Genomic DNA, 56986 nt, shown 5'->3' on the forward strand with positions numbered 1-56986 from the left:
CCAACGGGTTGCTGAAGGGCTCCTTCCAGGTTCCCAAGGACATCAAGCAGGGCAAGCACACCCTGCGCTTCCTCACCGCGGTGCGCGTCGGCGATGACGGGTCCTCCAAGGGGTACTCCAACAAGAGCCCGCAGTTCACCGTGACCGGCGTGAACTCCGCCGCCCAGGGCGGCGGGTCCGTGTCCGGCACCCAGGTGGATCCCAACGCCGGCTCCAACTCCGGCGGGTCCGGCTCCGGGTCCAACGGCGGCTCCGGCTCCAACGGGAACTCCGGATCCAACGGTGGCCAGGGCTCCGGCTCCGGGTCCGGAGGGAACTCGGGGTCCAACGGCGGCTCCGGTTCGGATGCCGGGACCTCCGGGCAGGGCGGGACCACCACCCAGTACGTGGACGAGAACGGCAACCCCCTGACCGAGGAGCAGGCCAAGGCCCTGCAGGAGGAGGGCAAGGGCGGGCAGGTCAAGGAGGTGACCGAGGAGGTCGAGGAGAGCCAGTCGGCTTCGGCCTCGGCCACCCCCACCGCCAGCGCCTCGGCCTCGGCCAGCGCCTCCGCGGACTCCCGCGGCGCCCGCGAGGCCTCGGCCACCACCGAGGACTCCGGCTCCCAGTTCCCGTGGATCGGGGCCGGTGCCCTGGCCGCCGTCGCCATCGTGGCGGCCGTGGTGCTGGTGCGCCGCCGCCGTGCGGCTCAGGCCGAGTCCTCCGACTCCGCGGGGTCCGCCGACTAGATGGGCTCCATCTCCGCGACCCGGCGCCGACGCCGCCGGGTCCTGTGGCTGATCGCCGCGGCCGTTCTCCTGGTCGCCGCGATCGCCGCGTCGATCGCCTTCGGCTCCCACGCCCTGCCTGCGCGCGAGGTCTGGGCGGCGCTGACCGGGCACGGCCAGGGCCAGGCCGAGACCATCGTCACCCAGCAGCGGCTGCCGCGGACCCTCCTCGGGATCATGTGCGGGGCGAGCCTGGCGGTGGCCGGGGCCGTCATGCAGGCCCTGACCCGCAACCCTTTGGCCGAGCCCGGGCTGCTGGGCATCAACGCCGGCGCCTCCGTGACGGTCGTGCTTTGCGTCGTGCTGTTCGGGGCCCTGGGGATCCACGCCTACCTGCTGTGCGCCCTCGTCGGCGCGGGGCTGGCCGCCGTCGCGGTGTACGCCCTGGGCTCCGGGGGCACCGGTCGGTCCTCCGTGGTGCGCCTGGCCCTGGCCGGCGTCGCGATCTCCGCGGCCCTGGCCGCGCTGAACCAGGCGCTGATCCTCGCGGACCAGACCGCCTTCAACGAATTCCGCTTCTGGGTGGCCGGATCCCTGGAGAACCGCGGCTACGACATCGCCGCAGCGGTGGCGCCCCTGATGCTGCTGGGGCTGGCCCTGGCCCTCTGGGCGGCACCGGCGATCAACGCCCTGTCGATGGGCGAGGAGGCGGGGGTGGCCCTGGGTGTGCACCTGCGGCGCACCCAGACCATCGCCCTGGTGTGCGTGGCGGTGCTGGCCGGGGCGGCCACGGCCGCGATCGGGCCGATCACCTTCGTCGGGCTCGCGGTGCCGTTCATCGCCCGCCAGCTCATGGGTGCCGACCTGCGCTGGGTCACCGCCCTGAGCCTGCTGCTCGGACCGGTCTGGCTGCTGCTGGCCGACGTGCTCGCGCGCACCATCCTGGCCCCGGAGGAGACGCAGGTCGGGATCATCGCGACCCTCGTGGGCGCCCCCGTGTTCGTGGCCCTGATGTGCCGCAGGAAGGTCGAGGCCCTGTGAACCGCGTGCGCCGTCGTCCCCCGACCCAGACCCGCCCCGCGCGCACCCTGCGCCTGGGCGGCGGGCCCCGCGGATTCGGGCTCCGGGTGAGCCTGCGCCAGACGCTCGTGCTGACCGCACTGGCCGTGGTGCTGTTCGGGCTGGCCGTGCTCGCCCTGATGCAGGGGGAGTACCGGCTGAGCCCCGGGGAGGTCCTGCACACCCTCACCGGCGGCGGGCCCCGGCTGGCCCGGTACTTCGTGACCGAGGTGCGCGCCCCGCGGGTGCTCGCCGCGATCCTCGTCGGGGTGGCCCTGGGACTGTCCGGGGCGATCTTCCAGGTGGTCTCCGGCAACCCGCTGGGCTCCCCGGACATCATCGGCTTCACCCACGGGGCGGCCACCGGGGCCCTGCTGCAGATCATCGTCTTCGACGCCGGCCCCGGCGGGGTCGCCCTGGGCGCGGTGCTCGGCGGGCTGGGCACCGCCGTGGTCGTGTGGGGGCTGACCCGGCGCACCGGCCTGGGCGGCTACCGGGTGGTGCTGATCGGCATCGGGGTCGGGTCCACCCTGTCCGCCCTGAACTCCCTGCTGGTGGTGCGGGCCTCCCTGACGCAGGCCCAGACCGCGGCCGCCTGGCTCGTGGGCTCGCTGAACGCCATGACGTGGGCCAAGGTCGCCCTGCTCGGGATCGCGCTGCTGATCCTGCTGCCCGCGCTGCTGTGGCTGGCCCGGCCCCTGACCGCGCTGATGTACGGCGACGCCGTCGCCGCCGGCATCGGCGTGCCCGTGGGCCGGGTGCGGGTGCTCTCCCTGTTCGTCGGGGTGCTGCTGGTGGCCCTGGCCACCGCGACCACCGGGCCCGTCGCCTTTGTGGCCCTGGCGGCCCCCCACATCTGCCGGACCCTCACCCGAGTCACCGGGGCCGGCCTGGCCGGGGCCGCGCTCACGGGCGCGGTGCTCGTTCTCGGGGCTGACCTGCTCGCCCAGCACGCCCTGCCCGGGACCCTCGCCGTCGGAGTGGTCACCGGGGCTCTGGGCGGGTGCTACCTCGTCTACCTCATCGCCGCGGAACGGAGAAGACCATGACCGCATCTACCACGACCCCCGAGGCCCCCGCCCGGCTGCGGGCCGAGGACCTGCACGGCGGCTACGAGCACCGCGAGGTGCTGCACGGGGTGGACCTGGACGTGCTCGACGCCGAGCTGACCGTGATCCTCGGGCCCAACGCCTGCGGCAAGTCCACGCTGCTGAAGACCCTCTCGCGGGTGCTGCCGGCCGCCTCCGGGCAGGTTCTGCTGGACGGGACGCCCCTGCGGGACTGGCGCTCCAAGGAGGTCGCCCGCGCCCTGGCCATGCTCCCGCAGACCCCGGAGGCCCCCAGCGGGGTGACGGTCTCCGACGTCGTCGGGCGCGGCCGGTACCCGCACCAGTCCCTGCTGCGCACCTGGAGCCGGGAGGACGAGCGGATCTGCTCTGCGGCCATGGCCGCCTGCGGGGTGCTGGAGCTGGCCGACCGCCCGATCGAGGCCCTGTCCGGCGGGCAGCGCCAGCGGGTCTGGATCGCGATGACCCTGGCCCAGGACACCGAGCTGCTGCTGCTGGATGAGCCCACCACGTACCTGGACATCACCCACCAGATCGAGGTCCTCAACCTCACCCGGCGCCTGCACCGGGCGGGGAAGACCGTCGTCGTCGTGCTGCACGACCTGAACCTGGCCTTCCGCTACGCGACCCACGTGGTGCTGATGAAGGACGGGCAGGTGGCGGCCCAGGGGGCCCCGCGGGATATCGTGACGGCGCAGATCATCCGCGAGGTCTTCGACCTGGACTGCGTGATCGTGCCGGACCCGTGCACGAGCTCGCCGATGGTCGTGCCCACCGAGGAGGAGGAATGACGCAGCCGATGCCCGCCGCCCGCCGCCCGCCCAAGCCGCCCCGGCGCGAGCCCGTGCCCCGCACGGACTCGCCGCACCTGAGCGCACTCGAGAAGGAGCTGGCCGACCCGCAGGCCGCCGCCGCGGCCCACCGGCGGCTGCGCGAGCTGCTGGACGGGCCGCTGCCGCTGCTGGAGGAGGACCCGCAGGATCCCGCCAGGCAGATCGTGACCTTCCTCTACGAGGACGACGAGGCCGAGCAGGTCCTGCTCTTCGCCAATCGCCTCACCGACGAATCCGCGCTGGGGGCGACGCTGATGCACCGGCTCGGGCCCGACGGCCCCTGGCACGCCTCCTTCCGGATGCGCCGGACCTGGCGGGCCTCCTACTGCTTCATCCCCGCGAGCCCGGGTGCCCCGGCCCCCTGGATCTCGGCCCAGGACCACGTGCAGCTGCGCGCGGCCCTGGACGCCGGGGTCCCGGACCCGCGCAACGCGCTGACCTGCCCCAACCGGGACGGGCGGGCGCTGAGCGTGGTGGAGCTGGCCGACGCACCCCGGCAGCCCTACGTCTTCGCCCCGGCGGATGAGACCCAGCTGGTCTGGCACGCCGCCCCCGAAGAGCACCGGGTGGCCCTGCACCGCAGCGCCGGGGCCGACTCGCAATCCCCGGTGATCCTGATCTTCGACGGCGAGGTCTGGGCCCGGCACGGACTGATCGGCGCCGTCGAGCAGGCGGTGCGCGCCGGGGACCTGGCACCGGTGCACCTGGTCCTGCTGGATTCCGGCGGCCGGGAGCGGCGCTGGCGGGAGCTGGACGGCACCGAGCCGATCCACCGCTACGTCGCCGAAGCACTGCTGCCGTGGCTGCGCGCCGAGCACGGGCTGGACCCTGCCCCGGCGCGCACCTGCGCGGTCGGTCAGTCCCTCGGCGGCCTGGCCAGCCTGCTGTGCGGGCTGCTGGCCCCGCGGGTCGTGGGCGCGGTGGTCTCCCAGTCGGCCTCCCTGTGGCAGGAGGCCCCCGCCCGCGCCCTGGCCGAGCTGCTGGAGCGCGACGGCGCCCAGGCCCTGGCTGACTCCCGCTTCGTGCTGGAGGTCGGGGATCAGGAGTGGGTGCTCACCGGCCCCCACGACGACTTCGCCCGCGAGCTGCGCCGCAGCCCGGCCCGGGTGGAGTACCTGCGCTACGACGGCGGACACGACTACGCCTGCTGGCGCGGCTCCCTGATCCCCGCCCTCGTGCGGCTGTACCCCGCCGACTGAGCCGGGCCCGCCGATCCCGCCGGGCCCAGCCCCATCGAACCGACCCCGCAAAGGAGACCGTTTCCGTGAGCACATCCTCCCCGACCAGCACCGGCGCCGCCGGGCGCTCGCCGCTGGCGCCGTTTCCCGCGATCCCGGAGGAGGCCGCCCGCCGCTACCGCGAGGCCGGGCACTGGGTGGATGAGACCTTCCAGCAGTTCCTGCTGTGCAGCATCGACGCGCACCGGGAGAGCCTCGCCGTCGTCGGGCGCACCGCCGACGGCCTGCCCGGCGGATCCAGCCTGGACACGGTGCGCTGGACCTACGGGCAGCTGGAGGAGCAGGCCCTGGCCGCCGCCGCTCGCCTGCGGGAGGCCGGGGTGCGCCCGGGGGACCGGGTGATCCTGCAGCTGCCCAACACGGTGGAGTTCCTGGCGCACATGGTCGGGGCCTTCCTGTACGGGGCTCTGCCGGTGTTCGCGCTGCCCAAGCACCGGGCGGGGGAGCTGGAGCAGTTCGCCGCGCGCACCGACGCCGCCGCGCACGTGGTGGCCCAGGGCGCGGAGAACCACGATTACCGGGCCCTGCACGCCGAGTACGCCGCCCGGCTGGAGGAGCAGGGGCTCATCCCCCCGACGCTGATCGACGTCGCGGACCCGCAGGCGCACGCCCCGACCCCGCTGCGCCGGGAGGAGCTGCCCGAGCCGGTGCGCAACCGCGGGGCGCAGCGGCTGTCCGAGAACGCGGCCTTCCTGCAGCTGTCCGGCGGGACCACCGGGGTCTCCAAGCTCATCCCGCGCACCCACGCCGCCTATCTGTACTCCGTGCGGGAATCCGCCCGGATCTGCGGGCTGGATGCCTCCAGCCGGATGCTCGTGGCCATGCCCGCCGCGCACAACTTCACGATGAGCTCCCCGGGCATCCTCGGCGTCCTGTGGGCCGGGGGCGCGGTGATCCTGGCCGCCGACCCCAGCCCGCAGACGGCCTTCGCGCTGATCGAGCGGGAGCGGGCGGACATCGCCCCGCTGGTCCCGCCGCTGGCCCAGGCCTGGATCGCCTCCGCCAAGCGTCGGGCCCCGGATCTGTCCAGCCTGCGCCTCGTGCAGGTGGGCGGGGCGCGGTTCGCCCCGGCCGCGGCCGCGCAGGTGCGGCCCGTGCTGGGGGCCCGGCTGCAACAGGTCTTCGGGATGGCCGAGGGCCTGGTCAACTACACCCGGGAGGACGACGACGAGCAGCTGGTGCTCACCACCCAGGGGACCCCCATCAGCCCGGACGACGAGGTGCTCATCCTGGACGACGAGGGTCGGCCCGTGCCCGAGGGGCAGCCCGGGCACCTGCTGACCCGTGGGCCCTACACCATCCGCGGGTACTACGGGGAGGAGCACGCCAACCGCACCTCCTTCACCGAGGACGGCTTCTACCGCACCGGGGACATCGTGCGCCGGCACCCCTCCGGGCACCTGGAGGTCACCGGCCGGGCCAAGGACCAGATCAACCGGGCCGGGGAGAAGATCGCGGTGGATGAGCTGGAGGACCTGGCCCTGGACCGCCTGGCCGTGGCCGACGCCGTCGCGGTGGGCATCCCGGACGAGGCCGTGGGCGAGCGGGTGGGTCTGATCCTGGTGCCCCGCCCCGGGCAGGAGCTGGGGGAGGACCCGCGGGCCGCGGTGCGCGCGAGCTTCCGCGAGGCGGGCCTGGCCGAGTTCAAGATCCCGGAGCGGGTGGTGGTCATGGACCGCCTGCCGCTGACCAACGTCGGGAAGATCTCCCGCAAGCAGCTGCGCGCCCACCTGGCCGAGCGCCTGGCCGACTGACGCACCCACCATCCCCATCTGAGGAGGAGCACCACCATGATCGACGACGCCACCCTGCGCACCATCCTGAGCACCCACCTGCCCGAGGCCGACGCCGCCGAGCGGGCCCTGGCCGACCCGGAGGCCAGCCTGTTCGAGCTGGGCTTGGACTCCATCGCGACCTTCGCCCTGCTGGATGACCTGGCCGCGGCCGGGGTGCAGGCGGAGTTCACGGAGCTGATCGCCCGGCCCACCGTGTCCTTCCTGCGCGAGGCCTCCCAGCGCTAGGACCGGATCCGCCGATGACAGCCCCCGAGCACCCCTGGCACCCGATCACCGAGGCCGCCCGCGGCATCTACATGGCCGCGCGCCTGGACCCGGAGAACCCCTGCTACACCACCGCCGAGTGCGTGCAGCTGCCCGCCGCGCCCGACGTCGCCGCCCTGGAGCGGGCCCTGCGCCTGGTGTACGCGGAGAACCCCGGGTTCCGCGTGCGCTGCGCCGAGCGGGACGGGCGGGTGCTGTGGCGGGAGATCCCGCTGGAGCGGTTCCTGGACGGCGTCGAGGTGCTGCGCCCGGTGACCCTCCCGGCCCCCGAGGCCGCGGGGGATCAGACGGACGGGGAGCGGGAGGAGGCGATCCGCGAGACGGTGCTGGCCTGGTGCTCCGAGCAGCTGCGGCACCCCCTGGAGGCGCTGTCCGGGCAGACCGTGCGCAGCGCCCTGATCGAGTGCGGAGGCCGGTTCTTCCTGCTGCACTGCTTCCACCACCTCGTCGCCGACGGCTTCGCGGCCTTCGACGCCCTGCGCCGGCTGGGCCGGGTCTACGGGCAGATCCTGAACGGGCAGGACCCGGTCCCGTCGCAGCGCCCGGGCCTGGCCGAGCTGGCCGCCCAGGACGCCGACGACGTCCCGGTGCGCGCCGAGCACGCCGAGGCCTTCCAGCCGCTGCTGCAGGAGCTGGAGCAGGGGGAGGATCACTCCCTGGCCGGACGCGCCGCGGACGCCCCGGCGGTGGCCCACCGGGCCCGCCGGGAGCTGGACCCGGCACTGCAGGAGGCGCTGCTGGGGGCGGGGAAGGCCGCCGGGACCGGGTGGCCCGCGGCCGTCGTCGCGGCGGCCGGATCCTACCTGACCCGGGTGCTCGGCCTGTCCAGCGCCCGCTACGGGGTCCCGCAGATGAACCGCGTGCTGCCCGGCGGGCCCCGGGTGGCCGCGCGCACCGGGTGCACGGCGGTGAACCTGCTGCCGGTGGCCGTGTCCGCCGGCGGGAGCCCGGCAGCGCAGCTGGGGGAGGTGACCGCTCAGCTGGCCCGCAACCAGGCCCATGGGCTGGTGCGCCAGGAGGAGCTGGAGCGGCAGGCCCGGCGCCGCGGGGCCCGGCTGTTCGGTGCGCAGCTGAACGTCGTCCCCTTCGACGCCGTCCTGCCCTTCGGGCAGGGCACGGCGCGCGTGCACAACGTCAGCGCGGGGCCGGTCCCGGACCTGACGGTGACCGTGCGGGGGATGCCCGGGCGCGGGCACCCGATCAGCCTGGAGCTGGACGCCAACCCCGCCCTGTACGGCCGTGAGCAGGCCGAGGCCCACGCCGAGCGCCTGGTGCACTGGCTGGGCGCGTGGGGGCGGGCGGCCGTTGACGGGACTGACGTCGACGAGCTGGAGCAGGCCACCCCGGCGGAGCTAGCCCGGCTGGACGAGCTGGCGGAGACCCGGGTGCCGCGGCGCTCCGGAACCCTGTGGGAGGGCTTCGCGGCCGCCGCGGCCGAGCACCCTGAGGAGACCGCCGTGATCGAGGGCCCGGCCTACCCGGGCCCCGGGGAGGGGTTCCGCGGTCGGCGCCTGACCTACGCCGAGCTGGCCGAGGCCGCGCGCACCCGCGCCGCGGCCCTGGCGAGCCTGGGCGTGGCCCCCGGGGACCCGGTGGCCCTGCGCACCCACCGCGGCCTGGACCAGTACGTCAGCGTGTACGCCCTGCTCGCGGCGGGTGCGGTCTATCTGCCGGTGGACCCGCAGCTGCCGGCCGAGCGGGTCGCCGGGATGCTCGCCGACGCAGGCTGCCCCTGGCTGCTGGAGGGCCCGGGCCTGGACCCGTTGGAGCTGGGTTCCTCGGCCACCGAGCACCCGGTGACCGCGCTGACCGCTGCGGACCTGGCCCGGGCCGAGGAGCGGGTGTGCGCTGAGCAGGCCGCATCCGCAGGCCTCGAGGACCCGCTGCCCGGCACCCGGCGCGCCCCGGAGGACCTCGCCTATATCCTGTTCACCTCCGGGTCCACCGGGCGTCCCAAGGGCGTGCCCATCACCCACGCAGGGATCGACAACCGGCTGGCCTGGCAGCAGCACCTGGCTCCCGTGGGTCCGGGGGACCGGGTGGCGCACAAGACGGCCGTCTCCTTCGACGTGCACGTGTGGGAGCTGTACTGGCCGCTGCGACACGGGGCCGGCGTCGTCGTGGCGGCCCCCGAGGGGCATAAGGACCCGGAGCACCTGGCCCGGCTGATCACCGAGGCCCGGGTGGACTGCCTGCACTTCGTGCCCACGATGCTCTCGGCGTTCCTGGCTTCCCCGGGGGCGGCCCGGACGCTCGCGGCCGGGGCGCACCGGCCGCGCACCGTGGTGTGCAGCGGGGAGGCCCTGACCCGGGAGCAGGTGGCCGGGTGCCGCCGGATGCTCGGCACCGGGCCGCTGAACCTCTACGGCCCCACGGAGGCCGCCGTGGACGTCACCGCCTGGGCCACCGAGGAGCACCCGGAGGAGCCCGTGGTGCCCATCGGCCGGCCCGCCTGGAACACCGGGGTGCACGTCCTGGACGCGAGCGGGCACCGCTGCCCGGTCGGGGTCGTGGGGCACCTGTGCCTGTCGGGGGTGCAGGTCACTCCCGGATACCTGCACCGCCCCGAGGCCGACGCCGCCGCGTTCCGGCACCTGCCGGCCGGACGGCTCGGGGACGAGGGCCCGGAGCGGGTGCGGGTCTACCGCACGGGGGATCTGGCCCGGTGGCGCCCGGACGGGGCCCTGGAGTACCGGGGACGCACGGACCACCAGGTCAAGATCGGCGGGCAGCGCCTGGAGCTGGGCGAGGTGGAGACCGTGCTGGCCGCGGTGCCCGGGGTGAGCGCCGCCGTCGCCCTGGTGCGCCGGATCGGGGCGCAGGAGGTGCTCGTCGGCTTCCTGGAGGCCGCAGCGGAGGAGGACCGGATCGTGCAGCGGGCCCGGGACCACGCCGAACGGCACCTGCCCGGGTACATGGTGCCCACGGTCTGGCAGGTGCTGCAGCGCCTGCCGATCACCGCCAACGGCAAGGCGGACCGCCGGGCGCTGGCCGAACGGGAGATCACCGAGGCCCCGGGGCAGGACGGCGCCCCAGGACGGGAGGGCGGCCCGGCCACCTGGCGGGAGGCGGTCCTGGGAGAGCTGTTCGGGCAGGTGCTCGAGCGCGAGCCGCTGGGGCCCGGCGCGGACTTCTTCGCGGCCGGGGGCGCGTCCCTGACCGCGCTGGAGCTGGTGGCCCGGATCGACGAGCGGCTGGGCCTGCCCTGCTCCCTGGCGCAGATCTTCGCCCACCCGACCCCGGCCGCACTGTCCGCGGCCCTGGGGGAGGAATCGGCCGCCGGTCTCGGGGCGGATCTGGCGCCGACGCTGCTGCTGCGCCGCGGCTCGGACCCTGCCGCAGCACCCCTGGTGCTGCTGCCCCCGGCCGGGGGTCTCGGCTGGTGCTACGCGGGGCTGCTGCCCGCCCTGGGCCCGGCCCGCACCGTGTGGACGCTGCAGGCCCCGCAGTTCACCGACCCGCAGGCTCCGGAGCCTGCGGACCTGGAGGAGCTGGCCCCCCAGCAGCTGCCGCTGCTGCGCGAGATCGCCCCCGACGGCGCGGATCTGGCCGGATGGTCCGTCGGCGGAATGGCCGCGGTGCACCTGGCGGGCCTGGCCGAACGGGAGGGTGGCCCGCGAATCGGTGCGGTGGGGCTGCTGGACGCCTACCCGCCGTCGTACTGGCGGTCCCTGCCCGCACCGGGCCCGGGGGAGCTGTGGCGGGCCCTGATGCGCATGGGCGGGGTGGAACCGCAGGCCCCGCCGCGAAACCTGGAGGAGACCCTGGCGGCTTTGCGCGAGCACGGCTCGCCCCTGGCGGCCCTGGACGACGCCGCCCTGCGCACCAGCATCGCGGCGGTGCGCCGGGCCATGGCCCACACCCGCGGGGCGGACCCGGCCCCGGTGCGCGCCCGGCTGCTGCACGTCGGGGCCGAGCGGACCCTGGGCGAAGGGGCCCCGGCGCAGGCCTGGGCCCGCACCGGGGCGCTGGAGCGTCAGACCGTGCCCGGGGATCACGCCGCGGTCATCCGGGGCGCGGGCGCCCGGGCCCTGGCCTCGATGCTGGGCGACGGGCGGGGCTGAGCCCGGCGCGTCGATCCCGATCGGCCACGGCATTGGCGCACGGCGCACTGAGGCGTAAGCTCTATCTCAGCCCACCTTTAGGAAAGGCTAAGCTGTGTGTCCTGTGACGCGCGGCTGTCCACCTCGCGCCGTCCCCGCCCACGGCGGGGACCCGATGAATGAGGAAAGATGACGATCTCCTGCCAGCGCCCCCGGCGCCGTCTGAAGAACCTGGCCGTGGGAGCCACCGCCGCCTCCCTGCTGGCCTCCGCCCTGATGGTCCCGGCCCAGGCCGCCCCGGCCGAGAGCGCCGCCTCGAGCGCCCGCAGCGTCGAAGTCTCGGCCCAGCAGACCCAGGGCCTGCCCGGTCAGTACCAGATGGCCTACTCCCAGAAGAACGACAAGCTGTGGGTCACCGGCTCCTCCGGGCGTCCCCCGATCGAGACCGCCACCATCGCCCGGGTGAAACCCTCGACGATGAAGATCGAGGCCAACGCCGCGATGCCCACGCTGCGCACCGGCACCGGCCAGAACGCCGGCTACCAGTACAACGGCGCCTACGGGATCGCCGCGGACGATGCGAACAACACCGTCTGGGTCACCAACACCCGCTCCAGTGCGGTATCCGTGTTCGACCAGACCACCCTGAAGCAGATCTGGACCTCCTACGACCCGGCGGCCTCCGAGCAGGTCGTGGACCACCCGCGCGAGGTCAAGATCGACGACGCCACTGGCCGCGCCTTCGTCACCGACGGGAAGGGCGTCGTCGCCTTCGACCTGACCACCCACGAGGCCCAGCGCATCGACGTCGGCGAGGGCGCCGGCACCGGGATGAACTCCTTCCTGGACGAGGAGGCCGGGCGCCTGTACACCCCGGACATCTCCCGCGGCGTCGTCAGCGTGATCGACACCAAGACCCTCAAGGTCGTGCAGACCATCACCGTGCACGCGGACGACTCCTCCGCGGGCCTGTCCCCGTCGGACGTGACGGTGGACAAGTCCCTGAACGAGATCTACGTCTCCAGACAGGGCAAGGGCGGCAAGAACTCCGGGGTCACGGTCTACGACCTGACCACCGGTGAGTACAAGAAGTCCATCCCCTTCGGGACCCAGGCCCTGGCCATCGACAACGATGAGGCCCGTGACCTGGTCTACGTCACCGACTTCGGCAAGGGCGAGGTCGGGGTGATCGACGCCCGCACCGGCAAGGTCGTCAGCTCCGTGGACACCGGCTCCCGGGCGACCAACGACGTCCTGGTCACCCCCGAGGGGGCCTTCGCGGTGGACAAGGCCGGCGCCTACGCCAACCAGTCCGTGCCGTTCACCCTGGACTTCACCAGCGGCACCACCCGCACCTCCAACACCGAGCAGAAGGGCTACGGCGCCCAGCTGAGCCCCATCAACGCGGACACCCTCTACAAGATCGACACCAAGGTCACCGAGACCTCCCCGGAGTCGGAGGCTCCCGCGGAGGAGCAGACTGTGAAGGCCTCCGACGGCACGGCGACGGTGACCTCGGTGAAGACGGTCCGTGAGGGCGCTGAGGTGACGGTGACCGGCACCGGGTGGACGGCCCAGGACGGTTCGGGCTCGAATGTGAGTGTGAAGCTGGATAAGGGCAAGACCACCATCGGTGGTGATGCCGTGGTGGCCACGGTGGACGCGAACGCCCAGGGCGAGTTCTCCGCGACCTTCCCGTTCCCGGGATCCGGTAACTCGAATGCCGCCTGGACGGTGGGCTTGTCCCACACGATCCACGTGCTCTCCGGGTCCGGCAAGGAGGGGGATGTGGCCCGCAACGCGGTGCTCACCGTCGGCGTCGCCGCTGCCCCCGCCTCCGCCGACGAGGCCTCCGAGGTCTCGCAGGTCTCCCCGCAGGCCACCGCCTTCCAGGGTTACCCGGCGGCCACGAAGACCACGGACAAGGTCCTCACGGACCGGGACTTCAAGGACGTCACCGACTCCACGATCTTCGCCAAGGAGATCCGCTCGATCGCCAACAAGGGCATCACCGAGGGCTGGGACGACAACACCTACCGCCCCTGGGCCAACATCGAGCGCGGGCAGATGGCCGCCTACATCTACCGGATGGCCGGTTCCCCGTCCTACACGGCGCCGGCCAGCCCGCAGTTCATCGACGTCAGCAAGGACGACCCCTTCTACAAGGAGATCTCCTGGCTGCACGCCACCGGCATCGCCCAGGGCTGGAGCGACGGCACGTTCCGTCCGAACGCCAAGGTCGAGCGCGGGGCTATGGCCGCGTTCTTCTACCGTGCCGCGGGCTCCCCGCAGTACCGGGCCGGGAACCCCGCCTTCTCGGATGTGCAGCGCGGGGAGACCTTCTACAAGGAGATCGCCTGGCTGCAGGACAGCGGCATCACCAAGGGCTACGATGACGGCACCTTCCGTCCCTGGACCGCGATCAAGCGGGACCAGATGGCGGCCTTCGTGGACCGCTTCTCCGGACGGTACAAGGTGACCGTCTCCGCGCAGTGATCTGACCCGCCCCGTCGGCGCCCCCGCCCGTCGTCCCCGCGACGCGGCGGGGGCGCCGTCGCGTGCGCTGTGGTATGGTTGTGTATTCGTGCGGCCTTCGTGACCGCACACCACCACGGATCCTTCGTGCCAGTGCATAATGCCGCTGAGACGGGCGCATTCGCCCGAGACCTCGGGCGGGTCCAGATGCTCCTGGCATGGGGGATCCCAGGCGCGACCGCCAACCCCGCAGCTGTCCGCTTCCCAGCGGACGGGCCGCGGAGACCGGCGCGTCACCTCATCCCGACCAAAGTGTTCCGCAAGGCCCACGGCGCGTCGGCCGGCCCTGCCGCCCTCACGAAGGGCGCATCCGGCGGCGGCGTGAGAACCGGCGAGACGACAGGAGTATTCAGTGATTAAGCAGGAGTCACGGCTCAAGGTCGCCGACAACACGGGTGCGAAGGAAATCCTGACCATCCGCGTTCTCGGCGGCTCCGGCCGTCGCTACGCAGGCATCGGCGACATCATCGTCGCCACCGTCAAGGACGCGATCCCTGGCGGCAACGTGAAGAAGGGCGACGTCGTCAAGGCCGTCGTCGTCCGCACCCGCAAGGAGACCCGTCGCCCGGACGGCTCCTACATCAAGTTCGACGAGAACTCGGCGGTGATCCTCAAGAACACCGACGGCGACCCCCGCGGCACCCGCATCTTCGGGCCCGTTGGGCGCGAGCTGCGCGACAAGAAGTTCATGAAGATCATCTCGCTGGCCCCGGAGGTGCTGTAACTCATGGCGAAGATCAAGAGCGGCGACCTCGTTCAGGTCATCTCCGGCGCGGACAAGGGCAAGCAGGGCAAGGTCCTGCACGTGTTCCCCTCCACCCAGCGCGTGCTGGTGGAGAACGTCCGGGTCATCACCAAGCACACCAAGGCCAACCCGACCACCGGTGAGGGCGGCGGCATCGTCAAGACCGAGGCCCCGATCCACATCTCCAACGTCGCGATCGTCGACCCGGAGACCGGCAAGCCCACCCGCGTCGGGTTCCGCGAAGAGACCGTCGAGCGCGACGGACGCCAGCGCACCGTGCGCGTGCGCGTGTCCAAGAGCTCGGGGAAGGATCTGTGATGACTGAGACCAAGACCACCCCCCGCTTCAAGGCCAAGTTCAACGACGAGGTCGTGCCCGCGCTGCAGGAGCAGTTCGGCTACGCCAACCCGATGCAGTCCCCGCGGCTGGTCAAGGTCGTCGTGAACATGGGCGTGGGCGAGGCCGCCCGCGACTCCAAGCTCATCGACTCGGCCGTGCGCGACCTGACCCTCATCACCGGTCAGAAGCCGCAGGTGTCCAAGGCCAAGAAGTCCATCGCCCAGTTCAAGCTGCGCGAGGGCCAGCCCATCGGCTGCCACGTGACCCTGCGCGGTGACCGCATGTGGGAGTTCCTGGACCGCCTCGTGACCCTGGCGCTGCCGCGCATCCGCGACTTCCGCGGACTGTCCGACCGCCAGTTCGACGGCAACGGCAACTACACCTTCGGGCTGACCGAGCAGTCGATGTTCCACGAGATCGACCAGGACTCGATCGACCGCGTGCGCGGCATGGACATCACCGTGGTGACCACCGCCCGCACCGACGACGAGGGCCGCGCCGTGCTCAAGGCGCTCGGCTTCCCGTTCAAGACCAACTAACGACTACGTTTCAGGTCCCCTGCCCGCGGGCGGGAGGAAACCGTCACGAGGAAGGGCCAGAGCCCACATGACCATGACAGATCCTGTCGCAGACATGCTCACGCGCCTGCGCAACGCCAACACGGCGCACCACGACTCCGTGTCGATGCCGTTCTCCAAGCTCAAGGGCCGGATCGCCGAGATCCTCAAGTCCGAGGGCTACATCAAGGACTGGCACGAAGAGGAGGCCCAGGTCGGCAAGACGCTGACCCTGGACCTGAAGTTCGGCCAGAACCGCGAGTCCTCCATCGCCGGGGTGCGCCGCATCTCCAAGCCGGGCCTGCGCGTGTACGCCAAGTCCACCAACCTGCCCCAGGTGCTGGGCGGGCTCGGCATCGCCATCCTGTCCACCTCCTCCGGTCTGCTCACTGACAAGCAGGCCGCTGCCAAGGGCGTCGGCGGGGAAGTCCTCGCCTACGTCTGGTAGTCGGTACATAGAGAAAGGAAGAGATCTTATGTCACGTATCGGACGTCTCCCCATCTCGGTGCCGGCTGGTGTCGAGGTAACCATCGACGGTTCGCGCGTCGCGGTCAAGGGATCCAAGGGGGAGCTCTCCCGCACGATCTCCGCGCCGATCACCGTCTCCCAGGACGACGGCGTCATCACCGTCTCCCGTCCGGACGACGAGCGGGTCTCCCGCTCGCTGCACGGGCTGTCCCGCACCCTGATCTCCAACATGATCCAGGGTGTCTCCGAGGGCTACTCCAAGAAGCTCGAGATCGTCGGCACGGGCTACCGTGTGATGGCCAAGGGCACCGACCTGGAGTTCGCGCTGGGCTACTCCCACCCCATCACGGTGAAGGCCCCCGAGGGCATCACCTTCGCGGTGGAGGGCAACAACAAGCTCACCGTCTCGGGCATCGACAAGCAGCAGGTCGGCCAGGTGGCCGCCAACATCCGCGGCCTGCGGGCCCCGGACCCCTACAAGGGCAAGGGCATCCGCTACGCCGGCGAGCAGATCCGCCGCAAGGTCGGAAAGGCTGGTAAGTAATCCATGGCTAACAAGACGAAGTTCGCTGCTCGCACGCGTCGTCACCAGCGCGTGCGCAAGCACGTGTCCGGGACCCCGGCCCGCCCGCGGCTGTCGGTGTTCCGCTCGACCCAGCACATGTTCGTGCAGGTCATCGACGACACCAAGGGGCACACCATCGCCTCCGCCTCCACCCTGGAGGCCGAGCTGCGCAACGCAACCGAGATGGACAAGACCGCCAAGGCCCGCCGCGTCGGCGAGCTGGTCGCCGAGCGCGCCAAGGCCGCCGGCATCGAGTCCGTCGTCTTCGATCGGGGCGGCAACAAGTACCACGGCCGCGTGGCCGCGGTGGCCGACGGCGCCCGGGAAGGTGGGCTGGCACTGTGAGCGAGCAGACCACGAACAAGAAGGAAACCCAGGTGGCAGACAACACCGCTGCACCCGAGAGCACCGAGGCCCAGAACAACGGCGCCCAGCAGCGCGACGACCGCCGCGGCGGTCGCGGTGAGCGCGGCGGCCGGGGTCGCAACGACCGCGGCGGACGCAACGACCGCGGCCGCGGCGGGCGCGATGAGGACAAGGACAAGTTCCTCGAGCGCGTCGTGAGCATCAACCGCGTGTCCAAGGTCGTCAAGGGCGGTCGGCGCTTCAGCTTCACCGCGCTGGTCGTCGTCGGCGACGGCAACGGCATGGTCGGCGTCGGCTACGGCAAGGCCAAGGAGGTGCCCTCCGCGATCTCCAAGGGCGTGGAGGAGGCCAAGAAGAACTTCTTCCGCGTCCCCCGCGTCGAGGACCGCACCATCCCGCACCGCGTGCAGGGTGAGGCCGCGGCCGGCGTGGTCATGCTGCGTCCGGCCACCGCCGGTACCGGTGTGATCGCCGGCGGTCCGGTGCGCGCCGTGCTCGAGTGCGCCGGGATCCACGACGTCCTGTCGAAGTCCCTGGGCTCCTCGAACCAGATCAACATCGTCCACGCGACCGTCGAGGCGCTGAAGCAGCTGGAGGAGCCCGTCGCGGTGGCAGCCCGTCGCGGCCTGCCCAACGACGAGGTCATCCCCAGCTACCTGCGTCGCAGCGAAAAGGCAGGTGCGTAATGACCGGCAAGCGGATTCAGCCCAGCGACGCGAAGCTGGAGATCACGCAGATCAAGTCCTACGTTGGCCAGAAGCAGAACATGCGCGACACCCTGCGCTCCCTGGGCCTGAAGCGCCCGGGCAACACCGTGACCCGCACCGCGGATCCGGTGACCTGCGGCATGGTCAACACCGTCGCTCACCTCGTGAAGGTTGAGGAGGTCAAGTAACCATGGCAGAGACCAACGAAGAGCGCCAGGGCGCCATCAAGCTGCACGACCTGCGGCCGGCCCCCGGTGCGCACAAGGCCAAGACCCGCGTGGGTCGCGGCGAGGCGTCCAAGGGCAAGACCGCCGGGCGCGGCACCAAGGGCACCAAGGCCCGCAACCAGGTCAAGGCCGGCTTCGAGGGCGGGCAGCTGCCGCTGCACATGCGCCTGCCGAAGCTGCGCGGGTTCAAGAACCCGTTCCGGGTGGAGTACCAGGTCGTGAACCTGGACCGCATCTCGGAGCTGTACCCGGAGGGCGGTGAGGTGACCGTGGAGTCCCTCGTCGCCAAGGGCGCGGTGCGCAAGAACCAGCCCGTGAAGGTCCTGGGCCAGGGTGAGCTGACCGTGAAGGTCGACGTCACCGTGGACAAGTTCTCCGCCTCCGCGGCGCAGAAGATCCAGGCCGTCGGCGGCACCGCCACCGCGACCGCCCAGTAGTCGAGGGGGTCCCGGCGCCCTCGGCGTCGGACCCTCCTCGATCAGGCCAGGCCCCTCTCCCGGAGAGCGATCTTTCCGGGGGAGGGGCCTGCGCCGTTCCCCCGTACCCGTCCCGGCCCCGCCCGGCGACCCCGGGTAGAGTGTCCTAGACTGGCCCGGGGAGATCCCGCCGTCTGTCGACGGCGCCCGCCCGCCCCGACGGTGCGCGGGGCCCGCGGCGTCATCCCCGCCACCCCATCTTCTGCCACAGGAGGCCATGTGCTCAGCGCTTTCGGACGGGCGTTCAAGACCCCGGACCTGCGACGCAAGCTGCTGTTCACCCTCGCGATGATCGTCATCTACCGCGTGGGCACGTTCATCCCCGCCCCGGGGGTCAGCTACGGCAACGTCCAGCAGTGCCTGGCCCTGGGCGGCACCACCGGCGGCATCTACGACATGGTCAACCTGTTCAGCGGCGGCGCGTTGCTGCAGCTGTCCATCTTCGCCCTGGGTGTGATGCCCTACATCACCGCCTCGATCATCGTGCAGCTGCTGCGCGTGGTCATCCCGCGCTTCCAGGAGCTGCACCAGGAGGGCGGACAGGGCCAGCAGAAGCTCACCCAGTACACCCGCTACCTGACCCTGGCGCTGGCGGCCCTGAACGCCACGACCATCATCTCCCTGGCCCGCTCCGGCTCCCTGCTGGGCAGCTGCCCGCTGCCGATCATCCCCGATGACTCGATCCTCATGGTCATCATCCTGATCATCACCCTGACCGCGGGCACCGGCATCATCATGTGGATGGGCGAGCAGATCACGGAGAAGGGCGTCGGCAACGGCATGTCCCTGCTGATCTTCACCTCGATCGCCGCCTCCTTCCCGACCGCCCTGGGCAACATCTTCAAGGAGCAGGGCGGCTGGGTGTTCTCCCTGATCCTGCTGGTGGGCCTCGTGGTGATCGTCGCCGTCGTGTTCGTCGAGCAGTCCCAGCGGCGCATCCCCGTGCAGTACGCCAAGCGCATGATCGGGCGGCGCACGATCGGGGGGACCTCCACCTACATCCCGCTGAAGGTCAACATGGCCGGCGTGATCCCGGTGATCTTCGCCTCCTCCCTGCTCATGGTGCCCGGGCTGATCGCGAACTTCGCGACGCCGAAGGACGGCACGGCCCCGCCGGAGTGGGTCAACTGGATCAACTCCTACCTGGTGCGCGGGGACCATCCGCTGTACATGGCCGTGTACTTTCTGCTGATCATCGCCTTCGCGTACTTCTACGCCTCGATCACCTTCAACCCGCAGGAGGTCTCGGACAACATGAAGCGCTACGGCGGCTTCATCCCGGGCATCCGCGCGGGTCGACCCACCGAGCGCTACCTGGCCTACGTGCTCAACCGCATCACCCTGCCGGGCTCGCTGTACCTGGGGATCATCGCGATGATCCCGCTGGTCGCGCTCGTGCTGGTCAACGCCAACCAGAACTTCCCGTTCGGCGGCACCTCGCTGCTGATCGTGGTCGGCGTCGGTCTGGACACCATCAAGCAGATCGACGCCCAGCTGCAACAACGACACTACGAAGGACTGCTGCGATGAACCGCCTGCTGATCATCGGTCCCCCCGGGGCCGGCAAGGGGACCCAGGCCGCCCGGATCGCCGAGGAGCTCGGCATCCCCGCGATCTCCACCGGGGACATCTTCCGCAAGAACATCTCGGAGCAGACCGAGCTGGGCCGGGAGGCGAAGTCCTACATCGACGCCGGCAACCTCGTCCCGGACGAGGTCACCAACCGTATGGTGCGCGACCGCCTGGGCCAGGACGACGCCCGGGGCGGCTTCCTGCTGGACGGCTACCCGCGCAACACCGCGCAGGTGCAGGAGCTGGACGCGATTCTGGAGGAGCTCGGCCAGTCCCTGGACCGGGTCCTGCTGCTGACCGCCGAGGATGACGAGCTGGTCCAGCGTCTGCTGGGCCGGGCCGCCGAGCAGGGCCGCAGCGACGACACCGAGGAGGTCATCCGCCACCGCCTGGAGGTCTACCGCGCCGAGACCGCCCCGATCATCGGGCTCTACGAGCAGCGGGGCCTGGTGGCCCGCGTGGACGGCCTGGGCACGGTCCAGGAGGTCGCCGAGCGCCTGCTGGCCGCGCTGGGCCGGTCCTGATGTTCGGACGCCGGAGGATCGAGTACAAGACCGACGCGCAGCTGCGCACCATGGCCCGCGCCGGGGTCGTGACCTCGCGGGCGCTGGACGCGGCCGTGGCCGCCGCGGCCCCGGGGGTGTCCACCGCGGACCTGGACGCCGTCTTCCGCGAGGTGCTCGCCGAGCACGGGGCGACGTCGAACTTCCTGGGCTACTACGACTACCCGGCGACCATCTGCGCCTCCCCGAACGAGATCGTGGTCCACGGCATCCCGGGCCCGCGGGCCCTGGGGGAGGCCGACATCATCTCGATCGACGGCGGGGCCATCGTGGAGGGCTGGCATGGGGACTCCGCGCGCACCGTGCTGATGCCCCGAGCCGGTTCCGAGGATCGGGAGCTGTCCGAGATCACCCGAGAAGCCATGTGGCACGGCATCGCCGCGGCGGCCTCGGCCCAGCGGGTCGGGGAGATCGGGGCGGCGATCGAGGACTTCGTGCGCGCCGAGTCCGGCGGGACCTACGGCATCATCGAGGACTACGTGGGCCACGGCATCGGCTCGGCCATGCACATGGCCCCGGACGTGCCCAACTACCGCACCCGTGAGGCGGGTCCCAGGATCAAGCCGGGCATGGCCCTGGCCATCGAGCCCATGCTCGTGACAGGATCGACGCAGACCGAGGTCCTCGAGGACGACTGGACGGTCGTGACCCTGGACGGCTCGCACTCCAGCCAGTGGGAGCACTCGGTGGCCTTCCACCGGGATGGGATCTGGGTCCTGACCGCCGAGGACGGCGGCGCCGAGGAGCTCGCGCGCCGAGGCGTGCGGGTGGCGCCGATCCCGCAGTAGCCGCGGGCCCGCACCGGAACCACGCACACCACCACAGATCAAGGGGCACCCACGTGTCTGAGAGCACCGCCACGCCGGTGGAGATCACCACCCGGCCCGAACCCGGCAGGATCCTGCTGAAGGCCCCGCGCCGCGGGAAGCCGCCGAAGCACCTGGCGGACTTCGACCTGGCCGGGCGCAAGGAGTTCCTCACGGAGCTGGGCCACCCCGGCTTCCGGGCCAGCCAGCTGTCCACGCACTACTTCGACCACCTCACCACGGATCCGCAGCGCATGACCGATCTGCCCGCGGCCACCCGGGAGGAGATGGTCGCCGCGGCGATGCCGCAGCTGCTGACCGAGGTGCGCACCCTGGAGGCCGACGGCGGGGACACCATCAAGTCCGTGTACCGGCTCTTCGACGGCGCTCTGGTGGAGTCCGTGCTGATGCGCTACGAGCACCGGGTGACCATGTGCATCTCCTCGCAGGCCGGCTGCGGGATGAACTGCCCCTTCTGCGCGACCGGGCAGGCGGGGCTGACCCGCAACCTCTCCACCGCGGAGATCGTCGAGCAGGTGGTGGCCGGGGCCCGGCGGCTGAAGTCCATGCAGGGCCTGGAGCAGGCCGAGCACGGCACGGAGGCGACCCGTCCGCTGCGGGTCTCCAACATCGTGTTCATGGGCATGGGGGAGGCCCTGGCCAACTACAAGGCCTCCCTGGGTGCGGTGCACCGGCTGATCGATCCCTCCCCGGAGGGGCTGGGCATCTCCGCGCGCGGGATCACCATGTCCACCGTCGGGCTGGTGTCGGGCATCCGCAAGTTCACGATGGAGAACCTGCCGGTGACCCTGGCGCTGTCCCTGCACGCCCCGGACGACGAGCTGCGCGACGAGCTGATCCCGATCAACACCCGCTGGAAGGTGGACGAGGCCCTGGACGCGGCCTACGACTACTACCGCCAGACGGGACGGCGGGTGTCCATCGAGTACGCGCTGATCCGGGACATCAACGACCAGGGCTGGCGGGCGGACCTGCTGGGCAAGAAGCTGGCCCAGCGCGGGCGCGGCTGGGTGCACGTGAACCCCATCCCGCTGAACCCGACCCCCGGCTCCAAGTGGACGGCCTCCCGCCCCGGGGTCGAGCAGAACTTCGTGGAGCGCCTGCGCGCCCACGGCATCCCCACCACGGTGCGCGACACCCGCGGCTCGGACATCGACGGCGCCTGCGGGCAGCTGGCCGCCGCCTCCTGATCCGCCGCTTCGTGAGCCACCGGCCCCCGACCCATCGGCCCCGGCCGGGCCGAACGCCGTCGGGCGGGGCGAGGGTGGGACTCGCCGCCGCGTGAGCCGCAGCTCACCCGCGCCGGGGTTAACTTTCCCGCGGGGATGCCGTACACTCGACTGTTGGCCGTCTCTGCCGTCATCCTCCCGTGTCCGCGGTGAGGTGCCGCGGGGGAGCCGACCGATACGAGCAAGACTGCCCCGCGGGCCACGGCAGGCGGGGCACCGACGTTAGCGGAGGATATGGCCAAGAAAGACGGCGTCATCGAGATCGAGGGAGCCGTGGTCGAAGCACTGCCCAACGCGATGTTCCGCGTGGAGCTGGACAACGGCCACAAGGTGCTCGCCCACATCTCCGGGAAGATGCGACAGCACTACATTCGCATCCTCCCCGAGGATCGCGTGGTCGTGGAGCTCTCGCCGTACGACCTCTCCCGCGGCCGCATCGTCTACCGCTACAAGTAGGGCTCCCCGACGGCGCCGCCGGATCCCTCCGGGATCCGCGCATCGCGCCGTCCGACCCCCAGTTGCAACAACGCAAAGGAATGCGATGAAGGTTCAGCCGAGCGTCAAGCCGATCTGCGACAAGTGCAAGGTGATCCGCCGCCACGGCGTGGTCATGGTGATCTGCGAGAATCCGCGTCACAAGCAGCGCCAGGGCTGAAGCCCCGGCCTTGTCGGGACTGATCGCTTCCGACGCCTCGAGAACATGGCACCGCTCCCCGTGACACGCGGGGATACCTCCGGACACAGAGGCCGGAGACCGGGGACACCCGGGCAGTGATGCCTCAAACCTCTGGATCAACTACAAGGAGAACCGCCGTCATGGCTCGTCTCGCAGGAGTGGATCTGCCCCGCGAAAAGCGCGTGGAGATCGCCCTCACCTACATCTACGGCGTGGGCCGCACCCGCGCCCACGAGGCCCTGGAAGCGACCGGCGTCAGCCCGGACATCCGCGTGAAGGACCTCTCCGACGCCCAGCTCGTCGCGCTGCGCGACTTCATCGAAGGCAACTTCAAGGTCGAGGGTGACCTCCGTCGCGAGGTGGCCGCCGACATCCGCCGCAAGGTCGAGATCGGCAGCTACCAGGGCCTGCGCCACCGCCGCGGCCTGCCGGTGCACGGTCAGCGCACCAAGACCAACGCCCGCACCCGCAAGGGTCCCAAGCGCACGGTCGCCGGTAAGAAGAAGTAAGCACCCTCTCGCGTAGGAGAACCAACTCATGCCCCCAAAGACTCGCGCTGCGGCCGCCCGCACCTCTCGCCGCAAGGTCAAGAAGAACATCAGCGCCGGACAGGCGCACATCAAGTCCACGTTCAACAACACGATCGTGTCCATCACCGATCCCTCCGGCGCGGTGATCTCCTGGTCCTCCGCCGGCGAGATGGGCTTCAAGGGCTCCCGCAAGTCCACCCCGTACGCCGCCCAGATGGCCGCCGAGAACGCCGCCAAGCGCGCTCAGGAGCACGGCGTGCGCAAGGTGGACGTGTTCGTCAAGGGTCCGGGATCCGGCCGTGAGACCGCGATCCGCTCGCTGCAGGCCACCGGCCTGGAGGTCGGCTCTATCCAGGACGTGACCCCCAGCGCCCACAACGGCTGCCGCCCTCCCAAGCGCCGTCGCGTCTGATCCGCCGCCTCTGCCGGCACCGAGCGCATCCTCCTTCCGGGGAGGGGCGGGCCCGGTCCGGAAGACCCCGCCTGTCGCCGGGGCCGTCTACGGCCGCCACCTCCGGGCGGCGCCCACCGATCCTGTTTTCCCCCACCTGTGTTGCGTCATATAGCGGATGCTCGCTGAAAGGAAACATCAGTGCTCATTGCACAGCGCCCCTCTCTGAGTGAAGAAGTCGTCGCGGAGAACCGCTCGCGCTTCACCATCTCCCCGCTCGAACCCGGTTTCGGCTACACCCTGGGCAACTCGCTGCGGCGTACCCTCCTGTCCTCGATCCCCGGCGCCGCCGTGACCAGCATCCGCATCGACGGCGTGCTGCACGAGTTCTCCACCGTGGACGGGGTCAAGGAGGACGTCACCGAGATCATCCTGAACATCAAGAAGCTGTCGATCTCCTCGGAGAACGACGAGCCCGTGGTCGCCTACCTGCGCAAGCAGGGCCCGGGCGAGATCACCGCGGCGGACATCGAGGTGCCCGCCGGGGTGGAGATCCACAACCCGGATCTGCACATCGCCACCCTCAACGCGCAGGGCGCGTTCTCCGCGGAGCTGACCGTGGAGCGCGGCCGCGGCTACGTCTCGGCCCAGCAGAACAAGGCCGGGGCCGGCGAGTCGGAGATCGGCCGGATCCCGGTGGACTCCATCTACTCGCCCGTGCTGAAGGTGACCTTCCGGGTCGCCGCCACCCGCGTGGAGCAGCGCACGGACTTCGACAGCCTCGTGCTCGACGTCGAGACCAAGGAGGTGATCGCCCCGCGCGACGCCGTGGCCTCGGCCGGCAACACGCTGGTGGAGCTGTTCGGGCTGGCCCGGGAGCTGAACACCGAAGCCGAGGGCATCGAGGTCGGGCCGTCCCCGGCCGACGAGTCCATGGCCCAGGATCTGGCCCTGCCCATCGAGGACCTGGACATGTCCGTGCGCTCCTACAACTGCCTGAAGCGCGAGGGCATCAACACCGTCGGGGAGCTGGTCTCCCGCTCCGAGGCGGACCTCATGGACATCCGCAACTTCGGCCAGAAGTCCATCGACGAGGTCAAGGAGAAGCTGCAGGAGCTCGGGATGTCCCTGAAGGACTCCCCGGCCGGCTTCGAGCCCTTCGCCGCGGTGGATGAGGAGGAGGACGAGGAGGAGACCTCCTTCTGATCCGCTCGGGCCGGACCACCGGCCGTTCGCACTCGAGAAGCAAACCCTGGTCCCGTCCCGGCGCGGCTGATGCGCCGGACCCGGGACCGCACGAAACGGAAGATTCACTGATATGCCTACTCCCACCAAGGGACCCCGCCTCGGGGGCAGCCCCTCCCACCAGCGGCTGATCCTGGCGAACATGTCCCAGCAGCTGTTCGAGCACAAGCGCATCACCACCACCGTGACCAAGGCCAAGCGCCTGCGCCCGGTGGCCGAGCGCCTGATCACCTTCGCGAAGCGGGGCGACCTGGCCTCCCGCCGTCGCGTGATGCGCTCCCTGACCGACAAGTCCGTGGTCCACGAGCTGTTCACCAGCATCGCCCCGGCCTTGGCGGATCGGCCCGGCGGGTACACCCGCATCACCAAGATCGGCAACCGCTCCGGGGACAACGCCCCGATGGCCGTGATCGAGCTGGTCATGGAGCCGGTGGCCTCCCGCGCCGTCGTCGAGGAGGCGACCACCGCCGCCCGCGCCGCCGCCAACTCGAACGCCGAACAGGCCCCGGCCGAGTCCTCGGCCGCCGCCGAGGCCCCGGCCCAGGCCGAGGCTTCCGCCGACGAGCAGCTGCCGGCCGGTGCGCACGCCCCGCTGGAGTCCGGCGAGGCCCCCGAGGGCTTCGAGGTCAAGGGCAACTCGGACTCCATGAAGTACCACGTGCCCGGCTCCCGCTGGTACAAGTCCACCACTGCGGAGATCTGGTTCGACACCGCCGAGTCCGCCAAGGCCGCCGGCTACGCCCCGGCCGGCGGCGAGGCCGCCCAGCAGGTCTCCTGATCGGCACGACCTGAGCCCGGGAGCAGATCCTTCGGATCACCGGCTCCCATCGCGGACCCGCCACGGGCCCCGAGGCACCCCCCACCGGGGCCTCGGGGCCCGTGGCGCATCCGCACCAGACCGCAATCCCGCTTCCCGCAGCCGTCGCAGTCCCGCAACCCTGCTTCCCGCACCGTCGCCGCCCCGCCCGTCAGGAGGTCCCCGCCGTGAACGCCGCGTCCCGCCCCCAGCCCGCCCCGGAGGCCCCGGGCGAGCACCCGCTGGGCGCGGCGCTCCCGGAGACAGACCCGCCGGTGCGGGTGCGCCTGGACTTCGCCTATGACGGCGCCCCCTTCTCCGGGTGGGCCCGTCAACCGGGGCTGACCACCGTGCAGGGCTGCCTGGAGGACGCCCTGCAGCTGGTGCTGCGCCACCCGGTGCACCTGACCGTGGCCGGGCGCACCGACGCCGGGGTGCACGCCCAGCACCAGGTCGCCCACCTGGACCTGCCGCGCGCAGCTTGGGAGGCGCTGCCCGGACGCCGCGGGACGGCCGAGCGCCACGCCCCGGATGACCCCGGTGCGGCGCTGGTGCGCAAGCTCAACGGGGCGCTGACCCGGGTGCTCTCCGGCATCGCCCCGGCCCCGCGCCCCGGCGCCCGGCCCGCCGGGCTGGGGGCGATCCTCGTGCGCTCGGCCGCGGCGGTGGACCCCTCCTTCGACGCCCGCTTCTCCGCGCTGTCGCGCTCCTACGTCTACCGGATCGCCGACGGCCCCCGGCACCAGTCTCCGCTGACCCGCGGGTACACCGCCTGGACCCCGCGGGAGCTGGACCCCGAGCAGCTCAGCGCCGCGGGTCGGCAGCTGCTGGGCCTGCACGACTTCCTCTCCTTCTGCAAGCCCCGCCCGCACGCCACGACCGTGCGCGAGCTGCGCTCGGTGGACTTCCGTCGGGCGGAGTCCGGGCTGATCGAGGCCCGCCTTCAGGCCGACGCTTTCTGCCACCACATGGTGCGCGCGATCGTCGGGGCCTGCCTGGCGGTGGGGGAGGGCCGCCGGGACGAGGCCTGGCTGCGCGGGCGCCTGGAGCACCCCGTGCGGGACTCCGAGATCCGGCTGGCCCCGCCGGAGGGACTGTGCCTGGAGCGCATCGCCTACCCGCAGGACGCGGCCGGCTGGGCCGATCAGGCCGAGCGGGCCCGGGCCCGCCGGGCCGCGCCGTCGGAGGCACCGGGCTCCTGAGGAGGCGGATCAGTCCGGGTGTGAAGGATTTCGCCCCGGATCAGCAGGGAGGATCCTGGATTAAGTGCGGGTCCCTCGGCTATAGTGGGGTGCTGTTGTGCGTGTCCCACCTCGGTTCACCCGCCAGCGACCGTCGGCCCAGTTGCAGGGCGAGGTGACGGCGCGGCGTCGAGACATCGGGACGAACGGATGCGTCTGGCCCTCACCCAGACCCCTTCGAACGCATCGCAGAACGGCGTGACACCCAACTAGCGCCGACACAGAAAATACCGACACGAAGGTTCAAGAAACGTGCGTACGTACACCCCGAAGCCCGGCGACATCGATCGCCAGTGGCACGTCATCGACGCCACCGACGTCGTGCTGGGTCGCCTGGCCAGCCAGACTGCAACGCTGCTGCGCGGCAAGCACAAGCCGACCTTTGCCCCGAACGTGGACGGCGGTGACTTCGTCATCATCGTCAACGCCGAGAAGGTGGCCCTGACCGGCGCCAAGCTGGAGAAGAAGCGGGCCTACCGCCACACCGGCTACCCCGGCGGCCTGCGCTCCGTCTCCTACGAGGAGCTGCTGGAGAAGAACCCGGTGCGCGCCGTGGAGAAGGCCGTCAAGGGCATGCTGCCCAAGAACAAGCTGGCCGCGCAGCAGATGAAGCACCTCAAGGTCTACGCCGGCGCCGAGCACCCGCACACCGCTCAGCAGCCGAAGACCTACGAGTTCACCCAGATCGCCCAGTAATCGGGCCTGCGACAACAGCACTCAAAGGAGAAATCGTGGCTCAGACTACTGACGAGCAGACCATCACCGAGGAGCAGCTGACCAGCTACACCTCCGAGTCCACCGCCCCCGTGGCCGGCGAGGCCGCCGCCCAGCGCCCGGCCCTGACCGTCGGCGGCTCCGCCGTCGGGCGGCGCAAGCAGGCCGTGGCCCGCGTGCGCGTGGTCCCCGGGACCGGGCAGTGGTCCCTCAACGGGCGCGCCCTGGACGTCTACTTCCCCAACAAGCTGCACCAGCAGGAGGTCAACGACCCCTTCAAGCTGCTGGAGCTGGAGGGCTCCTACGACGTCATCGCCCGCATCCACGGCGGCGGCCCCTCCGGCCAGGCCGGTGCCCTGCGCCTGGGCGTGGCCCGCGCGCTGAACGAGATCGACGCGGAGAACAACCGTCCGCAGCTGAAGAAGGCCGGGTTCCTGACCCGCGACGCCCGCGTCATCGAGCGCAAGAAGGCCGGCCTGAAGAAGGCCCGCAAGGCCTCGCAGTTCTCCAAGCGCTGATGCGCTCGCGCCGCCCGGCGGCGCGCTGAGCTGTTCACGCGAAGAACCCGTCCTCTCCGGTGTGGGAGGGCGGGTTCTTCCGCGTCCCCTGGCTAAGCTGGTGCCCATGAGCAGTGACAACCACGACGACGATGCCGTGAGCGCCCGACCCGACAAGTCCCACCTCTCCGATGCGGAGCGTCTGGAGCAGCTGGGGGAGGAGGCCCAGGAGGAGACCCGCCGGGCCGCCGTGCAGGAGGCCCTGAAGAAGCGGTCCCGCCGGGTCTCCGTGGTCCAGGACTACGCCGCGGAGCTGGATGAGATCGGCTCCCTGACCCGCTCCCTGGAGGGCCGTCACGACGTCTCCGACGCCTGGCGGATCGGGTACCCGTACGACGAGAAGCTCAAGCGCAAGGACTATGAGCGCACCAAGCGCACCCTGCAGATCGAGCTGCTGAAGCTGCAGCTGTGGTTCAAGGAGACCGGGCAGAAGCTGCTGCTGATCTTCGAGGGCAGGGACGCCGCGGGCAAGGGCGGGTCCATCAAGCGCTTCACCGAGCACCTGAACCCGCGCGGCTCCCGGGTGGTGGCCCTGGAGAAGCCCACCGACATCGAGCAGACCCAGTGGTACTTCCAGCGCTACATCGAGCACCTGCCCTCCGGCGGGGAGATCGTGCTGATGGACCGCTCCTGGTACAACCGGGCCGGGGTGGAGCGGGTCATGGGCTACTGCACCCCGCACCAGTACTACGAGTTCATGCGCCAGGCCCCCGAGCTGGAGCGGATGCTGGTCAACTCGGGGATCCGGCTGGTGAAGTTCTGGTTCTCGGTGACCCGAGCGGAGCAGCTGGCCCGCTTCGAGGCCCGCCGCACGGACCCGGTGCGCCAGTGGAAGCTCTCGCCCACGGACCTGGCCTCCCTGGACAAGTGGGACGACTACACCGAGGCCAAGGAGGCGATGTTCTTCTACACGGACACCGGCGACGCCCCCTGGACCATCGTGAAGTCCAACGACAAGAAGCGCGCCCGCCTGGAGGCGATACGCCACGTGCTGTCCCTCTACGAGTACCCGGACAAGGACCACTCCGTGGTGGGGCGCCCGGACCCGCTGATCGTGGGCCCCGTGTCCAAGACCTTCGAGGAGGACCAGCCGGCCACGACCGAGCAGTTCCCGGTGGTCACCCCCGAGCGCCCCTGAGGCGACCCCACCGCCCGAGCACCGAGAACCCGCCCGCGTAGACTGAGGAACGATGGCTAGATTATTTGGAACCGACGGGGTGCGTGCGCGCGCCAACAGCGAGACGATGAGTGCGCTGTCCTCCCTGCAGCTGGCCCAGGCCGCCGCGGTGGTGCTGGGCTTCGACCAGGTGGCCGAGGGGCAGCGCCCCAAGGCCGTGATCGCCCACGACTCGCGGATCAGCGGCCAGTTCATCGGCGCGGCGATCTCCGCGGGCCTGGCGGCCTCCGGGGTGGACGTGTACGACGCCGGGATGCTGCCGACCCCTGCGGCGGCGTACCTGGTGGCGGATCTGGACGCGGACTTCGGCGTCATGATCTCCGCCTCCCACAACCCGTACCCGGACAACGGCATCAAGTTCCTGGCCCGCGGGGGCAAGAAGCTGCCGGACGCGGTGGAGGACCGCATCGAGGAGGTCTACCGGGCGCAGGACTTCCGGTACCCGGAGGGCCCGGACGTCGGGCGCATCTCCCGCTTCGCGGACGCGGAGGACCGGTACGTCACGCACCTGATCTCCACGCTGCCGGCGCCGTCGGCCCTGGCGGGGCTGTCCGTGGTGCTGGACTGCGCGCACGGCGCCTCCTCCGGGTGCTCCCCGGACGCCTTCCGCATCGCCGGGGCGCAGGTGCACGTCATGGCCGCGGACCCCAACGGCACCAACATCAACGACGGCGTCGGCTCCACCCACCTGGAGGGCCTGCAGGCCAAGGTGCGGGAGCTGGGCGCGGACCTGGGCATCGCCCACGACGGAGACGCCGACCGGTGCCTGGCCGTGGATGAGACGGGCGACGTGGTGGACGGGGACACGATCATGTCCATCCTGGCCACGGCCCGGCGCGACGCCGGCCAGCTCGCCCACAACACGCTGGTGGCCACCGTGATGACCAACCTGGGCATGGAGAAGTACCTGGAATCCGAGGGGATCACCCTGGTGCGCACCCAGGTGGGGGACCGCTACGTGCTGGAGGCGATGAACCGGGACGGGTTCAGCCTGGGCGGGGAGCAGTCCGGGCACGTGATCATGTCCGACTACGCGACCACCGGGGACGGGATCCTCACCGGCCTGCACCTGGCGGCCGAGGTCAACCGGACGGGAGAGACCCTGTCCTCCCTGGCGCACCGCTTCGAGCCGGTGCCGCAGACCATGATCAACGTGCCCGGGGTGGACAAGGCCGCCGCGGACACGGACGAGGCGGTGCAGGCCGAGGTGGCCGCCGTCGAGCGCGAGCTGGGTGCGGACGGCCGGGTGCTACTGCGTCCCTCCGGCACGGAGCCGCTGGTGCGGGTGATGGTGGAGGGCCCGGATCAGGAGACCGTGGACCGCCACGCCCGGCGCCTGGCCGAGGTCGTCGCCCGCGAACTCGCCCTCTGACACCCTTCCCCTCCCGAGACCCCCGCGCCGAGTCATCACTTCCGGCCGGAAATCGCCGATTATTCGGTCGGAAGTGATGACTCGGGGAGGCAGGGGAACAGGGGAGCTCCCGGAACCTCGAAGGGCCCCGCACCGTGGTGGTGCGGGGCCCTTCGGCGTGCGGATGATGATGGGTGGGGAAGCCTTACTTCTCCGGGGTGGCGCCGGTGGCGTTCTTGCCGGCCACCAGGGAGTCGCGGATCTCGGTCAGCAGGGCGACCTGCGGATCCACGGCCGGCTCCTCGTCCTCCAGGCCCAGCTTGCGGGCGCGGGCCTCGTTCATCTTGTTGATCGGCATGACGATGCAGAAGTACAGCGCCGCGGCGATGATGAGGAAGTTGACGACGGCGGTCAGGAACACGCCGACCTTGACCTGGCCGAAGACCAGGAAGGAGTCGAAGTTCGGGGAGCCGATCAGCATGGAGATGAGGGGCATGAGCACCGACTCGACGAGGGCGTTGACCACCGTGCTGAAGGCACCGCCGATGATCACACCGACGGCCAGGTCGATGACGTTGCCTTTGGAGATGAAGTCTTTGAATCCACTGAGCATGATCGCCATCGTACGGCAGGTTTCGCTCTCAGCGGAGGCTTTGTGCGGCGAATGACGGACAGATCACGCAGTATTCACCGTGATGGTCGGCACCGTTGGCGCACCGCGGGCACCGTCCGGATCAGTCCCGGTAGCTCGGGGCCGGCCCCGCCCCCACGAACTCCTCGTAGCTGTGGACCCCGGAATCCCGGTACCGCTGGGCCTGCTCCTGCCCGATCCAGCGCAGGTGCCAGGACTCGAACCAGTACCCGGTGGTGTCCTGCTGCTGCCAGGGAAAACGCAGGATGAACCCGTACTCTGCGCCGTGCTCGGCGAGCCAGTGCGCCGCCGGGGTGTCCCGGAAGCACGGCAGCAGATCGCACGCCCCGGACCCGCCGAAGTCCACGGCCAGCCCCGTCTGGTGCTCCGAGTACCCGGGCCGGGCGGAGGCGACGTCGGCCCGCTCCTGCCCGTAGGTGCTCACCCACTGCCGGTAGGTGGCCTCCTGGGTCTGGTGGGAGCGGTAGCCGGAGATGGGGCTCAGGCTCACCCCGTCCCGAGCCGCGGCCTCGATCATCCGGCGGGCGGCCGCGGCGGCGTCGGCTCGCAGCTGCACCGAGCCCACGGTCTGCAGGTCCTGCGGGGCCCAGTCGATCGGGTCCATCGGGTGGGTCTTGTTCACCAGCACCGTGGGGGAGTCCGGGGAGGAGATGTCCAGGTGCTCCCCGGGTGCGGCCGAGGCAGAGGCGGCGGGAGCGCTCGCGGTGTCGCTGGCTGCCGCGGACGGCTCGGTCGCGGTCGTCGCGGTCCCGGCCGAGGCCGTCGGGGCGGGGGATCCGGCGTCGTCGTAGGATCCGGCGGCGCAGCCGGTCAGCCCGAGCAGCAGGACGGCGGGTGCGGCGATCAGGCGCAGTCGGGGCATCAGGTCTTCCTCAGCAGCACGCGGCGGATGGTGTGGTCGGCGTCCTTGGACAGGATGAGCTTGGCCCGGCCCCGGGTGGGGCCCACGTTCTGCACGAGGTTGGGCTCGTTGATGCGCCGCCAGATGTCCAGGGCGGTCGCGGAAGCCTCGGCGTCGGTCAGGCCAGCGTACTTGCGGAAGTAGGAGCGGGGGTCCCGGAAGGCGGAGTCGCGCAGGGACAGGAAGCGGTTGACGTACCACCGTTCGATGTCCTGGGTGCGCGCGTCCACGTACACGGAGAAGTCGAAGAAGTCCGACAGGGCCAGCGCCCCCTTGTCGTCGGCGGACAGCTGGGCGGGGGCCAGCACATTCAGCCCCTCCACGATGAGCACGTCCGGGCGTGTGACCACCACCTCCTCGTCCGGGAGGATGTCGTAGGTGACGTGAGAGTACTTCGGCGCGGTGACCCGGGGCGCGCCGGATTTGATCTCGGCGACGAAGCGCAGCAGGGCCCGCCGGTCGTAGGACTCTGGGAAGCCCTTGCGCTCCATGAGCCCCCGCTCGCGCAGCACCGCGTTGGGGTGCAGGAAGCCGTCGGTGGTCACCAGCTGCACGTCCGGGGTGGTGGGCCAGCGGCTCATCAGGGCCCGCAGCAGCCGCGCCGTCGTGGACTTGCCGGCGGCCACGGAACCGGCCACGCCGATGACGAACGGGGTGCGCTGGTGGTGCCCGCCGAGGAAGTCGTTGGTCGCCTCGTTCAGGGAGCCGGCGGCGTTCGCGTACAGGTTCAGCAGCCGGGACAGCGGCAGATAGACCTGCCGAACCTCCTCCACGTCCAGCACATCGCCCATCCCGCGCAGCCGCTCGATCTCCGCGGAGGTCAGCGGCACCTCGATCTCATCCGAGAGCCGAGACCAGGTGTCCCGGTCCAGGGACACGAACGGCGTGGTGCGCGGTGGGGCCGGGACGGAAGTCACGGGGCACCAGTCTAGCTCCCGGCCCGCGGTACAGCTGCCAGCGAACTCCCAGGATGACACCGGTGGGATAAACTGGCCCGCATGTGTGGAATCGTTGGATATGTGGGCACCCCTGCGGCAGCCGATCGTGAGTACACCGCCCTCGACGTGATCCTCGAGGGCCTGCGCCGCCTGGAATACCGCGGCTACGACTCCGCCGGCGTCGCCGTCATCGCGGACGGCCGGATCGAGGCCCGGAAGAAGGCCGGGAAGGTCTCCCAGCTCGACGCCGAGCTTGCGGCTCACCCCCTGCCGGACGCGGTCAACGGCATCGGGCACACCCGCTGGGCCACCCACGGCGGCCCCACCGACGTCAACGCCCACCCGCACGTGGTCGCGGACGGACGCCTGGCCGTGGTGCACAACGGCATCATCGAGAACTTCTCCGAGCTGCGCACCGAACTGACCGGCAAGGGCTACGAGTTCGTCTCCGAGACGGACACCGAGGTCGCCGCGACCCTGCTGGCCGAGATCTACGCCCACGAGGCCGACGAGGACCTCACCCGCGCGATGCAGCTGACCTGCCAGCGCCTGGAGGGCGCCTTCACCCTGCTGGCCATCCACGCCGACCACGAGGACCGCATCGTCGCCGCCCGACGCAACTCCCCGCTGGTCATCGGCCTGGGGGAGGGGGAGAACTTCCTCGGCTCGGACGTCTCCGGGTTCATCGACTACACCAAGCAGGCCGTGGAGATGGACAACGACCAGATCGTCACCATCACCCCCGACTCCTACGAGATCACCGACTTCCACGGCACCCCCGCCGAGGGCAAGCCCTTCGAGGTCAAGTGGGACGCCGCCGCCGCCGAGAAGGACGGCTACGACTCCTTCATGGACAAGGAGATCCACGACCAGCCCGCCGCCGTGCGCGACACCCTTCTGGGCCGCCTGGACGAGAAGGGCCGCCTGACCCTGGACGAGCTGCGCATCGACGAGTCCGTGCTACGCAGCGTGGACAAGATCGTGGTCATCGCCTGCGGCACCGCCGCCTACGCCGGGCAGGTCGCCCGCTACGCCATCGAGCACTGGTGCCGCATCCCCACCGAGGTGGAGCTGGCCCACGAGTTCCGCTACCGGGACCCCATCGTCAACGAGAAGACCCTCGTGGTGGCCCTGTCCCAGTCCGGGGAGACCATGGACACCATCATGGCCGTGCGCCACGCCCGGGAGCAGGGCGCCAAGGTCATCGCGATCTGCAACACCAACGGCTCCTCCATCCCGCGCGAATCCGATGCGTCCCTCTACACCCACGCCGGCCCGGAGATCGCGGTGGCCTCCACCAAGGCCTTCCTCGCCCAGATCACCGCGGCCTACCTCCTCGGGCTCTACCTCGCCCAGCTGCGCGGGAACATGTACGCCGACGAGATCAAGGACGTGCTCGAGGAGCTGCAGGCCATGCCGGAGAAGGTCCAGGCCGTCATCGACGCCGAGGAGCAGGTCAAGAAGCTCGGCACCGACATGGTCGACGCCGGCTCCGTGCTGTTCCTGGGCCGCCACGTCGGCTTCCCCGTGGCCCTGGAGGGGGCGCTGAAGCTCAAGGAGATCGCCTACATCCACGCGGAGGGCTTCGCCGCCGGGGAGCTCAAGCACGGGCCGATCGCGCTGGTCGAGGAGGGTCAGCCGGTCTTCGTCATCGTGCCCTCCCCGCGCGGACGGGACTCCCTGCACGCCAAGGTGGTCTCCAACATCCAGGAGATCCGCGCCCGCGGCGCCATCACCATCGTCATCGCCGAGGAGGGCGACGAGGCGGTGGAGCAGTTCGCCAACCACGTGATCCGCATCCCCCAGGCCCCGACCCTCATGCAGCCGCTGCTGGCCACCGTGCCCCTGCAGATCTTCGCCTGCGCGATGGCCGCGGCCAAGGGCTACGACGTGGACCAGCCGCGCAACCTCGCCAAGTCCGTGACCGTGGAGTAGCCGGACCCCCACGAGGCGACACCCCCGACGGCGCCCGCCGCGCGAGACCCGTGCGGCGGGCGCCGTCGCATCCGCAGCACCACCCCGGGCGGGACCCGGGACGGCACCGACCCCGCAAGGAGGGCACCGATGATCATGGGCACCGGCGTGGACGTGGTGGACATCGAGCGGTTCCGCCGCATCATCGAGCGCACCCCCCGCCTGCTGGATCGACTGTTCACCCCCGAGGAGCACGAGCTGCCCGCCCACACCCTGGCCGGGCGCTTCGCGGTGCGCGAGGCCGTCGCCAAGACCCTGCACGCCCCGCCCGGGATGATCTGGAAGCACTGCTGGGTGCGCAAGAACGCCGACGGCGCACCGCGCCTGGTGGTCACCGGCACCGTGCAGGAGACCGCCCAGCGGCTGGGCATCAACCGCTGGCACCTGTCCATCACCCACGACGCCGGGGTCGCGGTCGCCACCGTGATCGCCGAGCACCTGAGCCCCGACGAGCTGGAGCTGGCCCGCCGCTGGGAGGAGTCCACATGGTCCTGAACGCCTACACCGCCGAGCAGATCACCGCCACCGAGAAGCCCCACCTGGCCGCCGGAGCGCCCCTGATGGCCCGTGCCGCCCACGCCCTGGCCGTCGAGGCCGCCCGGATGCTGCGGCACCGGCCCTCCGGGGCCTACGGCGCCGACGTCGTGGTGCTGGCCGGTTCCGGGAACAACGGCGGGGACGCCCTGCACGCCGGTGCCCTGCTGCGCGCCCGCGGCGCCCGCGTCACCGCGGTGCTCACCGGCTCCGAGGCCCACGAGGAGGGCCTGGCCGACCTGCGCGGGGCCGGCGGCTTCGTCCTGGGGCTGGGGGAGGCCGGCGCGCCGGCCTGCGCCCGGGCCGCCGCCTGCGCGGACCTGATCATCGACGGGATGCTCGGCACCGGCGGTCGCGGCGGCCTGCGCGAGGCCCCGGCCGAGCTCGTCCGGCGGATCCAGGAGAGCACCGGGCGGAACACCGAGCATCGGAACACCGAGCATCGGAGCGCCGGGCATCGGAGCACCGGGGGCTGGGCCCGCCCGCTGGTGCTGGCCTGCGACGTGCCCTCCGGGCTGGATGCCACCACCGGCGCCGTCGCCGGGCCGGTGCTGGCCGCGGACGCCACCGTGACCTTCATCGGCATCAAGAGCGGCCTGTTGGCCACGCCCAAGCCCTCCCTGGTGGGCCGGATCCGCTGTGCCGACCTCGGGATCGGCGCGGACCTGCCCGCGCCCGCGCTGCGCGAGGCCGAGGAGGAGGACTTCCCCCGGTACTGGTCCTTGCCGGTGGAGGGGGATCAGAAGTACTCCCGCGGGGTGCTGGGCACCGTGGCGGGCTCGGACCAGTACCCCGGGGCCGGGCTGATGTGCGTGCACGCGGCGGTGCGGGCCGGGGCCGGGATGGTCCGCTTCGTCGGCGGGGACGCCCTGGCCTCGGCGCTCGCGGTGAGCACCCCCGAGGCCGTGCGCAGCGAGCACGTCGGGGCCCACCGGGTGCAGGCCTGGGCCGTGGGCTCCGGGGCCACCGACCGCGCCCAGCAGGCCCAGGTCGAGCAGGCCCTGGACGCCGGGGTGCCGGTGCTGGCCGACGCCGCGGCGATCGAGATGCTGGCCCACCGCGCCGCCGACGGCGACCCGGCCCCCGCGCACGTGCTGCTCACCCCGCACGCCGGGGAGCTGGCCCAGGCCCTCGAATGGGTGGCCCGGCTCGCCCCGGAGCGCGGGGAACGGCTGGTGCGCGCCGCCCGGGAGGCCGGGCTTCCCGAGGACGAGGAGGTGCAGACCTCCCCGAGCCGCGCCCAGATCGAGGCGGCGCCCTTCGTGTGGGTGCGCGCGGCGCGGGAGGCGCTCGGCGGGACCCTGCTGCTCAAGGGCACCACGACGCTGGTCGCGGCCCCGGACGGCACCGTGTGGGCCCACCGCGGCAACAGCGCGTGGCTGTCCACCGCGGGCTCCGGGGACACCCTCTCCGGGATCCTCGGCGCGGGACTGGCCGCGCACTGGGCGCGGGTCGAGGCGGGCCGGGCCGAGGGCGCCGACGGCGAGTGGGCCGGCGTTGCGGCGGCCGGGCTGCTGGTGCAGCGCGGGATCTCCACCGCCGCCCCCGGGCCCGTGCCGCCGACGGTAGCCGCCGAGCGGATCCCGGAGGTGCTGGGCCGGCTGGCCGATGGTCAGTAGGCGCCGTCCTTGCCGACCACCGCGCGCACGGTCTTCAGCAGGATCAGCGGATCCGAGAGCACGGACCAGTTCTCCACGTAGTACAGGTCCAGGCGGGTGGATTCCTCCCAGGAGAGGTCCGAGCGCCCGGAGACCTGCCACAGCCCGGTGATGCCGGGCTTGACGAGCAGCCGCCGGTGCACGTCCTGCTCGTAGTGCTCGACCTCCTCGCGCAGCGGCGGGCGCGGACCCACCAGGGACATGTCCCCGCGCAGCACGTTGAACAGCTGCGGCAGCTCGTCCAGGAAGTACCGGCGCATGAACCGGCCCACCCGGTGATCCGCGGGTCGTCGGCCATCTTGAACAGCACGCCGTTGCCCTCGTTGCGCTCCATCAGCTGGGCTTTGAGCTGCTCCGCGTTCGGGACCATGGAGCGGAACTTCAGCATCCGGAAGGGCTCGCCCTGGTAGCCGACCCGCTCCTGGCGGAACAGCACCGGCCCGCCGGGGGAGTCCGCCTTGACCAGCAGGGCCAGCACCAGCAGCACGGGCGAGAGCAGCAGCAGGCCGACGGCGGAGGCCACGACGTCGATGAGGCGCTTGACGGCGGCTGCGGGCCCGCGCATGCGCGGGGTGCCCACGTGGATCAGCGGCAGCCCGTTCAGGGGCTGGGTGTGGAAGCGGGGCCCGGCGATGTGGCCATCATCAGGCCCACGTGCTCATCGGCCAGCAGCCAGCCCAGGCGGCGCATCCGCCGGGGCTTGATCCGGTGACCGGTGGACACGGCCACGACGTCGATCGCCAGCTCCTGCACCGCCGCCATGATCTGCTCCGGGTCCGGGGCGTAGCCCAGGATGGGCAGCTCGGGGTGCTCCTCCAGCACGCTGCCCGGCGCGGACCCGGCCAGGTACGCCGCGACCGGCCTGTATCCGTAGGCCGGGGCCCCGTGCAGCACGTTGGCCAGGTGCGCCGAGGACGGGGCGTCGCCGATGATGAGCACCCGGATCAGGGCGCGTCCGCTGCTGCGTCGGCGCACCAGCCACACGCGGAAGGCCCACCGGGCCAGCATCAGCAGGACCAGTCCCACCGGCAGCGCGATGAGCACGTATCCGCGGGCCAGCGGCACCGCGAAGGCGTAGGAGACGATCGCGATCGCGGCGAACAGCCACAGCGATGAGCGCACCACCGCGATGTACTCGGCGTTGCCGGCCCCCAGGATCCGGGAGTTCCTCGCGCCCCCGAGCCACAGGGCACCCCACCAGGCCAGCACCAGGCAGGCCGAGAGCAGCGTGTAGGAGACCGAGGAGTCCCCGGTGGTGGTGGGCAGGTGGGCGCCGTCGTCCGTGAAGCGCACTGCCTGGGCCACGACCACCGCCAGGATGATGCACAGGGCGTCGGTGACCGCCAGGACTCGGACGGCCTTGTTCGGCCAGGTCATGCGATGGACGTCGCCGTCGGTCAGCGGCGGCCGGTGCGCGCGTGGTGCCACGGTCTTCGGAACCTCTCCCCCAAGAAGTCTGATGTGATCGATCGGGACGGAACGCGGGCGGTCCCCGACCGCCCCGTATCGCGCGGCCCGCGGGGTCCCCGCGGGGTCGCGCTGATTCCGTCCCCCGCCCCTCTGTATAGGGAGCCGCTGGGGCCCGCCCGCCCGGGACCCGGGTGATGCGGGCGTCAGTCCCGTGCGGTCAGGTAGCGGATCACCGGCTCGTACAGGTGCGGCAGGACGTTGTCATCCATCGGCACCGCCACCAGCAGCTGACCCTGGGCCTCGGAGACGAACAGGCCCGGGTCGTTGCAGTCGGCGATGCCCAGGGTCGCCAGCCCCGCCTGGGCGGCGGCCCCGGCCCAGCCGTGATCGGCGATCACCAGATCCGGCAGACCGGACGGGCTGCGGCGCAGCTGCTCCAGGACCAGGTCCATCGGCTGCGGCAGGTGGGTATGGGCCAGGGAGCCGTACTGCTGGAACATCACCACGCCCTCGATCTGGCGCAGGTCCCCGCCGTCGAAGGCGATGCCCTCCTCGATGCCCACCACCTCGGCCCCGCGGGACTCGGCCCACGCGGCCAGCTCCCGGTAGATCGGGTAGAGCCCGGCCGGGTGCCCGGTGGCGAACAGCAGGCGCGCGCCGCGGTCCACGGCCTCGTGCAGCAGGCGCCGGTAGGTGCGCAGGGCGGTGACGCACTGCCGGGCGCCGATCGTGTCCTGGCCTTCTCGATGCCGCGGGTCCGGGTCGATCCCGACCTTCTCCACCATCAGCGCGAACACCTCCTCCCAGGTCCACGGGTGGTCCTGGACCACGCCGAAGCCCAGGTGCTCGACGCCGTCCAGGAAGCCCTGGATGTGGGCGAGGTTGTCCTCCCGCGGGGTGGCCACCCGGCCGGTGATGCGGGCGCGATCCAGGTGCTCGCGCAGCGCGGCCTCGGCGTCGGGGCTCGTCGGGGTGGAGGCGGCGGTGTTCACGAGGTCCTCTCGGGTCGGGGATCGGGGTGGGGGTCAGGTCAGATCGGGTGTGGGGGGGCAGACCGAGGCACGAGGCCCGCGGGTCAGCGGGCGCCCACCACGGCGGCGTAGACCGCGGCGGTGCGTCGTGCGGCGTCGTCCCAGGTCAGGGTGCGGGCGTGGGCCAGGCCGCGGGCGCGCAGCCGGGCGCGCAGCGCCGGATCCTCGGCCAGCAGCGCCAGGGACCGGGCCCAGGCCCGCGGGGTGCGCTCGGGCACCAGCAGCCCGGCGCGCCCGTCCTCCAGGGCGGTGCGCAGCCCGCCGACGTCGGAGGCGGCCACCGGGGTGCCGCAGGCCTGGGCCTCCAGGGCCACCAGACCGAAGGTCTCGGAGGAGGAGGGGCAGGCCACGACGTCGGCCGCGCGCATCGCGGACGCGAGCTGGGGCGCGGGGCAGGCCGGGGTGAACCGGCAGCGCGCCAGGACGCCCTCGTCCCGGGCCAGCGCGCGCAGCCGCGTCAGGTACTGCGGGGAGGCGCTGCCGCGGATCTCCAGCCGCGCCCCCGGGACCCGGCGGATCAGCTCCGGCAGGGCTCGGATCAGGATCTCGGGGCCCTTCAGTGGCTGGGGACGCCCGGCGAACAGGATGCGGAACGGCGCGGGGTCCTCGCTCGTCTCCCGCGCGGATGGTGCGGCATCCTCCGGCGCGGACTCCGGAGAGGCGAGTGTCTGCGATCCGGGTTCCTGCGAGGCGGGCGCTGGGGAGGTGGGTCGCTCGGGGTCCGGGTGGAAGACCGCGGCGTCCACCCCCGGGGGCACCGTGTGCAGCCGCCGCGGATCCGCCCCGTACAGCTGCACGAGCTCCCGCGCTTCGGTGTCGGTGTTGGCGATCACGGCCTGGGTAGCGCGCAGCAGCTCCTCTTCGGCCGCGGCCCGCTCCTGCGGTTCCGGCGGCTCCCCGGCCCCGGCGTGGCGGTTCTTGATCCGGGCCGTGGTGTGCAGGGTCAGCACCAGCGGCAGCCGCTCCGCCGTGCGCCCCAGCTGCTCGCGCAGGCTCAGGGCGGCCTGCCCGGACAGCCAGTAGTGCGCGTGCAGCGCATCCGGGGCCGGCAGCCGCTGCGCCACCTCGGCGCAGGCGCGCCCGAAGGCCCCGGTCAGCCGGGCGAGATCCGCCTTGCCGGCCCCGGCGGCCGCGGGCAGGGCCAGGGTGTGCACCCGCAGTCCCGGCGCGGGGCTCGCGGTGCGCACGGACGGGGCGCTCGCGGCGTCGGGCGAGGTGTCCAGGGTGAAGACCTCCACGCGATGCCCGGCGCGGGCCAGGGCGGCGCACAGGTGCGCGATGTAGACGTTCATGCCCCCGGCGTCCCCGTCGCCGGGCTGGGCCAGGGGAGAGGTGTGCATGCTCAGCACGTGCAGGACCAGCCCCCGGGATCCCGGGGCGCGCTCGTCGGCGGCGACGGTGCGCTGGGCGGCGGGTGGTGGGGCATCCGGGGGCGCAGTCACAGCACCCGAGTCTAGGCCATGCCCGCGCGCCGCTGCGGTGCGCTCACCGACACCCCGGCGTCCGCTTGCCCGCCGTCCAGCGCACCGCCCGCCGGGTGCGGCGCGCGGGCGCGGGGACCGGTGGGACAATGGCCGCATGAGCAAGCCCGAACAGCGCCCCGACCCCTCCGCCGATCCCGATTCATCCAGCACGCTCCCCACGGCCGATTCCGCCCAGCTCCCCCCGGAGCGGGCCGCGCTGATCGACCTGGGCGCCGTCGAGCACAACGTCCGGGTGCTGCGTCGCCGCTGCGCCCCCGCCCGGCTGATCGCCGTCGTGAAGGCCGACGCCTACGGGCACGGTGCGGTGCCCGTGGCCCGGGCCGCCCTGCGCGCAGGTGCCGACATGCTGGGGGTGGCCCACGTGCGCGAGGCCCTCGAGCTGCGCGAGGCCGGGATCGACGCGCCCGTGCTGGCCTGGCTGCACACCCGCGCCACGGACTTCGCCGCGGCTGTGGCCCGCGACGTCGAGCTCGGGGTCTCCGGCTGGGATCTGGAGGCCGCCGCCGAGGCCGCCCGGCAGACCGGGAGCACCGCGCGCGTGCACCTGAAGATCGACACTGGCCTGGGCCGCAACGGCGCCACCGCCCGCGACTGGCCCGGCTTCGCCGCCCGGGCCAGGACCCTGGAGCAGGAGGGCCTCGTGCAGGTGGTGGGCATCTTCTCCCACCTGGCCGTGGCCGATGAGCCGACCCGCCCGGAGACCCGCGAGCAGCTGGCCCGCTTCGACGCCGCCGTCGCCCAGGCCCGGGAAGTGGGCCTGAACCCGCGGACCTGCCACCTGGCCAACACCCCCGGGGCCCTGGCCGACGGCGACGACGCCCAGCACCGGGAGATCCTGCGCGACGCCGTGCGCGTGGGCCTGGCTCTCTACGGCCTGTCCCCGTTCCCAGGCATCCCGTCGGAGGAGCTGGGGCTGCGCCCGGCGATGACCCTGCAGACCTTCGTGGACTCCGTCAAGGAGGTCCCGGCCGGGCAGGGCGTCTCCTACGGGCTGCGCTACCGAACCGAGACCCCCACCACCCTCGCCCTGATCCCGGTCGGCTACGCCGACGGCGTCCCCCGCGTGGCCGAACACGGCCCGGTGCGCATCCACCCGGCCGGGGCGCCCGCCCGGACCTTCCGGGTCGTGGGGCGGGTCGCGATGGACCAGATGGTCGTGGACCTTGGCGAGCCCGGGCTGAGCGACCCCGCCCTGGGCTACCTGCACGCCCCCGCCGTGCTGTTCGGCACCGGGGAGAACCCCGCGGTGGAGGAGTGGGCGCAGGCCGCCGGGACCATCAACTACGAGATCGTCACCCGCATCTCCCCGCGCGTGGACCGGGTCTACCTCACGCCCCGCTCCGAAGCCGAAGGTGAGACCGAGGCCGCCGACGGGGCGCGCGGGCAGGGCGAGGCCGCGGCGGGGGAGTCGGCATGAGCCGGCCCGCCGCCCCCGGTCCCGGGGAAGAGGAGACACTGCCCAAACCGCTGACCGAGGTGGCCCTGCCCGACCTCGCCGCGACCGGCCGTCTGGCCCGGGCGCTGGCCGCCGCGCTGCGCGCCGGGGACCTCCTGGTGCTCACCGGTGAGCTCGGCGCCGGGAAGACCACCTTCACCCGCGCCCTGGGGAAGGCCCTCGGGGTGCGCGGCTCCGTGATCTCCCCGACCTTCGTCCTGGCCCGCATCCACCCCAACGACCCCGACGGCCCCCGGCCCGGCGGACCGGACCTGGTGCACGTGGACGCCTACCGGCTGGGCTCGGTCGAGGAGGTGGACGACCTGGATCTGGAGGCCACCCAGGACCGGGCCGTGACCGTCGTGGAATGGGGGCGCGGGCTGGTGGAGCACCTGGCCGAGTCTCGCCTGGAGCTGACCCTGGAGCGGGCCACGGGGGAGGCCGCCCCGGTGGTGGAGGGCGACGAGGACGACGAGGACCCGCGTCGGGCCCGGCTGGCGGCGTTCGGGCCCCGCTGGACCGGGCAGGCCGGGCGGGACCTGGCCCGGCGCCTGGAGGCCGCCCTGCGCGGCTGACGCGCCCCGGGGGTGCGTCGGGAGGGGGAACTACACTTAGGCGGGTGCTCATCCTCAGCTGCGACACCTCCTCCATCGCCAGCGGCGCCCTGCTGCGCCTGCCGGACGACGCCGGCGCCCCCGAGGCCGCGGGCCCCGACCTCGTCGGCCGCGCCGAGGTGCTGGGCTCCTTCGCCACCGAGGACACCCGCTCCCACGCGGAGGCCACCGCGCCGGGGCTGCGTCGGCTCCTGGAGCAGGCCGGGGTGCCCGGCACGGCGCTGGGGCTCATCCTGGTCGGCATCGGCCCCGGCCCCTTCACCGGACTGCGCGCCGGGATCATGACCGCCCGGGCCCTGGGCTGGGCCTGGGGGGTGCCCGTGCGCGGGGTCATGAGCCTGGACGCCCTGGCCGAGGCGGCTCACCGGGACCTGCCCGTCCACGGCGCGCCCTTCCTGGCCGCCGCCGACGCCCGCCGCAGAGAGGTCTACGCCGCGGCCTACCGCACCGACCCCGCCCGGGGCTGGGCGCGCGAGGCCGGCCCCGCGGTCGGGAAGGCCGAGGGGATCCGGGACCTGCTGGGCCCTGCCCTGACCGGGCAGGACCGGCTGCCGCCCGTCGTCGGGCGCGGCGCCGGACTGTACCCCGAGCAGCTGCCCGCCCTGCCCGGGTGGGAGCAGGCGCACCCGCAGGCCGCGGACCTCGCCCGGGCCGGGGTGCGCCGGGGCCTGAACAGCCTGGATGCGGGCACCAGCCCCCTGTACCTGCGCGAATCCGACGCCGTCGTGCCCGCCGCCCGCAAGAAGGCCACCCGATGAGCCCCGCCCTGCCCTCAGACTGCCGCCACCGCCCGATGAGCGCGGCGGACATCCCCGCGGTCCACGCGCTGGAGACCCGCCTCTTCCCGCACGACGCCTGGCCGGTCGAGATGTTCCGCGCCGAGATCGCCCACCCGACCCGCGCCTACACCGCGGTCCTGGACGAGGCCGAACAGGTCATCGCCTACGCCGGGATGATGGCCGTCGCCGAGATCGCCGACGTGCAGACCGTGGCCGTGGCTCCCGAACACGAGGGCCGCGGCATCGGGCGCTGGCTGCTGCACCGGATGCACGAGCAGGCCCGCACCGCCGGGGCGCAGCGGATGATGCTCGAGGTCCGCCAGGACAACGCCCGGGCGCGCGCCCTGTACGAGGGGCTCGGCTACCGCGCCGTGCACATCCGGCCCCGCTACTACCGGGACGGGGCCGACGCCGTGATCATGCAGAAGGACCTGGCCCCGCAGCCCGGACGGGACGGGGCGGTGCTGACCGGGGCCGGCCCGACCGGTGCCGCCCTCACCGGGACGGCGTCGATCGGGGCCGTCGGCGCCGAGGCGCTGGCCGGGAACCCGCAGACCGAGGAGGAGCAGGAATGAACCGCGAGCCGATCGTGCTGGGCATCGAGTCCTCGTGCGATGAGACCGGGATCGGGATCGTGGCCGGGAACCGACTGCTGACCAACACCGTCTCCTCCTCGATGGCCGAGCACGTGCGCTTCGGCGGGGTGATCCCGGAGATCGCCTCCCGCGCGCACCTGGAGGCCATGATCCCCGCGCTGGACGCGGCCCTGACCGAGGCCGACGTCGAGCTGGGGCAGGTGGACGCGCTCGCAGTGACCGGCGGCCCGGGCCTGGCCGGGGCGCTCATGGTCGGGGTGGCCGCGGCCAAGGCGCTGGCCGCGGCCACCGGCAAGCCGCTGTATGCGATCAACCACCTCGTCGCGCACGTGGGGGTGGGCCTGCTGGAGGGGCAGTCCGGCGCGGTCACCGGCCCGGACGGGAGGCTGCCGGAGGATCTCGGGGCGCTGCTGGTCTCCGGGGGGCACACGGAGATCCTGCGAGTGCACGACATCGCCGGGGACGTCCGCCTGCTCGGGGCGACCCTGGATGACGCGGCCGGGGAGGCCTACGACAAGGTGGCCCGCATCCTCGGGCTGCCCTACCCCGGGGGTCCCGCGATCGATCGGGTCGCCCGCGAGGGGGACCCTCGGGCCTTCCGCTTCCCCCGGGGGCTCAGTGCGCCCAAGTACCTCGGCAGCGCCGAGGCGCCCGGGCCGCACCGCTACGACTTCTCGTTCTCCGGGCTGAAGACCGCCGTGGCGCGGGTGGTGGAGGGCTTCGAGGCGCGCGGGGAGCCGGTGCCGGTGGCCGACGTCGCCGCCTCCTTCCAGGAGGCCGTGGCCGACGTCATCACCGCCAAGGCCATGCTGGCCTGCGCGGAGCAGGGCATCGGCACGCTGCTGCTGGGCGGGGGCGTGGCCGCCAACTCGCGGCTGCGGGCCCTGGCCGAGCAGCGCTGCGGGCAGCACGGGGTGCGCCTGGTGGTGCCCCCGCTGAGCCTGTGCACGGACAACGGCGCGATGGTCGCGGCCCTGGGCTCGCGCCTGGTCGCGGCGGGCACGGCCCCCACGGGGCTGGGCTTCACCCCGGACCCGTCCCTGCCGGTCACCTCGATCTGCCTGCCCTGATTCTCCTTTCGTGAGCCGCCTGCCCTGAGACCCGGCCCGGGCCGCCGCCGGTCAGTACCCGGTGCGGGTCAGGCGGGTCAGGTCCCGCACGACGGCGCGCAGGTCGCCGTCGTGCCGGGCGGCCACCCGCCGCTGCCGCTCGGCCCCGGTGCCGCGCTCCAGGATCCGCTCGATCTCCGCCAGCTCCTCGGCGCAGCCCAGGTCATCGGCCAGCGGGGCCAGTCGATCCAGCATCCGCGGGATCTCCTCGCGCAGCGGCGCCTCCCGGTTGCTCGGATCCAGGATCACCTCGGCATCCAGCCCGTAGCGGGCCGCCCGCCACTTGTTCTCCTCCGCGTTCCAGCGGCGCAGCACTGGGATGGTGCCGCCGGCCTCCACGGTGCGGGAGGCCTCCTCCGCCAGGCACTGGGTCAGGGCCGCCATGGCCCCGATCTCCTGCAGGGTCGAGGCGCCGTCGCAGATGCGCATCTCCACGGTGCCGTAGCGCGGCACCGGGCGCACGTCCCAGCGGTTCTCCGAGTCCTCCTCGATGACGCCGGTGTCCATCAGATCCCGGGTGTACTGCTCGAACTCCTCCCACCGCTGGAACAGGTACGGCATCCCGGAGGTCGGGATCTGCTGGAAGATCATGGCCCGCTGCGAGGCGTAGCCGGTGTCGTGGCCCTGCCAGAACGGGGAGTTCGCGGACAGCGCCAGCAGGTGCCCGTAGTGGTTGACCAGGTGGTTCACGGTGGGCAGGGCCTTGTCCCGGGAATCCACGCCCACGTGCACGTGCACCCCGTAGATCATCATCTGGTAGCCCCAGTACTGCGTGCGCTCCAGGACCTTGCGGTAGCGCTCCTTGTCCGAGATGACCTGCTCCTCCCACCGGGCCAGGGGGTGGGTCCCGGCGGAGAAGATCTCCACGCCCAGGGGGTCGGTGTGGCGGCGGATCTTCTCGACCATCCCGGCCAGCTGCTCGACGGCCTCGCCGACCCGCTCATTCACGCCGGTGACCATCTCGATGGTGTTGGCCAGGAACTCCCGGGTCAGGTGCGGGGTCAGCCCCTCCGGGTGGATGAGGTCCCGGTGAGGTGCGGTGAGCACCTCGAACAGCTCGGGCGCGGCCCCGATCATCGCGCCGCTGGCGCGGTCCACCAGGGCGACCTCCCATTCGATGCCGAGGGTGGACTGGGTGGAGCTGGCGAATTCGAGCATGAGGGCCTCCAGACGTGATCGCTTCATCCTATCCGCGCCGGTCACCGGCCGATGGCGGCATCCCAGCAGGTGAGCGGGCTCAGACGGGTTCGACGACGAAGCAGGCCCGCTGCTCCCCGCCGGGCTCGTCCCAGCGGGTCGCGAGCAGCGTCGCGTGCCTCCCGCCTGACCCCGGCCCCCGGGACGCACCGGCCAGCAGGCGCCTGCGCAGCCGCTCCGGCACGACGTCGACCCCCCGCTTCTTCACGGTCAGGGACGTGACGCCGTGCTCGCGCACCCAGCGGCGCAGGGTCTTCTCGTGCAGGGGCAGGCGCACCGCGATCCGCCAGCACCGGGCCCAGTCCAGCTCTCGGGCGTCATCGGAGGTCACATAGGCGATGCGCTCATCCAGCAGGTGCCCGTCGACGGCCTCGGCCAGGGCTCGCACCTGCCCGGAGCGGATCACGGCGCCGTCGGGTTCGTACAGGTACGCCCCGGGCGGGCCGACGGGGGCCGCGGGCTCCTGCTCGGCGGCCACGGGGGAGTCCAGCACGTGCAGAGCCCGCGGGACCAGCGGGTCCGGTCCCAGCACGGTGGCGCGCCGGCGCACCCCGGGGGTGGCCAGGGCGTTGAACCACAGGACGACCTCCACCACGTCCCCGCCGTGGCTGACCCATTCGGCGGTGGCCTCCGGGGGGATCGCGGCCCGGTCCATGCCCGGGCCCATCTTGACCCCCATCGGCACGCCGGTCGCGGCCAGGCGGCGGATGACGGAGAACGGCGGGGAGAAGGCCTCGGGGTCGAAGATCCGCTGCCGGGTGCGCCCGCGGCCGGATTCCCGGCGGGCCGGATCCAGCCACAGGGCCGTCATCGCGCCGCCGTCCGGGCACCTCAGCTGCCCCGGCTCCAGCTGCTCGACGTCGCCGACCAGCACCCGGGCGTCGGGGAAGGACCGGAGGTTCGCGGCCGCGCAGGCAGCCGTGTGCGGGTCGATCTCCACGGCCAGCACGCAGAGCCCGGCCCGGGCGAAGGCCAGGGTGTCCGCGCCCAGCCCGCAGCCCAGGTCCGCCACCGAGCCCAGTCCGGCCGCGCGCAACCGGGCGGCGTGGTGCTCGGCCACGGCCCGGCGGGTGGCCTGCTCCAGCCCCGGCCGGGTCAGCAGCAGGTGCTCGGCCTCGGGTCCGAACTTGGCCGCGGCCTCGCCGCGCAGCTTGGCCTGGGTCAGCACGGCGGCGGCCCGGTCCGCGTCCAGTCCGGCCGCGCGCAGCCGGGTGGAGGCGGCCAGGGCGTCCTGCTCGCGGTAGTCCAGGCCGGCCAGCAGCGTCAGCTCCTGCTCGTCGAAGGGTGCTGGCGGGGCGGGGGAGAGGTCGGGGAGGCTCACGCGCTCCACCCTAACCGGGCCCCGGACGGCGGCGTCGGTTCCGCCCTCGGCGGAGGCTGGCACTCGCCTTGACCCTCTGCTAACGCCCGGAATAGAGTCGGCTTTAGCACTCTGGCACTCAGGGTGCTAACTGGGCCTGGCGCTCAATCGGCACCGCGACGACGGTTGGCTCGCCTCACCCACAGGCTCATGCCGCGTACCGACAACCCAAGGAAGAAGGTCCACCATGTCCGTCTCCATCAAGCCCCTGGAAGACCGCATCGTCGTCCAGCCCGTCGAGGCCGAGCAGACCACCGCCTCCGGGCTGGTCATCCCGGACACCGCCAAGGAGAAGCCCCAGGAGGGCAAGGTCGTGGCCGTGGGCCCCGGCCGCGTGGACGACAAGGGCAACCGCGTGCCCGTGGACGTCGCCGAGGGCGATGTCGTCATCTACTCCAAGTACGGCGGGACCGAGGTCAAGTACTCCGGCCAGGAGTACCTCGTGCTCTCCGCGCGGGACGTGCTGGCCGTCGTCGAGAAGTAGTCTCGCGCGCACCGCGCACGAGACCCGCATCCACCCTTCACGACAAGGAGTCATGACGTTCCATGGCAAAGCAGCTGCGATTCGATGACGCCGCCCGCAAGGCCCTCATGGCCGGTGTGGACAAGCTCGCCGACACCGTCAAGGTGACCCTCGGCCCCCGCGGGCGCAACGTGGTGCTGGACAAGCAGTGGGGAGCGCCGATCATCACCAACGACGGCGTGACCATCGCCCGCGAGGTCGAGCTGGACGACCCCTACGAGAACCTCGGTGCCCAGCTGGCCAAGGAGGTCGCCACCAAGACCAACGACGTCGCCGGCGACGGCACCACCACCGCGACGGTGCTCGCCCAGGCGCTGGTCACCGAGGGGCTGCGCAACGTGGCCGCCGGTGCCGCGCCCAACGAGATCCGCCGCGGCATCGAGGCGGCCGTGCAGGCCGTCTCCGAGCGCCTGCGGGCCAACGCCCGCGAGGTCGAGGGTCAGGAGGTCGCGCACGTCGCGGCCATCTCCGCCCAGTCCGAGCAGATCGGCCAGCTGCTGGCCGAGGCCTTCGAGAAGGTCGGCAAGGACGGTGTGATCACTATCGAGGACGGCTCCTCCACGGAGATCGAGCTGTCCGTGACCGAGGGCATGCAGTTCGACAAGGGCTACCTGTCCCCGTCCTTCGTGACCGACGCCGAGCGGCAAGAGGCCGTGCTGGAGGACTCCCTGGTGCTGATCCACCAGGGCAAGATCTCCTCCGTGCAGGACCTCATGCCGGTCCTGGAGAAGGTCGTGCAGGCCAAGAAGCCGCTGACCATCATCGCCGAGGACGTCGAGGGCGAGGCTCTGTCCACCCTGGTGGTGAACAAGCTGCGCGGCAACCTCGACGTCGTCGCCCTGAAGGCCCCCGGCTTCGGGGACCGCCGCAAGGCGATCATGCAGGACCTGGCGATCCTCACCGGCGGCGAGGTCATCACCTCCGAGCTGGGCATCACCCTGGACTCGGTCACCCTGGACCAGCTGGGCACCGCCCGGCGGGTCACCGTGACCAAGGACGAGACCACCGTCGTGGACGGCGGCGGCTCCGAGCAGGCCCTGGCCGAGCGCGTGGCCCAGCTGCGCGCCGAGGTCGAGCGCGTGGACTCCGAGTGGGACCGCGAGAAGCTCAAGGAGCGCCTGGCGAAGCTGGCCGGCGGCGTGTCCGTCATCAAGGTCGGCGCCGCGACGGAGGTCGAGGCCAAGGAGCGCAAGCACCGCATCGAGGACGCTGTCTCCTCCACCCGCGCCGCGCTGGAGGAGGGCATCGTCGCCGGCGGCGGCTCCGCCCTGGTCCACGCCGCGAAGGCCCTGGATGAGGACCTCGGCCTGAGCACCGAGGACGCCCGCACCGCGGTGGACATCGTGCGCCGCTCCCTGAACCAGCCGCTGCGCTGGATCGCGGAGAACGCCGGGGCCGACGGATTCGTCGTCGCCGCCCGGGTCGCGGAGCAGGAGGTCGGCCACGGCTACAACGCCGCGACCGGGCAGTACGAGGATCTGGTGGCGGCCGGGGTCATCGACCCCGTCAAGGTCACCCGCTCCGCCCTGGAGAACGCCGCCTCCATCGCCTCCCTGGTGCTGACCACCGAGACCCTGGTGGTGGATCAGCCCGAGGAGGAGGACGAGGACTAGCCTCTTCCCTCCGGGTCCCGTGATGCACGGGCCCGTCTCCGCGCGATCCCCGTCGCCCGATGCCCCGTCCAACCGGGGCCTCCGGCGGCGGGGATCGCGCGTTCCGTCCGCCGCATCAGCCCGGAGGCGAGGGCCGCGGAGCCGGTGCGCTCAGGTCGGAACCCCGTGGGGAGGGGGACGGGGCTGCCGAGCCGGAAGCCCCGATTCGGCTAGGATGTGAGGGTTTGCCCCCGCTCGGAGCGGGGACGCTCACTTCCGCAGTCGCCGCCTCGTCGAGGATCCCCCTTTCTCCGCATGACCCCGCCATCATCGATCCCCTCAGCCCCCGCCGCGGCCCCGGGCACGCAGCCGCCGTCCACCGTCCGCGACGCCGTGGGGCTGGGCACGGGTCGGGCCCCTGCCCCCGCCCCGGCATTCCGGCCGGAGATCCAGGGGCTGCGCTCGCTGGCCGTGCTGCTGGTCGCCGCGTACCACATCTGGTTCGGTCGGGTCTCCGGCGGGGTGGATGTGTTCCTGTTCATCTCCGCGTTCCTGATGACGCTGTCCTTCACCCGCCGGATCGAACGCGGGGAGCGGATCGGGTGGCGGCGGTTGAGCACGTACTGGGTGCACGTGTTCAAACGGATCCTGCCCCTGGCGGTGCTCACGGTGCTGCTGGTGCTGGTCGGCACGCGGGCGCTGCTGGGTCCGGAGCGCTGGCTGCCGATCCTGCGGGAGTCCGTCTCGGTGCTGACGTACTGGGAGAACTGGTACTCGATCGCCCACGCGGTGGATTACTACGCCGCGGACTCCGGTGCGGCCTCCCCGCTGCGCCACTTCTGGTCGCTGTCCGTGCAGGGGCAGATCTTCCTGACCTGGCCCCTGCTGTTCGCGCTCGGGGCCCTCATCATCCGGGGCCTGCGCCTACCGGCCCGTGCCGTGCTGGGGACGCTGTTCGGTCTGGTCTTCGCGGCGTCGCTGGCTTTCTCGGTGATCCTCACCAGTGCGGATCAGCAGTCCGCGTACTTCAACACCTTCGCTCGGCTGTGGGAGTTCGCCCTGGGCTCCCTGCTGGCGATCCTGCTGCCGCTGCTGCGCGCCCCGGCCCGGGTGCGGGCCGGGCTGGGGTGGATCGGGGTCGCGGCGATCCTCCTGTGCGGAGCGGTCCTGGACGTGCAGGGAGCGTTCCCCGGATGGATCGCCCTGTGGCCGACGCTGGCGGCCAGCCTCGTGATCTTCGCGGGGCAGACCGGCACCCGCTGGGGTGCGGACCGTCTGCTGTCCTGGGGTCCTCTGGTGCGTCTGGGCGGATACTCCTACGCCCTGTACCTGCTGCACTGGCCGCTGCTGGTCTTCTATCTCTCCCACGTCGGCCAGGAGAAGGCCGGGTTCGTCTCCGGGGTCGGCCTGCTGGCCCTGTCGCTGGCCGGCGCCGTCGCTCTGACCCGCTGGGTGGATGCGCCGCTGCGCTCCTGGCGGTGGGCCGAGGCCGGGCGCTGGCGCTCCCTGGCGGTCATCGGCCTGTGCCTGTGCCTGGGGCTGGGCGCGGCGATGGGATGGCAGGGACAGATCCGCCACCGCCAGGCGGTCTTGGATGCTCATGCGGAGCGGGATTACCCCGGGGCCAGGATCCTGGAGTCCGGGTACGTGTACCAAGGAGATCCTGATCCGGAACTGACCCCCACCGAGGTGGTGCGGGTCGGTGACTGGGCTCAGAGCCACTTGGGCAGCACCTGCGATCGAGTCATGCATCCGGCACCCGCCGGCCTGCCCGGCGAGCAGTGCTACTACTCGGTGCGCCAGGATCAGCCTGACCGCACCGTCGTGGCGGTCGGCAACTCCCACACGGAGCAGTGGATGACCGCGATGATGGATCGGGCGCGGCGCAGCAACGAAGATCTGATCTTCATCCGCCACCCGGGGTGCTACTTCACCACCGCCCAGGACAACGGCTCCGAGCAGTGCCAGCAGTGGGTGCCTCGAGCGGAGGAGCTGATCAACCGATTGCACCCGGACGACCTGGTGATCCAGTCCACCTTCGCCACCCATGACGGCGCCGCAGAGGTCATCCGGCCCGGAACGGAGGAGCAGGTTCGCCGATGGTCGGGCCAGGGCATCCGAGTTATCGGCATCAGGGACAACGCCCGCTTCCCTCAGTCGCACATGGACTGCGAGAAGCAGAAGGGGCTGGATGCCTGCACCTTCGAACACGTCACGGCCGGCACCGGCGATCCCACGCTGGTCTGGCAGCGGTCCATTCCCGGATACGCCTCCGTGGACATGGACGACATCATCTGCCCAGAAGGCCGCTGCCCGCCCGAGGTCGGCAACGTGTACACCTACATCGACGACAACCACATCACGGCCACCTACGTGCGCACCGCCCAGGCGTTCTTCGACGAACGCTTCGAGACGGCTCGGCGGACCGCGGACGCGGCCCAGCGCATCGACGGCTGAGGACCTCCGGCCCGGCGTCTAGGATGGGGGGAGGAATACCCGCGTGTCCCGCGGAAGCCGCCTCGGTGTCCGTCGAGCGGCCCGCCCGGACGCGGCCCGCGCCCAGCGAAAGGCTCACCACCCGTGACTCAGCCCACCGCACTGTCCGAGGACCCGTTCGGCCTGACCGGCCTGACCTACGACGACGTCCTGCTGCTGCCCGGCAACACCAGCGTGATCCCCTCGGAGGCGGACACCCGCACCCGCCTGTCCCGGCGTATCACCCTGAAAACCCCCATCATCTCCGCGGCCATGGACACCGTCACGGACTCCCGCATGGCCATCGCCATGGCCCGCCTCGGCGGGATGGGCGTGATCCACCGCAACCTGTCCATCCAGGACCAGGCCGAGCACGTGGATCGGGTCAAGCGCAGCGAATCCGGGATGATCACCAAGCCCGTGACCGTCGGCCCCGAGGCCACCCTCGAGGAGCTGGACCAGCTGTGCGGGCACTACAAGGTCTCCGGGTTGCCCGTCGTGGACGAGGACGGCACGCTGGTCGGGATCATCACCAACCGGGACACCCGCTACCTGCCGGAATCCGAGTTCCCCGTGCGCACCGTGCGCGAGGTGATGACCCCGATGCCCCTGGTCACCGGGCACGAGGGGATGAGCAAGGACGAGGCCTTCGCCCTGCTGTCCTCCCACAAGATCGAGAAGCTGCCGCTGGTGGACGACGCCGGGAAGCTCACGGGGCTGATCACCGTCAAGGACTTCACCAAGACCGAGCAGTACCCCCACGCCACCAAGGACGAGGAGGACCGCCTGCGCGTGGGCGCGGCCGTCGGCTTCTTCGGCGACGGCTACGACCGGGCCATGGCCCTGATCGAGGCCGGGGTGGACGCGCTGTTCATCGACACCGCCAACGGCCATTCCCAGGGCGTGCTGGACATGATCGCGCGGCTGAAGAAGGACTCGGCCGCGGACCACGTGGACATCATCGGCGGGCAGGCCGCCACCCGCGAGGGCGCCCAGGCCATCGTCGACGCCGGGGCCGACGCCGTGAAGGTCGGGGTGGGGCCGGGCTCGATCTGCACCACCCGCATCATCGCCGGCGTCGGCGTCCCCCAGATCACCGCGATCAACGAATCCGCCAAGGCCACCATCCCCGCAGGCGTCCCGCTGATCGCCGACGGCGGGCTGCAGCACTCCGGGGAGATCGGTAAGGCCCTGGTGGCCGGGGCGGACTCCGTGATGCTCGGGTCCATGCTCGCCGGGTGCGACGAGTCCCCCGGGGACCTGATCTTCGTCAACGGCAAGCAGTTCAAGGCCTACCGCGGCATGGGGTCGCTGGGGGCCATGCAGACCCGCGGCAAGAACGTCTCCTACTCCAAGGACCGCTACTTCCAGGCGGACGTGAAGGGCGAGGACAAGCTGATCCCGGAGGGCATCGAGGGCCAGGTGGCCTACCGCGGGCCGCTGGCCGCGGTGCTGCACCAGCTGGAGGGGGGCTTGCGCCAGACCATGTTCTACGTCGGCTCCCACGACATCGACGAGCTCAAGCACAAGGGCCGCTTCGTGCGCATCACCCCGGCGGGGCTGAAGGAATCCCACCCGCACGACATCATGATGACCGTCGAGGCCCCCAACTACCGCCGCTGAGGCCCGCTCCGACCCGGCCCGCTCACGCCCCTTCCCGGGTGGTGTGCCGCGCCCGGCGTCGGAGCCCGAAAGGACGAGAACACCCGTGAACGACATCGAGATCGGGCGCTGGAAGCGCGCCCGCCGCACCTACTCCCTGGACGACGTCGCCCTGGTCCCCTCCCGGCGCACCCGCGATCCCCGGGACGTGAGCACGGACTGGCAGATCGATGCCTTCTCCTTCCCGACCCCGATCCTCGGGGCGCCCATGGACTCCGTGATGTCCCCGGAGACGGCCATCGCCCTGGGGCGCCTGGGCGGGCTCGGGGTGCTGAACCTGGAGGGGCTGTGGACCCGCTACGAGGACCCGGAGCCGTACCTGGAGGAGATCTCCCTGCTACCCCGGGACGACATGCCGCGGGTGACCTCCCGGATGCAGAAGATCTACGCCGAGCCGATCAAGCCGGAGTTGATCACCGCCCGCCTGGCCCAGATCCGCGAGGCCGGGGTCGTGGTGGCGGGGGCCCTGACCCCGCAGCGCACCCAGGAGCACTACGAGACCGTGGTGAAGGCCGGGGTGGACCTGTTCGTGATCCGTGGGACCACCGTCTCCGCGGAGCACGTGTCCCAGAATCAGGAGCCCCTGGACCTCAAGCGCTTCATCTACGAGCTGGACGTCCCGGTGATCGTGGGCGGGGCCGCCGGCTACGCCCCGGCCCTGCACCTGATGCGCACCGGTGCGGCCGGGGTCCTGGTGGGCTTCGGCGGGGGAGCGGCCAGCACCACCCGCCGCGCCCTGGGCATCCACGCCGCGATGGCTTCGGCCATCTCCGACGCCGCCCAGGCGCGCTCGGACTACCTGGATGAGTCCGGCGGCCGGTACGTGCACGTGATCGCCGACGGCGGGATGGGCCTGTCCGGGGACATGGTCAAGGCCATGGCCATGGGGGCTGACGCCGTGATGATCGGCGCGCCCCTGGCCCGGGCCGCGGAGGCCCCCGGGTGCGGGTACCACTGGGGTCCGGAGGCCCACCACCCGGAGTTCCCGCGCGGGACCCGCACCCCGATGGAGCAGGTCGGCTCCCTGCAGGAGGTCCTCTACGGGCCCAGCCACCACGTGGACGGCACCTCGAACCTCATGGGCGCGGTGCGCCGGGCGATGGCCACCACCGGGTACTCGGATCTGAAGGAGTTCCAGCGCTCCGACGTCGTGCTGACCCACCGCCAGCGCTACTGAGCGACCCCGCTGCGACGGCCCCGCATCCCGACCGCCCGAGGGCGGGACGGGTGCGGGGCCGTCGACGTCGGCGCGCCGGAGCTGGGACGCCGGCGCCGGACCGGGCGGCGCCTACAGCTCGGCCTGCGCGCCCATGACCGTGGTGGAGTCCGGGGGCAGGTGGAAGACCTGGGTCTTGTTGGCGGAGAACTTCTCCAGCAGCCGGAACACGGCCTTCTGCCAGCGCGGCATGCAGCGGTCCTGGCCCCGCTCGATGCGGAACACGGAGAGCATGTAGGTGGCCTCCCGCGGGTCGAACTCCAGTTCCGGGGCGCGGCCCACGGCCAGGCGCAGGGCGTCCGGGAGGTCCTGGGAGTCGTTGAACCCGACCCGGCACAGCACGTGCACGATGCCGTCCCCGGGATCGCCCAGCTCCGTGACCACCAGCCGGTCCTCGTGGCGCACGTGCGGGACCCCGATGTTCTTCATCGTCATGATCACCACGTGCTCGTGCAGCACGTGGTTGAACTGCACGTTGGAGTGCAGGGCCAGCGGCGCCGTGCTGGGATCCCCGTGGGGATACACGGCCACTCCGGGCACCCGGGGCACGCGGTGCTCCTTGACATAGGCGACGAACTGCTCGATCGGCCCCTCCATCTCGGCGCGCCGGCCGAACATGATCTGCGAGCCGCGCCGCCAGGTGAGCATCAGGGTCGCGGCGATCGAGGCGATCAGCAGCGGCAGCCACCCGCCGGAGAGGACCTTGAGCACGTTGGCCCCGAACAGCAGCAGCTCCAGCCCGCCGATCACCGCGCCCAGCGCGATCAGCCGCGGCCAGGACCAGCCCCACACGGCCTGGGCCAGCAGCAGGAACAGCGAGAACTCCAGCAGCAGGGTGCCGGTCACGGACAGCCCGTAGGCGGCGGCCAGCGAGGAGGAGGAGCGGAAGATCAGCACCAGGGCCAGGACCCCGAGGAACAGCAGGAAGTTCACGGTGGGCATGTAGATCTGCCCGCCCTGCTCCCGGGAGGTCTGCACGACCTT

General features: G+C 72.1%; 55 protein-coding genes and 1 pseudogene (2 of these 56 only partly in view). 46 read left to right on the plus strand and 10 right to left on the minus strand.

The features are described from left to right. From NQ707_RS00500 to glmM, 33 genes are all read left to right on the plus strand, one after another. Nucleotides 1-728, plus strand: partial view of a hypothetical protein gene (locus NQ707_RS00500; protein WP_055684576.1) — the 3' portion only. Its footprint begins 298 nt before the window's first position; the window shows 728 of its 1026 coding nt (coding positions 299-1026); its start codon lies off the left edge, out of view; it ends in the stop codon at nt 726-728. Next, a complete protein-coding gene (locus NQ707_RS00505) occupies nt 729-1748 on the plus strand; it encodes an iron ABC transporter permease (RefSeq protein WP_055684575.1) in 1020 nt (339 codons plus the stop codon). It begins immediately after the preceding gene. Further along, nucleotides 1745-2815: an iron chelate uptake ABC transporter family permease subunit gene (locus tag NQ707_RS00510; protein ID WP_061225929.1), complete on the plus strand. Its 1071-nt coding sequence runs from the start codon at nt 1745-1747 to the stop codon at nt 2813-2815. The genes NQ707_RS00505 and NQ707_RS00510 overlap by 4 nt, the downstream gene beginning before the upstream one ends. Beyond that, the gene (locus NQ707_RS00515; protein WP_055684573.1) at nt 2812-3624 is read left to right on the plus strand and encodes an ABC transporter ATP-binding protein; all 813 of its coding nucleotides are present in this window, start codon (nt 2812-2814) and stop codon (nt 3622-3624) included. The genes NQ707_RS00510 and NQ707_RS00515 overlap by 4 nt, the downstream gene beginning before the upstream one ends. Beyond that, on the plus strand, nt 3621-4865 hold the full coding sequence (locus tag NQ707_RS00520) for an enterochelin esterase domain-containing protein (RefSeq protein ID WP_058731677.1): 1245 nt from the start codon (nt 3621-3623) through the stop codon (nt 4863-4865). The genes NQ707_RS00515 and NQ707_RS00520 overlap by 4 nt, the downstream gene beginning before the upstream one ends. Before the next feature lie 65 nt (nt 4866-4930). Continuing rightward, nucleotides 4931-6658: a (2,3-dihydroxybenzoyl)adenylate synthase gene (locus tag NQ707_RS00525; RefSeq protein WP_058731676.1), complete on the plus strand. Its 1728-nt coding sequence runs from the start codon at nt 4931-4933 to the stop codon at nt 6656-6658. A 36-nt stretch (nt 6659-6694) separates the two neighbouring features. Next, nucleotides 6695-6925, plus strand: a complete 231-nt coding sequence (locus NQ707_RS00530; RefSeq protein WP_055684570.1) for a phosphopantetheine-binding protein — start codon at nt 6695-6697, stop codon at nt 6923-6925. Between the two features lie 14 nt (nt 6926-6939). Further along, nucleotides 6940-11028 carry an amino acid adenylation domain-containing protein gene (locus NQ707_RS00535; RefSeq protein WP_404434070.1) on the plus strand — a complete coding sequence of 1363 codons (4089 nt, stop codon included), beginning with the start codon at nt 6940-6942 and terminating at the stop codon, nt 11026-11028. Between the two features lie 168 nt (nt 11029-11196). Next, the gene (locus NQ707_RS00540; RefSeq protein WP_404434074.1) at nt 11197-13503 is read left to right on the plus strand and encodes an S-layer homology domain-containing protein; all 2307 of its coding nucleotides are present in this window, start codon (nt 11197-11199) and stop codon (nt 13501-13503) included. A gap of 391 nt (nt 13504-13894) precedes the next feature. Next, nucleotides 13895-14266 carry a 50S ribosomal protein L14 gene (rplN, locus tag NQ707_RS00545; RefSeq protein ID WP_404434077.1) on the plus strand — a complete coding sequence of 124 codons (372 nt, stop codon included), beginning with the start codon at nt 13895-13897 and terminating at the stop codon, nt 14264-14266. A 3-nt stretch (nt 14267-14269) separates the two neighbouring features. After that, nucleotides 14270-14605 (plus strand): 50S ribosomal protein L24, encoded by a 336-nt coding sequence (rplX, locus tag NQ707_RS00550; protein WP_058731653.1) that lies wholly within the window; start codon nt 14270-14272, stop codon nt 14603-14605. Beyond that, nucleotides 14605-15165 carry a 50S ribosomal protein L5 gene (gene rplE, locus NQ707_RS00555; RefSeq protein WP_055684565.1) on the plus strand — a complete coding sequence of 187 codons (561 nt, stop codon included), beginning with the start codon at nt 14605-14607 and terminating at the stop codon, nt 15163-15165. The genes rplX and rplE overlap by 1 nt, the downstream gene beginning before the upstream one ends. Before the next feature lie 67 nt (nt 15166-15232). After that, the gene (rpsH, locus tag NQ707_RS00560) at nt 15233-15631 is read left to right on the plus strand and encodes a 30S ribosomal protein S8 (RefSeq protein WP_055684564.1); all 399 of its coding nucleotides are present in this window, start codon (nt 15233-15235) and stop codon (nt 15629-15631) included. 28 nt (nt 15632-15659) lie between these two features. Further along, nucleotides 15660-16196, plus strand: coding sequence for a 50S ribosomal protein L6 (gene rplF / locus NQ707_RS00565; protein WP_055684563.1), 537 nt, complete (start codon nt 15660-15662; stop codon nt 16194-16196). Nucleotides 16197-16199: 3 nt separating this feature from the next. After that, nucleotides 16200-16562, plus strand: a complete 363-nt coding sequence (gene rplR / locus NQ707_RS00570; protein WP_055684562.1) for a 50S ribosomal protein L18 — start codon at nt 16200-16202, stop codon at nt 16560-16562. After that, the gene (gene rpsE, locus NQ707_RS00575) at nt 16559-17269 is read left to right on the plus strand and encodes a 30S ribosomal protein S5 (RefSeq protein WP_129357356.1); all 711 of its coding nucleotides are present in this window, start codon (nt 16559-16561) and stop codon (nt 17267-17269) included. The genes rplR and rpsE overlap by 4 nt, the downstream gene beginning before the upstream one ends. Beyond that, a complete protein-coding gene (gene rpmD / locus NQ707_RS00580) occupies nt 17269-17478 on the plus strand; it encodes a 50S ribosomal protein L30 (protein WP_055684560.1) in 210 nt (69 codons plus the stop codon). Before rpsE ends, rpmD begins: the two co-directional genes overlap by 1 nt. Nucleotides 17479-17480: 2 nt before the next feature. Continuing rightward, a complete protein-coding gene (gene rplO, locus NQ707_RS00585) occupies nt 17481-17954 on the plus strand; it encodes a 50S ribosomal protein L15 (RefSeq protein WP_055684559.1) in 474 nt (157 codons plus the stop codon). Between the two features lie 258 nt (nt 17955-18212). Beyond that, nucleotides 18213-19523, plus strand: coding sequence for a preprotein translocase subunit SecY (gene secY / locus NQ707_RS00590; protein WP_055684558.1), 1311 nt, complete (start codon nt 18213-18215; stop codon nt 19521-19523). After that, nucleotides 19520-20089 (plus strand): adenylate kinase, encoded by a 570-nt coding sequence (locus NQ707_RS00595; protein ID WP_058731646.1) that lies wholly within the window; start codon nt 19520-19522, stop codon nt 20087-20089. The genes secY and NQ707_RS00595 overlap by 4 nt, the downstream gene beginning before the upstream one ends. Beyond that, nucleotides 20089-20916, plus strand: coding sequence for a type I methionyl aminopeptidase (gene map, locus NQ707_RS00600; RefSeq protein WP_055684556.1), 828 nt, complete (start codon nt 20089-20091; stop codon nt 20914-20916). The genes NQ707_RS00595 and map overlap by 1 nt, the downstream gene beginning before the upstream one ends. A gap of 53 nt (nt 20917-20969) precedes the next feature. Further along, nucleotides 20970-22145 carry a 23S rRNA (adenine(2503)-C(2))-methyltransferase RlmN gene (gene rlmN, locus NQ707_RS00605; protein ID WP_404434091.1) on the plus strand — a complete coding sequence of 392 codons (1176 nt, stop codon included), beginning with the start codon at nt 20970-20972 and terminating at the stop codon, nt 22143-22145. Nucleotides 22146-22418: 273 nt separating this feature from the next. After that, complete coding sequence (gene infA / locus NQ707_RS00610) at nt 22419-22640, plus strand: translation initiation factor IF-1 (protein ID WP_030015001.1); 222 nt, start codon at nt 22419-22421, stop codon at nt 22638-22640. 85 nt (nt 22641-22725) lie between these two features. Further along, nucleotides 22726-22839, plus strand: a complete 114-nt coding sequence (rpmJ, locus tag NQ707_RS00615; protein WP_055684554.1) for a 50S ribosomal protein L36 — start codon at nt 22726-22728, stop codon at nt 22837-22839. 161 nt (nt 22840-23000) lie between these two features. After that, entirely contained in the window at nt 23001-23369 is a 369-nt protein-coding gene (gene rpsM / locus NQ707_RS00620) for a 30S ribosomal protein S13 (RefSeq protein WP_055684553.1), read from the plus strand. Nucleotides 23370-23397: 28 nt separating this feature from the next. After that, entirely contained in the window at nt 23398-23802 is a 405-nt protein-coding gene (gene rpsK / locus NQ707_RS00625) for a 30S ribosomal protein S11 (RefSeq protein ID WP_055684552.1), read from the plus strand. Nucleotides 23803-23982: 180 nt separating this feature from the next. After that, a complete protein-coding gene (locus tag NQ707_RS00630) occupies nt 23983-24987 on the plus strand; it encodes a DNA-directed RNA polymerase subunit alpha (protein WP_055684551.1) in 1005 nt (334 codons plus the stop codon). A 112-nt stretch (nt 24988-25099) separates the two neighbouring features. Continuing rightward, a complete protein-coding gene (rplQ, locus tag NQ707_RS00635; protein WP_404434097.1) occupies nt 25100-25804 on the plus strand; it encodes a 50S ribosomal protein L17 in 705 nt (234 codons plus the stop codon). 206 nt (nt 25805-26010) lie between these two features. Continuing rightward, complete coding sequence (locus tag NQ707_RS00640) at nt 26011-27024, plus strand: tRNA pseudouridine(38-40) synthase TruA (protein ID WP_404434099.1); 1014 nt, start codon at nt 26011-26013, stop codon at nt 27022-27024. 291 nt (nt 27025-27315) lie between these two features. Then, nucleotides 27316-27759: a 50S ribosomal protein L13 gene (gene rplM, locus NQ707_RS00645; protein WP_055684549.1), complete on the plus strand. Its 444-nt coding sequence runs from the start codon at nt 27316-27318 to the stop codon at nt 27757-27759. Nucleotides 27760-27794: 35 nt separating this feature from the next. Then, entirely contained in the window at nt 27795-28295 is a 501-nt protein-coding gene (gene rpsI / locus NQ707_RS00650; protein WP_055684548.1) for a 30S ribosomal protein S9, read from the plus strand. Nucleotides 28296-28401: 106 nt separating this feature from the next. After that, nucleotides 28402-29472, plus strand: a complete 1071-nt coding sequence (gene ppk2 / locus NQ707_RS00655; protein WP_404434102.1) for a polyphosphate kinase 2 — start codon at nt 28402-28404, stop codon at nt 29470-29472. A gap of 52 nt (nt 29473-29524) precedes the next feature. After that, a complete protein-coding gene (glmM, locus tag NQ707_RS00660; protein WP_100464438.1) occupies nt 29525-30883 on the plus strand; it encodes a phosphoglucosamine mutase in 1359 nt (452 codons plus the stop codon). Between the two features lie 184 nt (nt 30884-31067). Here the strand turns inward: glmM and mscL are convergent, their stop codons facing one another. The 3 genes from mscL to coaA all read right to left on the minus strand — a co-directional run bounded on the left by mscL (nt 31068) and on the right by coaA (nt 33332). After that, a complete protein-coding gene (gene mscL, locus NQ707_RS00665; protein WP_055684656.1) occupies nt 31068-31475 on the minus strand; it encodes a large conductance mechanosensitive channel protein MscL in 408 nt (135 codons plus the stop codon). 121 nt (nt 31476-31596) lie between these two features. After that, nucleotides 31597-32376 carry a M15 family metallopeptidase gene (locus tag NQ707_RS00670; protein ID WP_404434105.1) on the minus strand — a complete coding sequence of 260 codons (780 nt, stop codon included), beginning with the start codon at nt 32374-32376 and terminating at the stop codon, nt 31597-31599. Continuing rightward, nucleotides 32376-33332: a type I pantothenate kinase gene (coaA, locus tag NQ707_RS00675; RefSeq protein ID WP_404434109.1), complete on the minus strand. Its 957-nt coding sequence runs from the start codon at nt 33330-33332 to the stop codon at nt 32376-32378. Before coaA ends, NQ707_RS00670 begins: the two co-directional genes overlap by 1 nt. 81 nt (nt 33333-33413) lie before the next feature. On the opposite strand from coaA, the gene glmS reads away from it, so the two are divergent. The 3 genes from glmS to NQ707_RS00690 all read left to right on the plus strand — a co-directional run bounded on the left by glmS (nt 33414) and on the right by NQ707_RS00690 (nt 37480). Then, nucleotides 33414-35288: a glutamine--fructose-6-phosphate transaminase (isomerizing) gene (gene glmS, locus NQ707_RS00680; protein WP_404434111.1), complete on the plus strand. Its 1875-nt coding sequence runs from the start codon at nt 33414-33416 to the stop codon at nt 35286-35288. A 129-nt stretch (nt 35289-35417) separates the two neighbouring features. Next, nucleotides 35418-35822 (plus strand): holo-ACP synthase, encoded by a 405-nt coding sequence (locus NQ707_RS00685; RefSeq protein WP_058730621.1) that lies wholly within the window; start codon nt 35418-35420, stop codon nt 35820-35822. Next, entirely contained in the window at nt 35813-37480 is a 1668-nt protein-coding gene (locus tag NQ707_RS00690; RefSeq protein WP_404434115.1) for a bifunctional ADP-dependent NAD(P)H-hydrate dehydratase/NAD(P)H-hydrate epimerase, read from the plus strand. The genes NQ707_RS00685 and NQ707_RS00690 overlap by 10 nt, the downstream gene beginning before the upstream one ends. On the opposite strand, the pseudogene NQ707_RS00695 reads toward NQ707_RS00690, so the two are convergent. The 4 genes and pseudogenes from NQ707_RS00695 to NQ707_RS00710 all read right to left on the minus strand — a co-directional run bounded on the left by NQ707_RS00695 (nt 37474) and on the right by NQ707_RS00710 (nt 41402). Continuing rightward, nucleotides 37474-38084: pseudogene (locus NQ707_RS00695) on the minus strand (exopolysaccharide biosynthesis polyprenyl glycosylphosphotransferase). The gene NQ707_RS00690 and the pseudogene NQ707_RS00695 sit on opposite strands and share 7 nt — an antisense overlap. Nucleotides 38085-38119: 35 nt before the next feature. Continuing rightward, a complete protein-coding gene (locus NQ707_RS00700; RefSeq protein WP_404434118.1) occupies nt 38120-38947 on the minus strand; it encodes a nucleoside-diphosphate sugar epimerase/dehydratase in 828 nt (275 codons plus the stop codon). A gap of 185 nt (nt 38948-39132) precedes the next feature. After that, complete coding sequence (locus NQ707_RS00705) at nt 39133-39921, minus strand: phosphatase (RefSeq protein ID WP_224799838.1); 789 nt, start codon at nt 39919-39921, stop codon at nt 39133-39135. Between the two features lie 83 nt (nt 39922-40004). After that, nucleotides 40005-41402 (minus strand): glycosyltransferase, encoded by a 1398-nt coding sequence (locus tag NQ707_RS00710; RefSeq protein WP_404434122.1) that lies wholly within the window; start codon nt 41400-41402, stop codon nt 40005-40007. Nucleotides 41403-41538: 136 nt separating this feature from the next. Between NQ707_RS00710 and alr the strand changes: the two genes are divergently transcribed. The 5 genes from alr to tsaD are packed head-to-tail and all read left to right on the plus strand — an operon-like array spanning nt 41539 to nt 45938. Next, complete coding sequence (gene alr / locus NQ707_RS00715) at nt 41539-42861, plus strand: alanine racemase (protein WP_055684540.1); 1323 nt, start codon at nt 41539-41541, stop codon at nt 42859-42861. Continuing rightward, a complete protein-coding gene (tsaE, locus tag NQ707_RS00720; RefSeq protein WP_081046245.1) occupies nt 42858-43454 on the plus strand; it encodes a tRNA (adenosine(37)-N6)-threonylcarbamoyltransferase complex ATPase subunit type 1 TsaE in 597 nt (198 codons plus the stop codon). The genes alr and tsaE overlap by 4 nt, the downstream gene beginning before the upstream one ends. Nucleotides 43455-43498: 44 nt before the next feature. Further along, entirely contained in the window at nt 43499-44251 is a 753-nt protein-coding gene (tsaB, locus tag NQ707_RS00725) for a tRNA (adenosine(37)-N6)-threonylcarbamoyltransferase complex dimerization subunit type 1 TsaB (protein ID WP_055684539.1), read from the plus strand. Then, nucleotides 44248-44847 (plus strand): ribosomal protein S18-alanine N-acetyltransferase, encoded by a 600-nt coding sequence (rimI, locus tag NQ707_RS00730; RefSeq protein ID WP_081275374.1) that lies wholly within the window; start codon nt 44248-44250, stop codon nt 44845-44847. The genes tsaB and rimI overlap by 4 nt, the downstream gene beginning before the upstream one ends. Further along, on the plus strand, nt 44844-45938 hold the full coding sequence (tsaD, locus tag NQ707_RS00735; RefSeq protein ID WP_055684538.1) for a tRNA (adenosine(37)-N6)-threonylcarbamoyltransferase complex transferase subunit TsaD: 1095 nt from the start codon (nt 44844-44846) through the stop codon (nt 45936-45938). The genes rimI and tsaD overlap by 4 nt, the downstream gene beginning before the upstream one ends. Before the next feature lie 51 nt (nt 45939-45989). Here tsaD and NQ707_RS00740 read toward each other — a convergent pair whose 3' ends face one another. Together NQ707_RS00740 and NQ707_RS00745 are read right to left on the minus strand one after the other, a co-directional pair. After that, a complete protein-coding gene (locus tag NQ707_RS00740) occupies nt 45990-47135 on the minus strand; it encodes a glutamate--cysteine ligase (protein WP_232238473.1) in 1146 nt (381 codons plus the stop codon). A 79-nt stretch (nt 47136-47214) separates the two neighbouring features. Next, on the minus strand, nt 47215-48495 hold the full coding sequence (locus NQ707_RS00745; RefSeq protein ID WP_404434132.1) for an SAM-dependent methyltransferase: 1281 nt from the start codon (nt 48493-48495) through the stop codon (nt 47215-47217). A gap of 226 nt (nt 48496-48721) precedes the next feature. Between NQ707_RS00745 and groES the strand changes: the two genes are divergently transcribed. The 5 genes from groES to NQ707_RS00770 all read left to right on the plus strand — a co-directional run bounded on the left by groES (nt 48722) and on the right by NQ707_RS00770 (nt 55963). Further along, nucleotides 48722-49018, plus strand: coding sequence for a co-chaperone GroES (gene groES, locus NQ707_RS00750; protein WP_055684536.1), 297 nt, complete (start codon nt 48722-48724; stop codon nt 49016-49018). A 62-nt stretch (nt 49019-49080) separates the two neighbouring features. Further along, nucleotides 49081-50670: a chaperonin GroEL gene (gene groL / locus NQ707_RS00755; RefSeq protein WP_058730501.1), complete on the plus strand. Its 1590-nt coding sequence runs from the start codon at nt 49081-49083 to the stop codon at nt 50668-50670. A 294-nt stretch (nt 50671-50964) separates the two neighbouring features. Continuing rightward, complete coding sequence (locus NQ707_RS00760; RefSeq protein WP_404434141.1) at nt 50965-53106, plus strand: acyltransferase family protein; 2142 nt, start codon at nt 50965-50967, stop codon at nt 53104-53106. A 123-nt stretch (nt 53107-53229) separates the two neighbouring features. Next, the gene (gene guaB / locus NQ707_RS00765) at nt 53230-54747 is read left to right on the plus strand and encodes an IMP dehydrogenase (RefSeq protein WP_129357371.1); all 1518 of its coding nucleotides are present in this window, start codon (nt 53230-53232) and stop codon (nt 54745-54747) included. A gap of 85 nt (nt 54748-54832) precedes the next feature. Beyond that, complete coding sequence (locus tag NQ707_RS00770; RefSeq protein WP_404434147.1) at nt 54833-55963, plus strand: GuaB3 family IMP dehydrogenase-related protein; 1131 nt, start codon at nt 54833-54835, stop codon at nt 55961-55963. A 111-nt stretch (nt 55964-56074) separates the two neighbouring features. Here the strand turns inward: NQ707_RS00770 and NQ707_RS00775 are convergent, their stop codons facing one another. After that, nucleotides 56075-56986: the end of a potassium transporter Kup gene (locus tag NQ707_RS00775; RefSeq protein ID WP_404434149.1), read on the minus strand. 1068 nt of this gene lie beyond the right edge of the window; 912 of the gene's 1980 nt are visible here — the last part of the coding sequence; its start codon lies beyond the right edge, outside the window — the gene reads right to left on this strand; it ends in the stop codon at nt 56075-56077.

The organism is Rothia sp. BD8, assembly GCF_044878465.1.
In the GTDB taxonomy this organism is placed as follows: domain Bacteria; phylum Actinomycetota; class Actinomycetes; order Actinomycetales; family Micrococcaceae; genus Rothia; species Rothia kristinae.

Bases quoted from the DNA above. Each gene is read 5' to 3' on its own strand.
- NQ707_RS00505 (WP_055684575.1), top strand. From the start codon at position 729: ATGGGCTCCATCTCCGCGACCCGGCGCCGACGCCGCCGGGTCCTGTGG.
- NQ707_RS00515 (WP_055684573.1), top strand. From the start codon at position 2,812: ATGACCGCATCTACCACGACCCCCGAGGCCCCCGCCCGGCTGCGGGCC.
- NQ707_RS00520 (WP_058731677.1), top strand. From the start codon at position 3,621: ATGACGCAGCCGATGCCCGCCGCCCGCCGCCCGCCCAAGCCGCCCCGG.
- NQ707_RS00530 (WP_055684570.1), top strand. From the start codon at position 6,695: ATGATCGACGACGCCACCCTGCGCACCATCCTGAGCACCCACCTGCCC.
- NQ707_RS00535 (WP_404434070.1), top strand. From the start codon at position 6,940: ATGACAGCCCCCGAGCACCCCTGGCACCCGATCACCGAGGCCGCCCGC.
- NQ707_RS00540 (WP_404434074.1), top strand. From the start codon at position 11,197: ATGACGATCTCCTGCCAGCGCCCCCGGCGCCGTCTGAAGAACCTGGCC.
- rplX (WP_058731653.1), top strand. From the start codon at position 14,270: ATGGCGAAGATCAAGAGCGGCGACCTCGTTCAGGTCATCTCCGGCGCG.
- rplE (WP_055684565.1), top strand. From the start codon at position 14,605: ATGACTGAGACCAAGACCACCCCCCGCTTCAAGGCCAAGTTCAACGAC.
- rpsH (WP_055684564.1), top strand. From the start codon at position 15,233: ATGACCATGACAGATCCTGTCGCAGACATGCTCACGCGCCTGCGCAAC.
- rplF (WP_055684563.1), top strand. From the start codon at position 15,660: ATGTCACGTATCGGACGTCTCCCCATCTCGGTGCCGGCTGGTGTCGAG.
- rplR (WP_055684562.1), top strand. From the start codon at position 16,200: ATGGCTAACAAGACGAAGTTCGCTGCTCGCACGCGTCGTCACCAGCGC.
- rpmD (WP_055684560.1), top strand. From the start codon at position 17,269: ATGACCGGCAAGCGGATTCAGCCCAGCGACGCGAAGCTGGAGATCACG.
- rplO (WP_055684559.1), top strand. From the start codon at position 17,481: ATGGCAGAGACCAACGAAGAGCGCCAGGGCGCCATCAAGCTGCACGAC.
- NQ707_RS00595 (WP_058731646.1), top strand. From the start codon at position 19,520: ATGAACCGCCTGCTGATCATCGGTCCCCCCGGGGCCGGCAAGGGGACC.
- map (WP_055684556.1), top strand. From the start codon at position 20,089: ATGTTCGGACGCCGGAGGATCGAGTACAAGACCGACGCGCAGCTGCGC.
- infA (WP_030015001.1), top strand. From the start codon at position 22,419: ATGGCCAAGAAAGACGGCGTCATCGAGATCGAGGGAGCCGTGGTCGAA.
- rpmJ (WP_055684554.1), top strand. From the start codon at position 22,726: ATGAAGGTTCAGCCGAGCGTCAAGCCGATCTGCGACAAGTGCAAGGTG.
- rpsM (WP_055684553.1), top strand. From the start codon at position 23,001: ATGGCTCGTCTCGCAGGAGTGGATCTGCCCCGCGAAAAGCGCGTGGAG.
- rpsK (WP_055684552.1), top strand. From the start codon at position 23,398: ATGCCCCCAAAGACTCGCGCTGCGGCCGCCCGCACCTCTCGCCGCAAG.
- rplQ (WP_404434097.1), top strand. From the start codon at position 25,100: ATGCCTACTCCCACCAAGGGACCCCGCCTCGGGGGCAGCCCCTCCCAC.
- ppk2 (WP_404434102.1), top strand. From the start codon at position 28,402: ATGAGCAGTGACAACCACGACGACGATGCCGTGAGCGCCCGACCCGAC.
- glmM (WP_100464438.1), top strand. From the start codon at position 29,525: ATGGCTAGATTATTTGGAACCGACGGGGTGCGTGCGCGCGCCAACAGC.
- mscL (WP_055684656.1), bottom strand. From the start codon at position 31,475: ATGCTCAGTGGATTCAAAGACTTCATCTCCAAAGGCAACGTCATCGAC.
- NQ707_RS00670 (WP_404434105.1), bottom strand. From the start codon at position 32,376: ATGCCCCGACTGCGCCTGATCGCCGCACCCGCCGTCCTGCTGCTCGGG.
- glmS (WP_404434111.1), top strand. From the start codon at position 33,414: ATGTGTGGAATCGTTGGATATGTGGGCACCCCTGCGGCAGCCGATCGT.
- NQ707_RS00685 (WP_058730621.1), top strand. From the start codon at position 35,418: ATGATCATGGGCACCGGCGTGGACGTGGTGGACATCGAGCGGTTCCGC.
- NQ707_RS00690 (WP_404434115.1), top strand. From the start codon at position 35,813: ATGGTCCTGAACGCCTACACCGCCGAGCAGATCACCGCCACCGAGAAG.
- alr (WP_055684540.1), top strand. From the start codon at position 41,539: ATGAGCAAGCCCGAACAGCGCCCCGACCCCTCCGCCGATCCCGATTCA.
- tsaE (WP_081046245.1), top strand. From the start codon at position 42,858: ATGAGCCGGCCCGCCGCCCCCGGTCCCGGGGAAGAGGAGACACTGCCC.
- rimI (WP_081275374.1), top strand. From the start codon at position 44,248: ATGAGCCCCGCCCTGCCCTCAGACTGCCGCCACCGCCCGATGAGCGCG.
- tsaD (WP_055684538.1), top strand. From the start codon at position 44,844: ATGAACCGCGAGCCGATCGTGCTGGGCATCGAGTCCTCGTGCGATGAG.
- NQ707_RS00740 (WP_232238473.1), bottom strand. From the start codon at position 47,135: ATGCTCGAATTCGCCAGCTCCACCCAGTCCACCCTCGGCATCGAATGG.
- groES (WP_055684536.1), top strand. From the start codon at position 48,722: ATGTCCGTCTCCATCAAGCCCCTGGAAGACCGCATCGTCGTCCAGCCC.
- groL (WP_058730501.1), top strand. From the start codon at position 49,081: ATGGCAAAGCAGCTGCGATTCGATGACGCCGCCCGCAAGGCCCTCATG.
- NQ707_RS00760 (WP_404434141.1), top strand. From the start codon at position 50,965: ATGACCCCGCCATCATCGATCCCCTCAGCCCCCGCCGCGGCCCCGGGC.